Genomic DNA, 57,671 nt, shown 5'->3' with positions numbered 1-57,671 from the left:
TGCCGCTCCAGCAGGTCGGCCAGGCGCTCCAGCACCTGCGGCAGCGCACCGGCACTCTCGCCCGCGGCCACCATCGCGCGGTACAGCGGCGGAAACGCACTGCCCTGGCGCGCCATCGCGTCCGACAGGCGGAAGCCTTCGACCACCAGCCCATGCGTCTGGCTGGTGACCCGGCGCACGCCGCGACGCTCGGACTGCGTGCCGATGGTGCGCAGCGCTTCCTCCAGCGGCGCGGTCTCCACCAGCGTGGCCAGCTGGCGGGTGAACAGCACCAGATCCTTGCCGCTGAAACGCGCCGGACGCACGCTGCTGGCAGCCACCGCCGCCTCCACGCGCACCGGCACCCACTGACGCTGCTCCAGTTGCGCGCGTGCACCCTGCGCCGAGTCGGCGGTGATCACGCCCTGGCGGCGATGCCCGTGCAGATCGAGCACGGTGTAGTCAAACCGCGGCATGCGCATCGTCCTGCTGGCGGGTCACCCGCAGCGCCTCTTCCAGTGTGGTGAGGCCTTGCAGCACAGCGGCGCGCGCGGCATCGCCAACGCGCGGTGCGCGTGCGAAGGCCACCGCCGCCAGGGCATCTTCATCGGCGTTGTCGCCGATCAGCCGACGCATCGCATCATCCACCGCAATGGCTTCGTAGATGCCCACGCGCCCGGCGTAACCGCTGTGATGGCAGGCCGTGCAGCCCACCGCGCCGTAGAGCGTTGCATCGGCCGGCGCCTCCAGCATCTGGCGGGTACCGGCATCCAGCGGGCGCGGGGCGCGGCACTGCGTGCACAGGCGCCGCACCAGCCGCTGGGCCAGGATCAGCCGCAGGCTCGATGCGAGCAGGAACGGTTCGATGCCCATGTCGCGCAGGCGCGTGACCGCGCCCACCGCATCGTTGGTGTGCACGGTGGACAGCACCAGGTGACCGGTCAGACTGGCCTGCACGGCGATCTGCGCGGTCTCGGTGTCGCGGATCTCGCCGATCATCACCACGTCCGGGTCCTGGCGCAGGATGGCGCGCAAGCCGGCCGCGAAGGTCATGCCGACACGTGCGTTGACCTGGGTCTGGCCGACGCCGTCGATGGCGTATTCCACCGGGTCCTCCACCGTGAGGATGTTGCGCGAGCCATCGTTGAGCAGGCTCAGCGCCGCATACAGTGTGGTGGTCTTGCCCGAGCCGGTCGGCCCGGTCACCAGCACGATGCCGTTGGGCACCTGCAGGGCGCGCTGCACGGTGTGCATCACCGCCGGTGGCATGCCGAGCTGGGCCAGCGACAAGGTGCCCTGCTCCTTGTCCAGGATGCGCAGCACCACCCGCTCGCTGCTGCGCGTGGGCAGCGTGGACACGCGCACGTCCAGTGCCTTGGCACCCATCACCAGCGACACGCGGCCATCCTGCGGGATGCGTTTTTCGGCGATGTCCAGCCGTGCCATCACCTTGACGCGCGACACCAGCAACGGCGCGATGCGTCCGGGCAAGGTGGCCGCCTCGCGCATCACCCCATCCACGCGCAGCCGCACGCGCAGCCGCGATTCGTAGGATTCCAGATGCACGTCCGAGGCGCCCAGGCGCGCGGCCTCGGCGATGATGCCGTTGATCAGGCGGATGATCGGTGCATCGTCCTGGCTGTCGAGCAGATCGGCGGTGGGGATGTCGTCGATCAACGAATCCAGGCTGCCGTGCAGGTCCAGCGCCTCGACCTGCACACCCTGCTCCATGCCGGCATCGGCATAGATCTCCGACACGTGCCGGTCGAACACCGACGGTGCCAGCGTGCGGACCTGCAATGGCAGGCCCAGCGCACGCCGCAGCTCGATCAGGGCCTGCACATCGCCGCCTTCGCGCAGGCCGATCTGCGCGGCGCTGTCGCTGCCGAGCAGCACCACGCCGTGGCGCTTGGCGAACGCATAGGAAATGCTGGCGCGCGCAGTGTTCATGGCATCAGCGCTGCGCGGGACGCGCGCCGGGCGCAGGCGTTGTTGCCGGCGCCGGCACGGCTGGCGACGGCGCCGCCGGCAGCTGCGGCGGTTGTGCGCGCAGGTAGTCGCGCACCAGTGCATCGAGCGCGGCTTCCGGGTCGCCATCGGCCAGCTGGCGATCGCGCAGGTAGCTGTAGCGCGGTGCGGTCATGCGCTGCGCATCGGCCGCGTCGCGGATGATGGTCGGGCGGATGAACACCATCAGGTTTGTCTTGTCGCGGTTGCGCGACTTGTGCCGGAACAGCGCGCCCAGCCCGGGCACATCGCCCAGCAGCGGCACCTTCTCCACGGTCTGCCGGTCGTTCTGGTCGAGCAGGCCGCCGAGCGCGACGATGGCGCCGTTTTCCACCACCACGCGGGTTTCGATCTGGCGCTTGTTGAACACCAGCTCCGAGGACTGCGCGCTGACCGGCCCGGCAATGGCCGAGACTTCCTGCTTGATCGCCAGGGTGATGCCGCCGGCGGTATTGATCTGCGGGCGCACTTCCAGCTCCACGCCCACGTCCTGGCGCTGGATGGTGCGGAACGGGTTGTCGTTGGCCGCGCCCAGCACTTCGCCGGTGGTGATCGGCACTTCCTGGCCGACCAGGATGCGTGCCTGCTCGTTGTCCAGGGTCATGATCGACGGGGTGGACAACAGGTTGGAGCCGGTGTCGCTCTTGACCGCATCGATGATCATGCCGAACACCGCATCGTTGCTCTGCCCGGCCAGCCCGATCAGGCCGCCGCTCAGGCCCAGCAGCGATTGCGCGGCCACATTGCGCGCCTGTTCCAGCACCGAATCGTCGTCGCCGTTGTTGCTGCGCGTGCCGGCCGCTGCCGCGGCCAATGGCACGATGCCCGGCGACGCGCCGCTGTACTGCGTGGCGATCAACGGCACCGTGCCATTGCGGCCGGCCAGCAGCAGCTGCACGCCCAGGCGCTTGGCGGCGGTATCGGAAATCTCCACCACGATCGCTTCGACCAGCACCTGCTCGCGATGCACGTCCAGCTGACGGATCACATCCATCAAGGCGCGCTGGGTTTCCGGGTCGGCATTGATGATCAAGGCATTGGAGCCGGGGTAACGCACGATCACCGGGCGCTTGCCGGCGGCCGGCGTGATTACCTGCGTCTGCGCAGCGCCCGCAGCAGCGGCGGCCACATCCACCGCGCTGGAGCGCGTGTCCTGCCCGGGCTGCGCCTCGTTGCCCGGGGTCTGCCCGACCAGTTGCTGCAACACCGGCAGCAATTGCTCGGCGCTGGCGTGTTGCAGCCGCACCACGCTGACATCGCCGCGACGTTCGGCACGCCCATCCAGATCCACCGCCGTGCGCACCACGCGCTGCACCAGTGCCGGGTCGCCACGCACGATCAGCGAATTGCTGCTGTCCACCGGCAACACCGACAGCACGTTGCTGCGTTCGCCGGCCTGCCCGAACAGCGAGGTCAGCGTGCGCGCCAGTTCCTGCGCGGAACTATTGCGCAAGCTCACCGTGTCGATTGCCGCGCGGTCGGTGTCGATCTGTGCGACCAGGCCACGCACACGGCGCAGGTTGTCGGCGTAGTCGGCAATCAGCAGGCTGTTGCCCTGCGGCATCGCCATGATCACGCCGCCGCGGCCGATCAGCGGCTTGAGAATCTCCGCAGCGCTGCGTGCATCCACGCGCTGCAGGGTGAACACCTGCGTGGCGAACCCCAGGTTGCCGTTGGCCGCGCTGCCGGGCTGCTGCGCAGCGGTATCGTCGGGAATGATGCGGTAGGTCGACGGCCCGCTGGACACCGCAATCAAGCCATTGGCACGCAAGACCGCCAGCAGCATGCCGAGCAGGTCCTGTTCCGACATCGCCTGTGCACGCGCCACGTTGACCGTGCCCTGCACGCGCGTGTCCACGATGAAGGTGATGCCGGTGGCACGCGACACGTCCTGGATGAAGGCACGCAGGTCCACGTCCTGCAGGCGCACGGCCGGCGCGTCGGCGGCATGCAGCGACACCATCGGCACCGCCGGCAGTGCGAGCAACAAGGTGGCCGAAAGCAGCCATGCGGGGCGGGCAGCAATCATTGCGGGCGCTTCAAGGTCATGGTGTGGGTCTGGCCATCCCGACGGTAGGTCAGCGTGGCCGCCTGGCCATCGCGCAGTTCGTCCTGCAGCTCGCGCAGGTGTTCGGCATCGAGCGCGCGGCCATTGAGCTGGGTGAGCACATCGCCTGGGGCCAGGCCGGCCTGGCGCAGCAAGGCCCCATCGCCGCGCGGCATCACGGTGAAGCCGCTGCCGTCTTCGCTTGCACGCAGGCCGGCGCTGGTGAGCAGCTGTTGCGGGTCGACAGCCATTGCCGTGGCCGCGCCAGCCGCTGCGCCGACATTCGACATCACCGCAGGTGCGGCGCTGGTGGCTGCTGCCGCGCTCGTTGCTGGCGAGGGCGGCGCCGACGACGCTGTGGATTCCACCAAGGCCAGACGTCGCACGCCGCTGCCGGTACGCAGCAGCACGTGATCGCTCGCGATCGCCTGCACTGTCACGCCAGCTACCACGACATCGCCGATGCGATACGCGCCTTGTCGGCCGTCGCCGCTGCTCAGGAACGCGGCTGCTTGCGCGCCACCCGCGCGGACGCCATGCAGCACGATGCCGTCGCTGCTGGCATCCGCAACGCTGCGGTAGAACACATCGCGGCGCAGTGCCGGCAGCTCCGCCTGTGCAGCTGTCGCGACCTGGGCGGTGCCCAGCGGCCCGATCGGGGTGATCACCACCCACACCACGCGCGCGCATTGCAGCGCCAGCAATGCGAGCAATACGCAGGCCAACGCGATGCGGCTGCCACGTGCCGACATCAAGGGTTTCAAGGAGGGCAAAACACGCTGCAAAGCGGACATCCGTCTCAGGATTGCGGTCGGATGACAGAATGCGGCTGCAATGTGTCAGTTCGAAGAAAGTGATGACACAGGCCGACACACGGCAACACACCCGCAGACGCAAACGCCCGCCATGCGAGGCAGGGCGGGCGTTTGCGATACAGGCAGCGGGCGTCGGATCAGAAGCGCGCTGTCACACTCAGGTCATACGTCACGCCAGGCTGGTACTCGTACAGGTCCACCCGGTTGCTGCCCAGGCTCTGGTACTCCTGGTAGCGGGTCTTGAGCAGATTGCGTGCGGCGAAGTTCAGCGACAGCGTATTGCCCGACCACACCAGGCCTTTCTTGATCACCAGATCCAGCGAAGTACCCGGCTTGTCGATGTAATCCGGTTGCCCGGGGCGACCACGCGCGGATACCCGCTCGCCGACATAGTTGGCGATCAAGGTGGCCTGGCTGTGGGTGCTTTCGCTTTCCACGCCGATCTGCAGGTTAGCGATGTCGTCGGACTGCCCCTGCAGGGCCGAGCCATCACGGATGAACAAGGTCGCCTGCACCGGCGCAGTGAAGCCGAACGGCTGCACGGTGTCGCCATCGCTGGCACTCACTTCCGACGTGGTGCGCGTGTAGTTGCCGGACAGGAACACCCGGTTGTCACCCCACCAGTCGGCCGCGATCGGCAGGTCCAGATACTTCTTGGCTTCCAGCTCGATGCCGTACAAGGTGGCTTCTGGCGCATTGATGAAGCTCTGCACGATGCCGCCGCCCGGTGCATCGTTGACGATGGCCTCGATCGGCTTGTCGATGCTCTTGTAGAACGCGCCGACGGTGAAATACTCGCCCGGCTCGAAGAACCACTCGTACCGCGCATCCAGGTTGACCAGCTCGCTATCGACCAGGAACGGGTTGCCGAAGAACTGGCGGTCGATATCCGGGTCCAGGTACTGCTGCGGCGCCATCTCGCGGAACTGCGGGCGGGCAATGGTCTTGGACGCACCAAAGCGCAGCTGCTGGTTCTCGGCAAAATTCCAGGTCACCGTGGCCGATGGCAGCGCGTAGCTGTTCTCCAGCGGCGCCACGCTGTCCTGGCGCGCGCCGGTGAAGATGTCGTACGGATGCACCGCCTGCGTGGCGTCCTCATAACGCACACCGACGGTAGCGCGCAGCGCCGGCACGATCTCGCCTTCGGCCTGCAGATAGGCCGCCTTGACCTTCAGGGTCGCATCGTACGCGGCCGCACCGAAGCTGCCGGTGGTCTCGCGCAGGCGCAGCAGATCGTTGCTGAGGTTGTAATCGGAGATCAGGTAATCCACACGCTGGAACTGGTTGTAGAACGGCAACGGGCCGTCCAGTGCCAGAAAGCGGAATTCGCGGCTCCATGCGCTGCGGTCGTTGTCCAGATAGGCCAGACCGCCCTTGAGAGTGACATCGCGCTCGATCGGCAAACGCCAGGTCACATCCACCCCGCCGCTGGCCACGGTGTCGTCGACCTTGCTGAAGCGGGTGTAGTTCTGCACGCGCGAGGCATCGTGCGCCCAGTAGCCATCCAGCAGCTCGTAGCGAATGCCGGTTTCGTACGGCACATCGCGGCTGGCGTTGGCCACCGCTGCGCGCCATTCAATCTTCAAGTCGTCGTACTCGCCGAACGCGTGCGTGCCGCGTAGCTGGTTGTTGATCAGCTGGCGCTCGTACCACTCGGTGTTGTCGTCGCGCACATCGAAACCGGCCAGTTCGTCGCGGCCGGCGCGGCTGCGCGCGACCTTCAACGCATCGTGCACATACAAGGTGGTCCAGCCGATGGTGTGGCTGCCGTACTCCCAGCCCAGGCCCAGCATGCCGTTGGTGCGCACGTTGTTGCGGGTGGTGGCGAAGTCGTAGTTGGAATTGAACTCGACCGTATCGCCGACAAAGATGCCGTCCTGCTGCTTGCCGGTGCGCGTGCGCCACTCGTTGTCGTAGCTGGCCACCGCGATGATGCCCAGCTTGGCCTCGCCCACGTCCATGCTGTAACCGGCGCTGCCGCCGACATTGACGTCCGGGGCGATGCTGTCCTTTTCCTGCAGCACGTACAGGTTGGCGTTGTTCAAGCTACGGCCGATGCTACGGATGTCCTCGCGCGAGAAACTGCCCAGGTCCACGCGCCGGCCGCTCTGGATCGCATCGCGCAACGCGGCAGGCTGCTTGCGGGTGCCATCGTCATAGCCCCACTCGTCATCGCCGGAGCCGTAGTAGGTCAGGCCTTTTTCGCCGGTGCTGACACTGTTGACGCCGCCGCCCACGGTCAGCGACAGGAACGGCTTGTCCGGCACCGCCATCGATTGCAGATCGATCACGCCGCCGCCGAATTCGCCCGGATAATCGGCCGAATAGGTTTTCTGCACGGTCACGCTGTCCAGCACATCGCTGGGAAACAGGTCCAGCGGCACCACCCGCTGCATCGGCTCGGGGCTGGGCAATGGCGAACCATTGAACAACGCCGAGGAATAACGCTCGCCCAGGCCGCGTACATATACATACTTGCCGCGCGACAGGCTCAGGCCGGTGACACGCGTCAGCGCCACCGCCGCGCTGCTGTCGCCGGTGCGCTCCATGTCCTCGCGGGTGACGAACGAGGCCACCTCCGAGGTCTGCAGCATCGGTTCGGGAATGTATTCGCCACGCACCACGACCTGGTCGAGTTGCTTGGGCGCACTGGTGGTGCTGCTGGTGCCAGTGGTGGAGCCGGCATCGGTGCTGGTCGACTGCGCCAGCGCAGCACCGGAAAACAGCAAGGTGGAAATGGAAAGAGACAGGCCCGTCCGCGAGAGACGGGCGACAGCGGAGGTTCGCATCGTGGGAGCCCTGGCAACTGAAAGATGAAGCTGGACGCATCGCAAGGCGGCCGTATGGCCACCTTGCGATGCTGTGCCTCAGCAGGGACGATCGGCGGTCAAGCCGCAGGTCCAGCCCTGCCACCAGGTGTCGTTGGCGTCGCGCACGCCACCGATGTAGTTCACCTGCTGGAAGAAGCTGCTCACCCCGTTCAAGCCCTGGAAGGCCGGCACGGCGCTTTCGTTGGCGCCATTGACGAAGGTGTTCTGCAACGTGGATACGCCATTGGCGACATTGTTGGTGCCGGCCGCGAACTGGGTGGCCGCACGCGCATCGCTGCCGAAGGCGGTCGGGCAGGCGAAGAACACCGAGTTGAAGGTCCCGAGCGTGTCGGTATCGGCCAGGTTGAAGCACACCAGGCCATCACCGGTGCCACCGGCCGGACGCGTGACGACCGAGTTGTAGAACGCGGCCTGCGTGCCCTGGTTGAGCATGATTGCTGCACCGGCACGCGCATTGCCCACGTAGGTGAAGTTGGCCACCTTCGGACGCGAATACGGCTGGCGACGCAGGCTGCTCCACTCGTTCATGCGGTCGCCACCGCCGGCGCGCTGCACCACGATGCCGAACTGCAGGGCGCCGCTCCAGCCGGCGTCGGTATCCAGCGAATCGTCGTCGGCGCCGGTGATCACGATGTGGCTGCCGTTGACGGTGCCACCGAACCATTCGATCCCGTCGTCGGAGCTATTGTGGATCTGCACATGATCCAGGCGCGTGCCGCTGCCCACGCCGGCCAGGGTGATGCCCTGCAGCTCGTTGTTGGGCGAAATTTCGAAGCCCGAATACATCACCCGCAGGTAGCGCAGGGAACCGCTGTTGTCGGTGGCGCTGTTACCACCGTAGAAGGCGTTGGTGCCTTCCACCTGCGCCTGACATTCCGGCGTTCCGGAGACCGTGGTGCCCGGGCAGTTGTTGATGGCCGCACGGCCCAGCACCACGATGCCGCCCCACAAGCCGATGGTGTTGGCGCTGACCTGGCCCTCCAGGGCCTGACGTGCAGTGAACACGATCGGGGCAGTGGCGCTGCCTTCGGCAAAGATCTGCGAACCGCGGTTGACCACGATGTAGTCGCTACCGGCCGAACCGAACAAGGTCACGCCCGGTTCGATGGTCAGGATGCCCTGCGTGCTGCCGGCGGCCGGAGCGATGGCATTGCCGCCGCGGTCGGTGCCCACGTTGACGCGTCCGCTGATCGAATACGCCGTGCCCGCACGTGCCGGTACCACCAGATTGCCGTTGATGGTGTCCGGCAGCTGGCAGGCGCGCAGCGTGTTGTTGGCGATGGTGCCGACATTGGAAAAACCGGTCGGGCAATCGGCGGCCGGGCCGGTCGGTGCCGGAGCCGGCGTCGGTGCCGGCGTGGGTGCCGGGGTCGGTGCCGGAGCCGGCGTCGGTGCCGGCGGAAATGCGCCCTCGCCGGGCGAGGCGACACGATCGGCACCACCACCGCAGGCCGACAACGCCAGCGCGGTACCAAACGTCATGAGAAGTGTCTTGCTGCTATTGCGAACGGACATGCGGCTGATCTCCAGGTCAAAAAAGGTCCGGTATGAAGAGGAGTCGTCAAGAATTGGCTGCGTTCCGCCCACTGCAGTGGCGAGCACGTTCTAGATCCCCGTCACTTTTATAGGGGGTGTCTGTGTCATTTGTCTTACCACGACACAATTGACATATGCCTGCCACACAGTGGCATGCACTGTAGCGGGATGACCTCGACCACCATCCCCGCCGCCCTGGGCGACTGGATCATTGCGCAGGCAATGGCCGGCCAGCCGCCCGAACGAGCGCTACAGCCGCTCCTGGATCAGGGCTGGAACGAACAGGACGCCATCGACGCAGTCGAAGCCCTGCTGCGTAACCACTTCCAGCACCACGCGCAGACACATGGCCTGCCGGTGCCGGTGCGCGTGCCGGCGGTGCTACAGGACAACGATGCCTCGTTACTGGACCTGGGCGATCGCCAGGTACGCGTGCTGGTCAGCCTGTTGCTGCCGCGCGTGGTGGTGCTGGGCGATTTTCTGTCCGATGCCGAGTGCGATGCATTGATCGCACTGGCGCAGCCACGCCTGGTGCGTTCGCGCACCGTGGACAACGACAACGGCGCGCAGATCGTGCATGCCGCGCGCACCAGCCACAGCATGTGCCTGCAGCTGGGGCAGGACGCGCTGTGCCAACGCGTCGAAGCACGCATCGCACGCCTGCTCGACTGGCCGGTCGACCACGGCGAAGGATTGCAGGTCTTGCGCTATGCCACCGGCGCCGAATATCAGCCGCACTACGATTACTTCGACCCTGCTGCCGCAGGCACACCGGTGTTGCTGCAGGCCGGCGGTCAGCGCGTCGCATCGTTGGTGATGTATCTCAACACGCCGGAACGCGGCGGCGCCACGCGCTTTCCCGATGCGCATCTGGACGTGGCCGCCGTCAAGGGCAACGCAGTGTTCTTCAGCTACGACCGCCCGCATCCAATGACACGCAGCCTGCACGCCGGCGCGCCGGTACTGGCCGGCGAAAAGTGGGTCGCGACCAAGTGGTTGCGCGAGCGTGCAGTCCGTCTGCCAGGCTGAGAGCGGCGGTCATACGCGTACGTAATCGCCCGGTCGTCGACGATCGTGATGCAACCGGATTATTCCCATGCAGATCCACTCAGATACACAACGTACAAAGCAGCCGAGACCTGCAACGGCGTCGTTCTTCAGTCGCGATCGGATGTTTGAATCAAAAGCACGGTGAGTCGAGTGCGCGGTGCTCCCACCGCTTGCGGGACACGCCGTGAACCCATCCCTGGGGGCTCGGTGGCGGCATCCATGCCCCCACACGGTCCCGCAACCGGCGAGGGCACCGCACCAGAGGGTTAATCGGCTGTTTTCTTGAAAGCGTGTTACTGGGCTTGCGGTGAGCAGACAAGACGTTTGCAGGTTGCGTGTTGGAAGCCTGTCTGCCGCTCGGCCTGCGCGAGGAACGGATCGGACACAACGTGATTCAAACAAGGCACGCCATGCCCTGCTTGTAACTGCGCATACCGACCATCTCCACAGGTCCTTGCCCGCTCACCGTCGCGGGACCTTACGCGGCATGGATGCCGCGTAAGAGCCTACATGGACGTACTTGCGGCGTGTCCTGCGATGGTGGGCGGGCAAGGGCCCTGCAACCAAGCGTCAGATCGACCGCTCTACCGCTGATCCATCCGCACGTTCCAAGCCCTCAGATACACAACGTACAAAGCAGCCGAGACCTGCAACGGCGTCGTTCTTCAGTCGCGATCGGATGCTTGAATCAAAAGCACGGTGAGTCGAGGGCGCGGTGCCCTCACCGCTTGCGGGACACGCCGTGAACCCGTCCCTGGGGCTCGGTGGCGGCATCCATTCCCCCACACGGTCCCGCAACCGGCGAGGGCACCGCACCGGACAGTTAGTCGGCCCTCATCTGAAAAGCTGCCTGTGGTGCGGCGTACATCAGACGCGGAGCCGATGCTTCATGATCGAACAAGGCACACATCCAGCACTGCTCCTCCATGCACACCAACCAACTCGATAGGTCCTTGCCCGCCCACCGTCGCGGGACCTTACGCGGCATGGATGCCGCGTAAGAGCCTACAGGGACGTACTTGCGGCGTGTCCTGCGATGGTGGGCGGGCAAGGGCCCTGCAGAAAAACCGCACATCACCCGCTCCACAGCTGATCTATCCGCAGAGCCGTCGATCGGCCACTCCTCCTTGCAGCGTGTCCCGCGATGCTGGGCAGGCAAGGGCCCTGCAGAAAAACCACAGATCAACCGCTCTACACGAGACCTATCCGCGCCGTCCGAACATGCGCTTGTCCATCCGTAGCATCACCCACCGCAGCGGCGTCCACGCCAGGCACAAGCCGGCGAGGATGCCCAGCGTATCGGCCAACGCATCATAAGGATCCGCGCTGCGGTTGGTGGTCAGTGCCCCTTGCGCGATCTCGATGCCGACCCCCAACAGCACCAGTCCAAATGCCGCAGACAACAGCGCGCGCCGGGTGGCGAACAGCTGCACCGCCCCCCAGCACAACAACGCGAACGTCAAGAAGTGCTCGCCCTTGTCGCTGTTGGACGGCAGTTCCGGAAATTCCGGCGGCGGCCCCATGCACACCGCAATCACCACCAGGATTGCGGCAATCCACAGGCCTACCCACAACCGTGGTCGATGGAACGGCCGCAGCGCCGGGCTTACAACCGCCATGTGAGATCGCCCGCCAGAAATGCCGGCGCAAAATCGACATCGCGCGCAAACCCCATCACCTGGAAGCGCTCACCCATTTCGCTGGGCAAGGTCAGCCGCTTGATCTGCTCGCGCAAGCGCATGCGCCCTACTTCATCGGTGCGCGTATCGGCCTGTGCCAGCAACGCATCCAGGCCGTTGCCGAGCAGGAAGCTCGCTTGCGTGCAGTAGCCAGCCAACTCGAAACCGGCCCCGGTGCCAGCCTCGGCCAACGCGGTGAAGTCCACCGACGCGGTCAGATCCTGCAGGCCCGGCCAGCGATACAGATCCTCATGCATGCGATGGCGATAGAACGCGCGCAAGGTGCCGTCTTCGCGCTGCGCACGATAGAACTCGCCACGCGGGTAACCGTAGTCGACGAACAGCATCGCGCCGCGCTTCAACCCGCCGGCCACGGCCTGGATCCAGTACGGCAACTGCGGCAGCAACTCGGAGCGATAGCCATCGGCGAAGGGCTGCTCCAGATAGCGTTCCAGGTGCCGTACCGCCGCGCCCAGCAATGCGTCGGCGGGCTGCTCGCCGCGCGCGAACTGCTGCTGCGCATCCAGCACCACGGTTTCCTCATACACCTCGCCGTCGCGCAGCGTGAAGCGTGGCGTGGGCAATGCGTCGATCACCTCGTTGGCGAACAGCACCCCATCCCAATCGTCCGGGAAGGGACCGTCCAGCCATTCGACCAGGTCAAAGACCGGCGGGATCAGGCTGCGTCCCAGCCGCTCGCGCTGACGCTCGCGCAGGTCGGCGCTTGGCTCCAGGATTGCGTAACGCTCCGGCAGCGCATCCAGCTCGAGCAGGCGCTTGAGCGTGACTTCGGCGAATGCGCCGCTGCCGCCGCCCACTTCCAGCACGCGCGCCTGCGGCCCGAGCTGCTGCAGCACCGGCGCCAGCGCACCGGACACGGTGGCCGCGAACAAGGGTCCCAGCTCCGGCGCGGTGACGAAATCGCCGGCCTCGCCGAACTTGCTGGAGCCGGCGCTGTAATAGCCCAGGCCCGGCGCATACAACGCCAGCTCCATGAAGCGCGAAAACGGAATCGCACCACCGGCGGCGGCAATCTCGGCGCGCAGATGCGCGGCCAGCTGCTCGCTGTGCGCCAGGGCGTCCGGATCGGGAATAGGAAGGTCGGCGTGCATGCGGGCACCGGTTGCGGGGACAATGCACAGGATAGCCGAGCCCTTTGCAACGCCGAGCGAGTACGCCATGACAGACAGTTCCAAGGTGGTGTTGATCACCGGTGCAGCACGCCGTATCGGCGCGCAGATCGCCACCACGCTGCATGCGGCCGGCTACCGCGTTGCCCTGCATGCGCACCACTCCGGCGAGGCGCTCGGCGCGCGTGTAGCGGAGCTTTGCGCGCAGCGCGCCGGCAGTGCGCAGGCCCTGCACGCCGACCTGCGCGTGCCGGAGGCGCCGGCGCAGCTGGTTGCCGACTGCATCGCCGCGTTCGGCCGCCTGGATGGCGTGGTCAACAATGCCTCCGCGTTCTATCCCACCGCGCTTGGCGCAGCGACGGCGGCGCAATGGGACGAGTTGTTCGCCGTCAACGCACGCGCGCCGTTCTTCATCGCCCAGGCGGCCGCCGCGCAGCTGCGCCAGCACCGCGGCGCCATCGTCAACCTCACCGACCTGCATGCGCAGCAGCCGATGCGCAACCATCCGCTGTATGGCGCGTCCAAAAGCGCGCTGGAGATGCTCACCCGCTCGCTCGCGCTGGAGCTGGCCCCGGAGGTGCGCGTCAACGCGGTCGCGCCCGGTGCGATCCTGTGGCCGGAGCAAGGCAAGTCTGCAGACGCCAGGCAGGCGCTGCTGGCGCGCACGCCGCTGGCGCGCATCGGCACGCCCGAGGAAATCGCCGAGGCGGTGCGCTGGCTGCTGGAGGATGCCGGCTTCGTTACCGGCCACACCCTGCATGTGGATGGCGGCCGCCAGCTCAGTTGAGCTGCAACGACGCTAGCGCGCCACATCCAGCGCCGGAGCCGCGTCCAGCGCCACCGTCGTGAACGCGACGCCGTGCTGCGGATGCGCCTGCCACAGCGCGGCCAGGGTCTGCCCGCTCAGCGGGTCGATGAAGTCCGGCGCGATATCGGCCAGCGGCTTCAACACGAAGGCATGCTTGAGCTCGGGCCGCGGGATGCGCAGATGCCCGGGGCCTTGGACGATGCAATCGCCGAAGAACACCACGTCCACATCCAGGGTGCGGTCGCTGAAACGCGGGCCGCTGCGATCACGGCCGTGCGCATCTTCCAGCGCATGCAGCCAGTGGTCCAGCGCCTGCAGGTCCATGTCCGTGTCCAGCGCCACGGCGTTGTTGACGAAGTCCGGCCCGTCGAAGCCCACCGCCGGCGTGCGATACGCCGGGGAGATGGCAAGTGGGCCGAAGCGCGCGCGCAAGGCGTCGACGGCCAGGCGCAGGTAGTGGGTCGGCTGGACATTGCTGCCGAGGCTGAGAAGCACGGTGGTCATGCGTTATTCGCGCATGCAGCCCGCATCAACGTCAACTGTTGCCATCGTGCCCGCATGCGCCCATGCCCGCCAGCAACGCGCCAAACCGTGGCCTCAGGCCACTTCGAGCGCGTGCGCCACAGCGCGGAACACCCGGCGCATCTCCAGCGGTTTGCGCAGCACATGCACCGGGATATCCGGCGGAAAGTACGAACGTTGCAGCGGCGCGCCGACATCTTCGAGCACGATCGCCGGGCCGTGATAGCCCAGCTCCTGCATGCTCAACAATACGCTCACCGCCGACAGCTGGATGATGTCGCTGTCGATGATCACCAGGTCCGGCATCGCGTGCTGCTGCACCAGCTGCAGCGCCGCTGCGCCATCGCTGGCCAGCTGCGGTTGGTAGCCCTGGCTGGACAAGGCATTGCCCAGCAGCGACAGGCGCGTGGCCTCGCCATCCACCAGCAGCACGCGCTGCCCATGCCCCAACGCCAGCGGCGGCTCGGTGTCGGCAACCGTCACCGCGGCCGCACGCATCGGCACGATCATGTCAAAACGCGTGCCCTCGCCCAGGCGGCTGTCGACCACGATGCTGCCGCCGTAGCTTTCCACGATGCGCTTGCAGGAAATCAGCCCCAGGCCGGTGCCATCGGCCTTGGTGGTGAAGAAGGGACTGAACAGGCGCGCGCGGGTGTCATCGCTCATGCCCACGCCGGTATCGGCCACGCTCATGCGTACCCGCGTGCCATCGTGGCGATCGGCCGACAGGGTCAACATGCCGCCACCGGGCATCGCCTGGATCGCGTTCAGCCCCAGATTGAGCAGGCACTGCTGCAACTCGGTGTAGTTGGCCTCGATGGTCAGATCCAGCGGGATCGTGTCCATCTGCAGGCGCACGCCGTCGGGCAGGCTGCTCTTGAGCAACATCTGCACCGCCTGGAACAGGCTGGCGATCGACACCTGCTCGCGCGGCTTGTTGGAGCCACGCACGAACGAGAGCATCGACTCGGCCATCTCATGCCCGCGCCGGCCGCATTCGGCCACCACGTTGGCCAGCTGGCGCAGCTGCGGATCGTCGGTGCGTCCGGCCAGCAGGTCGGGCACGATCAGCAACGGCTGCAGGATATTGCGCAGGTCGTGGCTCAAGCCGGCCGCCAGCATCGCCAGGCTTTCCAGCCGCTGCGCGCGCATCAGCTCGCTTTCCACGCGCTGGCGTTCCAGGTCGGCGCGCGCCTCGCGGATCGCACGGATCACCGCGCTCGGCAGGCGGGTCGGGTTGTGCTTGATGATGTAGTCGTTGGCGCCATCCTGCAGCGCCTTGACCGCAGTCTCCTCGCCCATGGTGCCGGAGACGAAAATGAAGGGCGTGGCGCCGTTCTGGCGCACCAGGCGCAGTGCCTGATGACCGGAAAAACCGGGCATGCTCAGGTCCGACAGCACGATGTCCGGCTGGAATGCATCCAGCGCAGCGCGCAGCGACGGCTCGCTGTCCACGCGCTCGAATGCCGCATCCAGCCCGGCATCGAGCAGCTGGTCGGACAACAGCTCGGCGTCTTCCGGTGAATCTTCCACCAGAAGGATCTTCAGCTGCTCCAGTTTGCCCCCCTCATGCAGCATGGGTCAGTCCAGCTCCGGTGCCTGATTGATGACCGCCCAGAAGGTGCCGAGCGTCTTGACTGCGTTGAAGAACTGATCCACGTCCACCGGCTTGACCACGTAGGCATTGACGCCCAGGTCCCAGCTGCGGGCCAGGTCGCTCTCTTCGCGCGAGGATGACAGGATCACCACCGGCAGGCGCTTGAGCGTCTCCTCGCTGCGGATCTGCTTGAGCACTTCCAGCCCGTCCAGGCGCGGCATCTTGATGTCCAGCAGCAACACGGCCGGCAGGCCTTCCTCGCGATCGGCGAAGATGCCCCGGCGCAGCAGATAGTCCATGGTTTCCACGCCGTCCTCGACGTGCACGATGGGATTGGCCAGGCGGGCTTCGCGCAAGGCATCGACGGCCATTTCCGCATCGGCCGGGCTGTCTTCTGCCAGAAGAATGGTACGGATGGCGGTCATACAGTGAACTCTTGGTTGGGCGCTTCAAGCGCAGGGGGAAGCACGAAATAGAACGTGGCGCCTTCATCGACCGCGCCCTCGGCCCAGATCCGGCCGCCGTGACGCGTCAGCACGCGCCGCACGCTGGCCAGGCCGATGCCGGTGCCGGCGTATTCGCTGGCCTTGTGCAGGCGCTGGAACACACCGAACAACTTGGCGCTGTATTCCATGTCGAAGCCGGCGCCGTTGTCGCGCACGCTGAACTGATGGCCGCCGTCGGCCATCGGCGTGTAGGTGACCTCGATCCTGGCCACCGTGCGCTTGGCGCTGTATTTCACCGCGTTGCCGAGCAGGTTCATCCACAGCTGGCGCATCATGTTTTCGTCGGCCACCAGTACCGGCAACGGCGCGATGTGCCAGTCCACCCGGTGGCCGGTGTTCTCGCTCTGCACGTTGGAATCCAGGATCGCGCGCGTTTCCGACACCAGCGACTGCATGTCCACCGCCTGCAGCCGCAGCGCACTGCGGCCCAGGCGCGAGTACACCAGCAGATCGTCGATCAACGAGGCCATGCGCCGCGCCGAGCTGCTGATCACTTCCATGTAGTGACGCGATTTTTCGTCCGCCGCATCGCCCAGATGGCGCGCCAGCTTGTCGGAGAATCCAGCCACATGGCGCAGCGGCGCGCGCAGATCGTGCGAGACCGAATAGCTGAAGGCCTCCAGCTCGCGGTTGACCTCCGACACCTGCTCCACCTTGCCTTCCATCTGACGGTTGAGCTCCTGGATGCGCAGCTGCGAGGCCTTCTGCAGGCTGATGTCGCTGACCGTCATCAGTACCACGTCTTCGTCGCTGGTGTCCGGCAGCGGCATGCGCCGCGCGTTGATCAGCATGGTGCGCAACACGCCATCGGCGGCGCGCTGCTCGTGTTCGTAATCCCACAACTCGCGGCCGCGCAGCAGCACATCGGCCAGCCGTTGATGGATCTGCGCATCGCGCCACACGCCCCCGCCCACGTCATCCAGCGCCATCGATTCGTTGCCGCGCTCCTCCAGCCCGTACAGCTCGGCAAACGCCGGGTTGTGCAGCAAGATGCGCTGACTGGAGTCCAGCAGCACGATCGGCTCGCGCACGGTCTGCAACACCGACGACGCGCGGCCGTTGGCGCGCAGGTATTCCTGCTCGGCCGCCAGGCGGCGACGGATCTGCCGCTGCAGCAACCAGGTCACCGTGCCCAGCAGCAGCAACTGCACCACCAGCGTGGCCCAGCTCAACACCGCGTAATGCGCCCGCTCGGTCTCGGCACGCACGTTGCGCAACTCCAGCAGCTTGCCCTCGGCCTCCTGCAACTCGTCGATCAGCACGCGGATCGGGTTGTTCAGGGTCATGTCGTTGATCAGCGCGCGGATCTGCTCCTGGTCGGTGGTCACCGCAACCCGCTCGGCCAGCAACAGGCGCCGCTCGATGGTGCTCTGGATGCGCCCCATCCGCACCTGTTGCGCGGGGTTGTCCTTGGTCAGCACGATCAACCGCTGCACGGCGTCCATTGACTCGCGCCGGCCGCGCCGCATGCGCTCCAGCAGGGCCGGGCGCTGCACGCCGTGCGAGCGCATCAAGGCCGCCGATTCGGTGTCGCGCATCGCCGCTTCCAGACGCTGGGCGGTCTCCTGCACGTCCTGGCTATGCGAGACCCACACTGCGGCCTGGTTGGCGTTGTGCGCCATCTGCTGCAGCAGCAACGACGGCACCACCACAATCAGGAACACGGCAACCGCCAGTAACGGCAGGCGCCAGCGATCCCATTTGTCTGCTTGGACCGTTGTCTGCATTGCTAGGTCTGTGTCCGCTCGCTGCCAGGGCCCCGAAGGCAAGTCGGTATTGTGTCCGATCAGGCCAGAGATGAGATTAACGATTCAGCCTGGTCGCTCCGATGGCGACATAGCTGAATGGGCATATCATAAGTGCAGTAAACGTGAAAATGGCGCGAGCGCCCCGCCGCCCGTCGGCCTGCCTGCGTCGGGCGCAGACAACAAAAAAGGCGCACTCCTGGGAGTGCGCCTCGTGCTCGGATCAGCCGCCTCGCCTCGGCTGGCCCGGCATTCACTACCGCTGCACTTACATCTTTGCAGCGACCACCTTCAGACCAGTGGACTTGACGCTCTTGACGCCTTCGATGCCCTTGGCAACTGCCACGGCCTTGTCGTGCTCGGCCTTGGTCGCAACCGTGCCGGTCAGGGTGACGATGCCGTTCTTGGTCTCGACCTTGACGTCGGTGCCCGACACATTGTCGGTCGCCAGCAGGTCGGCCTTCACCTTGGTGGTGATCCAGGTGTCGGTGACCGGCTTCTTGGACTCGTTCATGCCGGCGGCATGGTCCTTGTGGTCGGCGTGTTCCTGCGGCGCGGCAAATGCCTGCGAGGCGCCCAGCGCCAGACCCAGCGACAGCGCCACGGCCAGCAGCTTACGTACCTGTGTGATGTTCTTCATCGGATAGTCCCTCCTGTTGAATGTGGCTGGAGTCTGCAGTGGCGCTCGTCGTGCACACGTGACTGCCGGATGCAGGGGTTGTGAACCCGGCGCACACGGGTGTGTGCAATACCATGCAGGCCTCTTCCGTCGTTGCGATGAACCGTTTTCAATGCCTAAACCGTTCAATCTGGCCGTCGTCGGCTATGGCTATGTCGGCCGCACCTTCCATGCCCCGCTGATCGCCAGCACTCCGGGCCTGACACTGCACAGCGTGGTGTCGTCCAAGCCGCAGCAGGCACAGGCCGACTTTCCCGAGGTCGCCGTGCTTGCCGATCTGGACACGGTACTGGCCGATCCCGCGCTGGATGCGGTGGTGCTGGCCACTCCCAACCAGACCCATGCGCCGTTCGCGTTGCAGGCCCTGGCAGCCGGCAAGCATGTGCTGGTCGACAAGCCCTTCGCGCTGGACGCCGCGCAGGCGCGCGCGGTGGTGGCTGCTGCCTCAGCGGCAGGACGCATCGTCAGCGTGTTCCAGAACCGGCGCTGGGATGCGGACTTCCTGACCGTGCGCCGGTTGATCGACGAAGGCCAGTTGGGCGAGGTGGTGGAATTCCATTCGCACTTCGACCGCTTCCGGCCGCAGGTGCGCGACCGCTGGCGCGAGAGCGACATCCCCGGCGCCGGTCTCTGGTACGACCTGGGGCCGCATCTGCTCGATCAGGCGCTGCAGTTGTTCGGTACGCCGCAGGCGATCGGTGCGGATCTGCAGCGTCAACGCAACCAGGCGCGCAGCGACGACTACTTCCACGTCACCCTGCGGTATCCGCGGCTGCGCGTGATCCTGCATGCCGGCTCGCTGGTGGCCGACAGTGGCCTGCGCTTTGCCGTGCACGGCACCCGTGGCAGCTATCTCAAGCACGGGCTGGACACGCAGGAAGACCAGCTACGCGCCGGACGCCGCCCCGGAACCGCCGGTTGGGGGGTGGACCCACTCCCGGGCACGCTGACCCGCGTGGACGACGAAGGCCGCGTGCACACCCATCAACCCGACACCACGCCGGGCGACTACCGGCAATGCTACGCGGCCTTCCGCGATGCCCTGGCAGGCACCGGCCCGGCGCCGGTCAGTGGCGCCGACGCGGTGCAGGTGATGGAGCTGCTGGAGCTGGCGCAACGCAGTGCCGCCTCGGGCCAGGTGCAATGGCTGGAAGACACGAGCGCGGCTTCGCGCGGCTGATGCACGGCCGGGCGCCGGTGCAGGCGCCCAGCCGATATTCGGCATCGGCAATGGCGCGCTCGCGTCCTGCGGTGCCACGTGCGGGCACCGCACCAATGCGCACTGCACTCAGTCAGCGGGCACGCCGGCAGTCGCCAGACACAGACACAGATACGATGGAACAGACCTGCACTGCGCGCCATGCAGGCGCGCAGGCGTCGGCGCGATCGCTCAGACGTCCTTGCTGCCGATCGTCGGCGCGGCTTCCGTGGTGGTCTTGACCGCATGACCACCGAACTGGTTGCGCATTGCGGCCAGCAGCTTGTCGGTGAACGAATCCTTGTCGCGCGAGCGCAGGCGCTCCATCAGCGACAAGGTGATGATCGGCGCCGACACTTCCAGGTCGATCGCCTCGGCCACCGTCCAGCGGCCTTCGCCCGAATCGGCCACGAACGGTGCAATCCCGGCCATGGTCGGATTGTGCGCCAGCGCATCGGCGGTGAGATCCAGCAACCACGAACGCACCACGCTGCCGTCGCGCCAGATCTCGGCGACCTGGTGCAGGTCCAGCGCAAAGTCGGTCTTGTGCTGCATCAGCGCGAAGCCCTCGGCATAGGCCTGCATCATTCCGTACTCGATGCCGTTGTGGACCATCTTGGTGAAGTGGCCCGCACCGCTCGGACCGACCCGGCCCCAGCCCTTGTCCGCGGCCGGCGCCAGCGTGGCCAGCACCGGATGCAGCGTGGTCACCGCCGCTTCGTCGCCGCCCACCATCAGGCTATAGCCTTCCTGCAGGCCCCAGACGCCGCCACTGGTGCCGCAGTCGACAAAGGCGATACCGCTGGCCTGCAACAACGCGGCGCGGCGTTGCGAATCCTTGTAGTACGAATTGCCGCCGTCGATGACGATGTCGCCAGGCTGCAACAGCGGCAGCAACTGCGCCAGAGTGTCGTCGACGATCTTGCCCGCCGGCACCATCAACCACACCACGCGCGGGCTCGGCAGCGCGGACACCAGCGCGGCCAGCGCATCAGCGGTGACAATGCCCTTGGCCTGCGCACTGCGACGCGCGCTTTCGCCCGGATCGTAGCCATGCACGCGGTGTCCGCCGTGCACCAGGCGCTCGGCCATGTTGGCGCCCATGCGGCCCAAACCCACCATACCCAGTTCCATAATCGCTCCTCATGATCTGATCAGTGCAGGGTGCCACGCCCGGCGTACGCCGGCGTGGCGGAATTCTCAATGGATTGTTCCGCGGCGGTGCCGGCGCCGCACTGCTGCAGCTGCCAGTCGATCCAGCGCCAGTACAGGGTGCTGCGCAGGTTGTGCAAGGTCAGGTCGATGGCATACGGCGTGCGCGGGTTGCGATCGAGCAGGCGCGCCACGTGGTACCCGATCGGCTTGATGCCCTTGGGATGCACGTACACCAGAAAGCCCTGGTAGAACGGGTCATCCAACAGGCCTTGCAGCGTTTGCAGGCGTACCTGCTGTTGCGCATCGAGCGTGGCACGCAGCGCGGCATCGCGCTCGTACAGCAGCCGCTCGAAGCGCCGCTTGCCCGGCCCGCGCAGCTCCCTGGCCAGCTCCCAGATCTGCCGGTTGCGCGCGTCGTAATGCGCAAAGCCGCCGTGCTGGGCCAGCGCCTGCGCGGCTGCGTCGCTCACATCCACCACCACGAAGTTCTCGGCCTGGTTGTGGATGTCGTCCAGGGACGACTTGTCGAACACATGCGCAATGAACCCCGGCGCGCCGACAAACGCCTGGCGCCCCAGCTGCGCGGTCCTGACCGCCTTGCCGTCGGCGAAGAAGTCGCCGGCATGCGCACCCAGCAGGATGCTGTCGGTGTCGTGCAGGGTCAGAAAGGTGCCGATCGACAACTCGCCGGCGCTGAACACCTGATCGAATCCCGCATCGCCATACAGTTCGCGCTGCGTGGCCAATTGGGCCACCTGCCGTCCCACCCCGCATTCGGAACGCACCTGGCCGTGGTAGAACGCATCCAGCGCCTGCGCGTTGCTGCCGCGCGGTTGATAGCCGCGCCCGAAACTGCGAAAGCCGCTCCAGCCCTGCGACGCCGCGCCGCGCCAGCCGAAGCCGATCCAGCCCAGTTGCAGCGCCGAAAACCGGTAGCCCGGGTTGTCCTGCAGCCGTGTGGCGGCGCGCCGCGTGGCCGCACCGAGTTCGAACGCGTACGCGCATTGGGTCGCCGTATCGTCCAGCAGGGCCACGAGCGTGGCGGCGCGTTGTTGCGCGTTCCAGCTGGCCGGCAGCGTCAGCTGCAGATCGCCGGCCGCGCGCGCCTGCGCCAGCGACGCGCGCGTGCATGGCTCGCCGCGCTGGATCACCGGCGCACTCACCGCAGCGCTGCGGATCTCCCAACCGAGCTGGCGCAACAGGATATCGACGCAGTCCACCGGGGCCTTGCGCGCGGCCTCGCTCGGCGTGGCCAAGGCGGACTGCAGCAGCTGCGCGGCGAGCAACGCGGCAGCGCACAGGCGCACGCCGAGGCGACCACGCCGTCCATGCGGTGCAGCCGCAGGTGCGGCTGCGAACGCAAGCCGCATGCGTCCTGCCTGCAATCGCTTGCGGGAGCTACGGAAAACACTCATCTAGTTGCGGTGACGCGGATTGGCAGCAAGGCGCTGCACCCTCAGACGTAGAAAGCCCCGGCAGGACCGGGGCTCGCAGGATTCGCTACATCATTCTCAGCGACGTTCGCAGACGCGCTCGACCTGACGATTGCCATTGGTCTGCTGGCGATTGCCCTGGATGGTGCGGCCCGCTGCACCACCGGCGACCGCGCCAGCCACGGTGGCCAGCTTCTTGCCGTTGCCGCCGCCGACCTGATTGCCGAGCAGTCCGCCGATGGCAGCGCCGGCGACGGTGCCGCCGATCCGATTCGGATCGGTCGAGTTCTTCTGCACTTCGACATTGCGGCAGCGCACGCGCGTTCCGTCGCCGAACTTGCGGCCTTCATCTGCTTCGGTATAACGCTGCTGATGCGACCGCGTCTGCGCCTGCGCCAAGGTGCTCGTCGCCATCAACGCGATCAGGGACATACCCACGAGGGAATTGCGCATCTTCATCGTCTGTCTCCATCTCGCCCCTTCGGCGAGTCATGGTTCCACTTTCGCCAGTTGGTCGAGAACGCAACGTGAAGCGTGCGGCCAGCGATTCAGGCTTTGGCACAGAGCCTGAATCACGTCCTCACGGCTGTGTTGCCGGCCCGGTTTGCGGCACCTCGGCCGGCGTCGGTGGCGGGTCTTGCGCTTCCACCGGCAACGGTGCCACCGGCGGCTGCGCGACAGGGGGCTGAGCGACCGGCGCTGCAACCGGTGACGGCGCGGCAGCGGGCGTGTTGGTCGCCTCGCCCGTCTGAGCGGCCGCAGTCGCCGCAGGCATGGGGGCCGCCGGTGCCACTGGCATTGCATGCGCAGGCGATGGCGGCACCGCAGCTGCAGCCGCGGGCACCGCCTCGGTGACCTTGGGCAGATACGAATTCAGACGATCGAAGAACCGCTTGTAGAAGGCCGCGTCCTGCACCGTGGTGCTGGATACGCGCACCAGCGAATCGCCGCTGCTGCCCACCGGCAGCGACAGCGAGCCGAGCACGCCCACCCCGACGCTGGCCGAGGTCGAACTCTTCTTCAGCGCGTAACGGTCCTGCAATGCGCTGACGAACACCTGCGCCTTGCCGCCGTCCTGCGTGGCGCAGGAAATGCGCAGGTTGAGCTGTTCGCTCTGCTCGGCTTCCTTGAGCTGGAAGTTCTTGCTGCCCTCCACCGCGGCGGCATCGGCACGCGTCACCGCATAGCCCTGGCTCAACAACACCCGTCGCGCGGCCTCGCAGGCCTGCGGCGAGGTGGCTGCCACATTACGCGAATAGGTGTCGTCGGAATTGAACGACTCGCGCATCAGCATCGTGTCGCCCTTGCTGCCGCCGCAGCCAGTCAGGGTTGCCAGCGCGCCAAGCAGGGCGCCGTGCGCAATCAGGGAAGAACGAGACATGGAGACATTCCGGCATCCAAAACCGGCACAGAGCATAGCCGCAACCCATGTGCGCGCGGCGTCGCCTGGCCGGCTCAGGGCAACGGCGGTTCATCCGCCGGCAGTTGCAGGTCCAGCTGCAGACGGCTGCCGTCGGCACCGATTCGCTCGGCGCGCAGATAGTGGTGCGCACGCACCGCCGCCAGCGCGACCGGCGCCCGGCACGGCTCGCCCCACAGGCTCAGGGCGAATCCCTGCGCCTGCAGCCACACGGTGAGGCGGTCCCAGAGCGGCTGCTCGGCCTGCAGGATCAGGTCCAGATCCGCCGGCCCCTCCGGCACCGACGCCGGCGACTCCAACCAGCGCGCGTAGCTGCCGTGCACCTCCACCGGCAGGCCGTTTGCCCGCAACGCATGCAGCAGCTGCGCTGCCTGCTGCAGGTCCAGCCGCGCACGGCAGTGCTGGAAGATCAGTGCGTATTCGTGGCTGCGATCGCTCTGCGTGCCTGCAGGCGCCAGCGCTGCGCCCGGCCGCCGGTAGCACAGCACCCGCTCCTCGCGCAGGGTGAACAGGCTGGCAAGGATTCGCCCCAGATCCCAGGCCTGCGGGATCACCCGCCCGCCGACGACGACGTTCTCCACCATCGCCACACCGAACCCACCCGGTCGCAACCGCTTGCGCAGCGCGTGCAATACCGCACGCATGCTGGACAGATAGCCCGCGTAATCGGCACTGGCGTACAGCTGCCCGGGCAGCGCCTCACCGTGCCAGCGGCAACCGAAATACGGCACGTTGGTCAGGCACAGGTCGATCGCCGCGGCAGGCGCGGTGTCGACCAGCGTGCCGACCACCACCGGCGCCTGCACGCCGTGCCGCTGCAGGCGCGTGCGTGCCAGTTGCGCACGTGCGGCATCGATCTCCATGCCATGCGCGCCACGCCCTTCCAGCGTGGCCGCCAGCAGCGTGCTGCCGAATCCGCAGAACGGGTCGAACACCTGCGCGCCCGGCGCGCTGAAGTGCCGCACGAACGGGCGCATCTGGTTGACCCAGCCACAGTCGCGCCCGCCAAGTGGATCGGCTGCGCGCAACGCCTCGGGCAGTGCCCAGGACGGGTCATCCGGTGTGGGCGTCCACCAGCTGCGCTGATCGAGCTCATCCACCGGCCGGCTCCCACAGCACATCGGCATCCGGGTCCCAGCCTGCACACAGGCGGCCATTGGCAAAGAACACCAGCTTGTAGAGGTCGCCGGTGGCATGGCGTGCGTGCATGGCCGCGTAGTCGGCACTTTCGAACACCACGTCCAGGCCGTCGTCGCTGCGCATGCGCAGATTCCAGAAGTAATAGCCCTCGGTCATGCCATCCGCCTGCCAGCGCGACCACCACCGCTGCTGCATGCAGTCCGCCAACAGGCGCTCCATGCCGATGCGATGCTGCGCGATGTACCGCCAGGTGCCGTTGCTGCGGTACGCATCGTCCAGACGCGACAACTCGCGAAAGATCACCTGTGTGGCGCCACAGCTGCGCGCCCACGCGAGGTACTGCGCCACGGCATCGGCAGTGTCCACCCCGCCCCGCTGCACGATGCAGACCAGCCGCACCGGCAGGCGCGCTGCAAGGCATTGCGCCGTGCGCGCGAAAGTAGCTGCATCGGCAATGGGTTCGCCGGGACGAAAGCGCATGATCGCGTCGTTGCCGGCCTGCAGCGGGTGGTGGCGCGACAGCTCGATCCACGACAGGCCGAACTCGACCAGGGCATCGATCAGCTGTGCCCCCTGCGCGCGCGCAAAGCCTGCGCCATTGCTGTACAGCACGCGCTGCTCCACGCGCGGGCCGTTGGGCGTCGTCGCCAGCGTCTGCAGCAGGGTCTGCAACCAGTCCGGATCGTCGGTCATCTCCAGGCCGGACAACGAATACGACAACGGCACCTCGTGCAGCAGCTGCAAGGCAGCGCGCAACTGCGCAAAGTAGTCCGGCCCTGGCCGCAACATCGCTGCTGCCGCGCCACCATGATGCTGGCGCAGGTTTTCCGAGCAGAATCCGCAGCGCGCCGAGCACGGCCGTACCGACGCATACGGAGTGAACGTGATCGGCAGCGCTACCCGGTACGCGCGCGCGCCGATGCGCAGTGCATGCCATCGGCCGCTCTCGCCCTGCTCCGGCACGCGCCGCCACAGGCTGGGGGCGGCGGCGCGCAACCCGGCCAGCAGCGGCGAGGCAGACAGCAACGCGTTGTCATCGATCGCGCGCATGGCGGTGCCTGCGTGGCGAACGTCAGCGGCGCGCGGCGTCGGCACGTGCGCGCACCTGTTCCAGGGTCCACTCCTGCTGCATGACGCCGTTTTCCCACACCGTCACCAGCGCGTCTTCGCTGTCTGCATGCGTGCCGACGTCGTCCAGCAACGTGCTGCGATAACTGCCATCACTACGGTTGCGCAGCAAGGTCAGCCGACCGCGCTTGCTCTGCTTGCCCTTGTCGGTGACCGGGTCCTTGTAGACATCGATCCATTGCCCGTCCACGCGCACGGCCGAGCACTTCAGCGCGAACTTCTGCGTATCGCGATCCACCTTCTGCAACAGCGCACCGCCCATGCCGAAGGCGACGTTGTCGGCGGCATACCCGGTAGCGGTGATGCGTTCGAGGATCGCGCGCAGCGACTGTGGATTGATGCCATCGCCCTGGATCACCCGCACATGGTTGAGCACCTTGTAGCCCTTGCCGTTGAGCCGATGGCCGAAGGCCTCGTCCAGCAGCACCAGGCAGTGCTCGACCACGTCCACCGGGTCGCCCGAATCCGGGCGGATCACCACCGTCGCACCGGAGGCGATCACCTCCTCGCGCAACGTGGTGCCCCAATGCTCGCGGATCGCGTGGTAGATGTCGTAGCTGTCCGATACCACCGCCACCAGCGAGCCGGGACGCGCGAACTGCGTCAGCATGTTGCGGTACGCATCGGCCTCGCGCTCGCGGCCCCAGCTGGTGATGGTGCTGTGCTCGGCGGCGGGAATCGAATACCCCGCCACCGGCGTGTGGTAGTGCGCACGCGCCAGCAACAACGCCGACAAGGTATCGGTACCGAGGAAGTTCACCAGATGCGCCGCACCGCCCAGCGCGGCCGAGCCAAGACTGGAGACACCACGCGCGCCGAAGTCATGCAGCTTGAACGGCAACTGTCCTTCCGGATCGTCGCTGGTGCGCTGCAGGTAATCGCGCACGACCTGCTTCACCTGCCAGCTCACCGTTGCCACCGTCACCGGGTACCACACGCGCAACAGCAGTGTTTCCAGATACGACGGCACCCAGAACGCCTTGGGATCGGTGGATTCGATCGTCATCAACACATTGTGCGTGGGCACGACCGCGCCTTCGGGCACGGCGCGGATGCGGATCGGCAGTTGCCCGCCGAGACGATCGACGATGTCGCGCCAGCCGGCTTCGTTGAACGGCTCGCCATGCGCGGCCAGCAAGGCCTTCGCATCGTCGATGTCGGCATGCGTCACCGGCCGGTTGATCGCCTCCTTCAGGATCGACTGCAGGCCGAAGAACACGGTCTGGTCGTAGACGCCACCGCGCGATTCGACATAGAAAAACGCCGCATCGGTGCCAGGTGGATACTGCAGCCAGTGGCTGGCCTTGTAGCTGTCGGTGTTGAGCAGCAGGTTATCGAGGTAATGCATGACGGAAGCTCCTTCGCGTCGGGTGAACCGGCGGTCTGTCCGCCGGCGGGAGGCTACGGTTCGAGCCGATCTTGGATTGCGCGCGGATGCCTTTGGTGGACGACGGCACGCACCCGTTGTCGCTCTCAGCCGCGACCCAGAAAGAATTCGAGGATATGCAGGTGATCTTCGTACAGGCGCGGCCCCATCGCCATCACTTCGGCAAGCGGAATCCAGCGCGCCTTGTCGGCATCGTCGCCCCCGCGCACCGCAGGCAACTCGCCGGCCGGAAACTCGAAGTGGAAGGCATGGGTGATGGTGCGCCCGCGCAAGCTACGCTCGGGGTGATCGAACACCTGGCGCCCACGCAACGACCCCTTGAGCACCGGCACCGGCACTTTCAGCCGGGTTTCCTCGCGCAGCTCGCGCAGGCAGCCGTCCAGCAGGCCTTCGTCCTGGCCGACGAAACCGCCCGGCAATGCCCACAGGCCCTTGCCCGGCTCGGCACGGCGACGCACTAGCAGCACGTGGCCCGAATGCACCACTACCGCATCGGTGGTGACGAAGGTCGGCGGATACGGGGCGTCCTTCCACGCGGCGCGATACTGCTCGATGAAGCGGTATTCGGCCACCAGCTGTGCGTAGCTCGGCGAATTGCGCCGGAACGCTTCCAGCATGTCGTACACCGGCGCCGGCACATTGCCACGCAGCATCAGCAGCCCACCGTGGAAGCCGATCTCGCCGGCCTCGAACAGGTAGCGGCGCAATTCGGTCGCCGACAGCGTGGCGGTATGTTGCACGTCTTCCAGCGGCCACTGCGGAAACTCGCGCAGGTAATAGCTGCTGGCGTCCTTGTCCATGCCGATCAGGCCGATGCGTGCATCGAGCGTGCCGCCATCAGCCTGCACGGCCTCGGCAACCTGCCGCTGCACCTCGGCAATCCACAGGCTTTCGTTGTACAGATGGTCGCGCAACGGGCGCAGGATCAGCCGCGGGCTCTCGCCCGGCAACGCGGACTCGATCATCACCGCGCGTTCGGCGACGGTCCACGGATTGCGAATGGTGCGGGGGGTGTCGGCAGAACCGATCAACACGATGAGCTTGTTCGCCTTGCCCAGCGCATGGCGGGCGACGGCGGCGTGGCCGTTATGAAAGGGCTCGAAACGCCCGATAAACACGAGATAGTCGTACTGCGATGCCATGAGAATCCCTCACGGTTGGCTAGGCAGCCAGCGGTCTATCCGCTGGCTTGGTGCAAATGCTACGCCGATGCGCGATAACGTCAAGCCGGCGCGGTGTCGCAATGACATTTCGGTCATGCAGGCCGATTAGACTCGCCGATTGGTCCTTGAGGAATCCGCCTGCATGCCACGCCTGTCCTTTCGCGCTATCTCACGTTCCTTGCTCGCCGCACTCGCGCTGCTGTGCATCGCCCTGCCTGCATTGGCCGCACCCGCGCCTGCGCCCTTGCGGGTGATGTCGTTCAACGTGCGCGTGCCGGTGGACAGCGACGGTGACAAGCGCTGGGCCGTGCGCCGCACGGCGATGGTGGCATCGATCGAACAAGCGCACCCAGACGTCTTCGGAATGCAGGAACTGGTGCAGGAGCAGGCGCAGTATCTGGCTGCACAGCTGTCTGATTACCGTTGGTTCGGCAAGGGCCGCGACGCCGACGGCAACGGCGAACACATGGGTGTGTTCTACGACAGCCGCACGTTGTCGGTGGTGCAATCGGGCGACTTCTGGCTATCGGAAACGCCACAGGTGCCCGGCAGCCGCAGCTGGAATACCGACCTGCCACGCATGGTGACCTGGGCCCTGTTCGAGCGCCGCAGCGACAAGCGCCGCTTCTATCTGCTCAACACGCACTTCGCCCACCGCGACCAGGACGAGGCCGCCCGCGAGCACAGCGCGCGCGTCATCCTGTCGCGCATCGCGTCGCTGCCGGCCGACATTCCGGTGGTGCTGACCGGCGACTTCAACAGCGATCCTGACCAGGGCACCTACCGCATCCTCACCGCCACGCTTGGCGATGCACGTGCCCGCGTCTCGACGCCGCAAGGCCCGGAAAAAACCTTCCAGGACTTCACCACGCAACCGACCCGACGCATCGACTGGATCCTGTTCCGTGGCCTGACACCAACACGCTTTTCCACGCTGGATACCCGCCCAGGCGGTGTGTTGCCCTCCGACCACTACCCGGTGCTGGCCGAATTCGCCTGGCCGCATTGATCGTGCCGGCGAGGTGACGCTGTCACGATGCCGGCCCGTCTGACGGCACATAGGTCAATCGCGTTGCAGCCAATCGACCAGCGCTTGCAGCATGGTCGATGGCGCGGGCCCGTGACGCAGCACGATCGATAGTTGCCGAGGTGCCCAGGCTTCATCCAGGGGCACGGTGACCAGCCGATCGCGCACGCATGAGCGTTGTACTGCGGCGTGCGGAAGAATCGCCACGCCCATGCCTTGTGCGAGCATGCGGCACAACGCATCGATGCCTTGCACCTTTGCACGCGAGCGCAACTGCACGCCGGCGCGGTTCACGTGTACGCGCAGGTGCCGTTGCAAGGCGCTGTCGCCGGCCAGGCCCAGCGTGTCCATTCCGGCCAGTTGGTTCAATCGCAGCGTCGAGGCGCCAGCCAGTGGATGCGTGGCAGCCATCACCAGCACCAGCCGATCCTCACGGAACGGCAGCACCTGCAGGCCACTGACATCGGCATGGCCTGCGACCACGGCGATGTCGGCGCGTTCCTCGCGCACCGCATCGGCGGCTTCGTCGCTGCCCTGCTCGGTCAACGCCAGATCCAACTGCGGGTGTGCGATGAGAAAATCCGCCAGCCGTTCGGGCAGCCATGCCGACAACGCCGCGGTATTGGCCGCCAGCCGCAGCGTCACCTGCCCGCCGCCACCGTAGCCGCCCAGCTCCAGCTGCAACGCCTCGGTCTGCCGCTGCAACTGCCGTGCGTGCCGCAGCAACACACCGCCGGCCGGGGTCAGGCTGACACCGCGGCGCCCGCGTTCCAGCAGGACGGCGCCCACTTGCAGCTCCAGCGCACGAATCCGCGCGCTGGCAGCCGCCAACGACAACGCCGCCCGTTGCGCGCCGGCAGTGATGCTGCCTGCCTCGACCACCGCGATGAACAAGCGTAGATCGACAAATTCCAGATGCATGAGCGCTCCACAGGCACGTGTACGTCAATCGATGTGCACCGGCCGCCGACAAGGCAGCTTGGTCAAACCGCCACCTAGCTGGCCATGAATCCTCACACGCCCCGCGTCCCGCGCCTCAGCCTTCGGCTGTACCGAAGCCTGCATCAAACAATCCCGCATTGTCCGCCGCGGAACAAGCCCGGATCCTTGCCTGCATGGAGACCTTGCACACCCATTGGTATCTGATCGCAGGTATTTTCTTGCTGGCTGGCTGGGTCAAGGGCGTGGCCGGAATGGGCTTGCCGACCGTGGCAATGGGGCTGCTGGGTCTATGGCTGACACCTGCCGAGGCAGCGACGTTACTGGCGCTGCCTTCGCTGGTGACGAATGTGCAGCAAGCCTGGGGACCAGACACGCTCGCCCTGTTGCGGCGCCTGTGGCCATTGCTGGCAACCGTGACGCTCGGCACCTGGCTGAGCGCAGGAGTGATGACAGGCTCCGATCCCACTTTGGTCCGCGCCGGGTTGGGTGTGCTGCTGGCGCTGTATGCCCTGCTTGGGCTGGCCCGCCGCCAGTGGACGCTGCAGGCGCGTCACGAACCCTGGGCCGGACCAGTGGCCGGGCTGGTCACCGGCCTGTTGAGTGGCGCCACCGGCGTGTTCGTGTTGCCATCACTGCCTTACCTCACCGCATTGCAGCTCCCGCGCGAGTCGTTGATCCGGTCCCTGGGCTGGTGTTTCGGCGTTGCGACGCTGGCGCTGGCCATCGCCCTGGCCTGGCACGGCGCGCTACCGGGTGCGGCGATCGCTCCATCGCTGTGGGCGCTGCTGCCCACCGCCACCGGCATGTGGCTGGGTGCCTGGGTACGCCATCGCATTTCCGCCGAGACGTTCCGGCGCTTCTTTTTCGCCACGCTGCTGGTGCTGGGCCTGCAAGGCATCTGGCAGGCAATGGCGTAAGGTCACATCGGACGCACTGAACACTGCAAGGCATACCGGCACGGCAGCCGGCTGGTCGATCCGCAGTCACACCCGCTCGCGCCGGTAAGACCGATATGCAGGGTCGGCCAACAAAAACGCCACCGCAGTGCGGTGGCGTTTTTTATTCCTTCAACCCGATGGAGTCGCCGGGTGCTCGGCAGACGATCAGTCGGCCCAACGTCCCGGTGCGGTCGACTGCGGCAGCACCTGCGCCGACAACGGCTGGTCCTGCGACAGCAGGCCAAGCGCATCGGCCAGGATGGCGGCCGATTCGTGCAGCAACGGGTCCGGGCGCTTTTCCGCGGCCTTTTCGCGTGCGGTGTCCTTGACGATATCGCGCTCGTTGCCGGTCAGGCCGTCGTCGCTGTCTTCGGCAAGCGGATCCAGCGGCAGGCCCAGCTGCTTGCGCAACTGCTGGCGGTCCTTGCGCTGCTGATCCTGCTTCTGACGCTCGGCAACGCGCTCGGCCTCGTTCAACGAGATGTACTTCTTGGCCTTCTCATCGCGGAACTGCTTGACGTCCTCTTCCCACCACTGGAACTCCTTGTCGGTGGCGATACGCGCGGTGTGCAGGACCTGCAACTTGGGCAGCAGCGGCGCGAAGTTGCCGTACTGGGTATGCGGCGCGGCGGCAATGCGCGTCCACGGCAGCGCATTGTCGTAGGTGCTCTCGCCGAACTCGGTGGCATCCACACTGGCCGGGAAAGCGATGTCCGGCACCACGCCCTTGTGCTGGGTACTGGAGCCACTGACGCGGAAGAACTGCGCGATCGTCAGCTTGACCTGCCCATAGCGCTGGCCTTCCGCAGCCGGCCAGCGGTCCAGGTCGACGATGTTCTGCACCGTGCCCTTGCCGAAGCTGGTTTCACCGATCACCAGACCGCGACCATAATCCTGGATGGCGCCGGCAAAGATCTCCGACGCCGACGCCGAGCCGCGATTGATCAACACGCCCAGCGGACCATCCCAGGCGACCTTGGGATTGCTGTCGCCATTGACGGTGACGCGGCCGCCGGATTCGCGCACCTGCACCACCGGACCCTGCTCGATGAACAGGCCGGTGAGCTCGATCGCTTCGTCCAGCGAACCGCCGCCGTTGTTGCGCAGGTCCAGCACCACGCCGTCGACCTTGTCGGTCTTGAAGCCGGCCAGCAGCTTGGCGACGTCGCGCGTTGCCGAGGCATAGTCGGTCGCGTTGCGGCGGCGGCCTTCGAAATCCTGATAGAAGCCCGGCAACTTGATGATGCCGATGCGACGCTCCGGCTCGCTGCCCTTGGCCGGCAGGGTGATGGTCTCGCCCTTGGCTGCCTGCTCGGCCAGCCGCACCTTCTGCCGGGTCAGCGTCACCGTGCGGTGCTTGCCGTCGATGCCCGACTCGGCCGGGATGTACTCCAGGCGCACCTGGGTGTCCTTGCTGCCGCGGATCTTGGCCACCACATCGTCGATGCGCCAGCCGATCACATCCTCGATCGCGCCGTTCTTGGCCTGGCCCACGCCGACGATGCGATCGCCCGGCTTGAGCGTGCCATCCACCGCCGCCGGACCACCCGGGATCACCTCGCGGATCACCACCATGTCGTCCTGCTTCTGCAACTGCGCGCCGATGCCTTCCAGCGACAGTGACATCTGCTGATTGAAGTTTTCGGCCGTGCGCGGGGTGAAGTAGTCGGTGTGCGGATCGACCGCATTGGTGTAGGCGTTGAGGAAGAACTGGAACACGTCCTCGGCCTTCAACTCGTTGACCGAATCGGCCAGCGCGGCATAGCGCTTGTCCAGCGTCTTGCGGATGTCCTCAGGCTTCTTGCCGGCCAGCTTCAGGCGCAGCCAGTCGTTCATCACCGACTGGCGCCACAGCACGTCCAGCTGCTTGTCGTCGGCGGCCCACGGCACGTCCTTGCGGTCGTACTCGAACTTGTCGCTGCCGGTGAAATCGAAGTCCTGCTTGAGCAGGTCGCGCGCGTACTTGACGCGCTGATCCACACGCTTCTTGTAGACCGAAAACACCTGGAACGCCGGATCCAGCTTGCCGCCGCGCAGCGCATCGCCTACGCCCGCTTCCAGCGGCGCGAAGCCGGTGATGTCGGTCTGGGTGAAGAACTGTTTGCTGCCGTCCAGGGTTTCCAGATAACGCTTGAACACGTCCTTGGTCATCGCCTCGTCCAGCGTGCGCGGACGGTAGGCGTAACGGCTATCGGAGAGCAGGCCATAGACCAGCTTGGTCGCAGTGGCCTGGTCGGGCGTGGCTGCGGCCGGCAACGCCGTATCGGCGCGTGCGAGCAGTGCCATCGGGGTGGTCAACACCAGCGCCAGCAGGCCGGCCTTCATGGACGCAGAAACGTTGTAGGTCATCGAATGGCTCTCGGCACAGGGCCGACGAAAGAAAGGCGGTGAACGGATCGGACAGCATGACAGTGCCGAAAGTTGCTGGCGTTGTCATCCGCTGGCTGAATCAGCCTAGCGCCGGGCCTGTAGCGGATTGTGAACGCGACCGTACCCTGCAGGCCGGAACGCAAAGACCGGATACGACAAGACCCCGCAAGAGGCGGGGTCTCGTGGGTCGCTTGGCATCGAAATCGTTGCAACCGCTCGCACGCAGTTGCCACGTGGGATGCGCCCGGCCAGCACGCAGCTGCGGTGCCAGACGGTACATCCGCCCGGGCTGGCGACCGCAGCCGCCTGAGCACGGGGGCGATCGCCTGCCTTAGGCAGCCACGCCGGCGCCGGCCGCCTGCCGGTCGGCGTGGTACGACGAGCGCACCATCGGTCCGGAGGCGACGTGGCTGAAGCCCAGCGCATTGCCGTACTCCTCCAGCGCCTTGTATTCCTCCGGCGTCCAGTAGCGCATCACCGGATGGTGGTGCGGCGTCGGCTGCAGGTACTGGCCGATGGTGATCATGTCCACATCGTGCGCGCGCAGGTCGCGCAAGGTGGCCTGCACCTGTTCCATCGTCTCGCCCAGGCCGAGCATGATGCCGGACTTGGTGGCGATGGACGGATGCTGCGCCTTGAAGCGCTGCAGCAGGGTCAGCGACCACTGATAGTCGGCACCGGGACGCACGTTCGGATACAGGTCCGGCACGGTTTCGATGTTGTGGTTGAACACGTCCGGCGGGCTGAGCGCCAGGATCTCCAGCGCGCGGTCCATGCGGCCCTTGCCGCGGAAGTCCGGGGTCAGGATCTCGATGCGGGTCCTGGGTGAACTGACCCGGATGGCCGCAATGCAGTCGACGAAATGCTGGGCACCGCCGTCGCGCAGGTCGTCGCGGTCCACGCTGGTCACCACCACGTACTTCAGGCCCATGTCGGCCACGGTGGTGGCCAGGCTGGCCGGCTCGTTCGCATCCGGCGGCTTGGGCCGACCGTGCGCCACATCGCAGAACGAGCAGCGCCGCGTGCACACCTCGCCCAGGATCATGAAGGTCGCGGTGCCGTGGCTGAAGCACTCGTGGATGTTCGGGCAGCTGGCTTCCTCGCAGACCGTGACCAGGCGGTTTTCGCGCAGCTTGGCCTTGAGGTTCTGCACTGCATTGCCGGACGGAATCCGCACGCGGATCCACGACGGCTTGCGCAGCACCGGCGCATCGACGAACTGCACCGGCGAGCGATTGATCTTGTCGCCACCGATCTGCTTGACGCCGGTCTGCAACGGCGCAGGTGCGGCGGAGTCGCCGGAGACGACCTGCAAGGGAATGGAACGGGCGATAGGCTGGGTCATGGCAATAACGGGCGCTCAGGCCGGAAGCGAAAGGTCGGGCAACGCGGACGCGGGCTGCAGGACGAGACCGAACTGGCGCGCCAGCTGATCGAGCAGCACCGCCTTGACGGCGTCCATCCCGGAGGGGCCGCCCAAGTCTAGCACCGAGGTCACCTGCAGGCCCTGGTAGCCGCAAGGATTGATGCGGTGGAACGGCTCCAGGTCCATCGCCACGTTGAACGACAGGCCGTGGAAGGTGCAGCCGCGCCGCACCCGGATGCCGAGCGCGGCGATCTTGGCCCCGCCCACGTACACGCCCGGCGCGCCGTCGCGGCGCTCGGCGACGATGTTCCACTCTTCCAGCGTGTCGATCAGCGCCTGCTCGATCTTGCACACGTAATCGCGTACGCCGATCCTGAGCCGGCGCAGATCCAGCAGCGGATAGACCACCAGCTGGCCCGGGCCGTGGTAGGTCACCTGGCCACCACGATCGACCTGCAGCACCGGAATCTCGCCCGGCGCCAGCACGTGCTCGGGCTTGCCGGCCTGGCCCAGCGTAAACACCGGCGCATGTTCGACCACCCACACCTCGTCGGCCGTGGTTTCATCACGCGCATCGGTGAACCGCTGCATCGCGCGCCACACCGGCGCGTACTCCTGTCGACCGAGATCGCGCCACTGCGCCGGCAGGGCGGGGACAGGGCCCGCCGGCGCCTGCACCGCTACAGCGTCCACTTCACTTCCGGATGGTCGCGCAGCGCCTGGTGCGCAGCGTCGAACTGCGCGCGGCTTTCGGCGCGGAAGCCGATCTTGACCGAGACATACTTGCCGCTGGACGAATGCTTCCAGCTGATGCTTTCCTCCAGCAGCTCCACGCCGGTGGCGGCGAGCAGGCGCGGAAGTTCGCTTTCCAGCCCGCGCTCGGCCGCGCCCATGGCGCTGAGCTCGAAGGTGCCGGGAAACTGGAAGCCGTGATCGGGGTTGTCGGTGCTGATTTCCATCCGCCCATTATCGGGACGATGGCGGACAAACCCAAGCCCGCAGTACGTGGGAAAGAACAACGGGGCCACCGGGGCCCCGTCGTTTCACGCCAGACGCGTCACGCCCGGCATGGATGGCGCTAATTGCTTATTTGGACAGTTCCAGCATGGCCGACGAGACCCAGCCGCGATTGCCCATTTCGTCTTCGACTTCCCACATGACGCCTTCCTTGGTGCCGGTCGGGTACAGCATCATGCCCGGCTCCAGCGTGCGCACGGCTGCGCCAGTGCCCTTGGCATTGCCCAACAGACGCCCCGCACGGGTCACGGTCACAGCCTGCTGCACATTGGATGCAGCCGCGTTGCCGGACAGACCGCCGAGCTGGGTGACGACGTCGGTGTAAGCCTGCAGATAGGCCAGGGTGATCACCTGGCCGATCTCGGTGTTGGCATAACCGCCGGCACCGGCCGCGCCGTAGTCGCCGCCGGTGAAGACGTTGCCACGCGCGCCCCAGCCCAGGTCGGTCTTCTTGGCGTTGCCTTCGGCCATGGCGACCTGTTCGGAGGAGCGCACATCGGTGATGGTCAGCACCACGTCAGCGGTCTTCTTGTTGAGGTTCAGGCCACCGACCAGGTTGCCGGCATTGCCACCCACCAGGCCGCCCAGCATGCCGGCAATGGCACTGCCGCCGGCATTGTGGTTCTGCGAAATGAGGTCCGGCGTCATCACATAATCGGCTGCGCGGATCTGGCCCTTGCCCACGTTGGAACGTGCGCGCAGATCGCCGTTTGCCGCCATATCGCGCTCGCGCTGCGATGCCGCCATGCCCGCGCCACGGTCCACCAGGGTGAAGCAGCGGGAACGGTTGACGAAGACCTTGATCAACTTGGATGGCGCCGGCAATTGCTGACCGGACCACCAGTTGACTGCGTCCTCAGGCTCGATCACCGACAGGCTGCCCAGCGGCTTGGCACACACCGGGATCTGCGCGACGGCATCCTTGCGCTGATCCTGTGCGGAGCCCTTGAAGGCATCCTTCAGTCCGGCCAGGGCCGGCGCGCTGACGCTGGCCAGTGCAATGCCAACCACGCCGGACAACAGCGCTGCGCTCACAGAAATCGTCTTGCTCATATTGTTCCCCTGACACCTGCGCTGCCGTCGGCAAACGCGATCCGTTGTGATGAAACGGCCTGAGAAGGCCGCCGTTCCTTGGGGCTGGTTTCCCCGGGGGCGGATCATATGCTATTCGCGCGAGCTTTTCATGGCCGTCATACCGCAAATGGAACGGACTGGTGTTCCAGACCCCGCCGCTGCATCCAGGCGGCTCGGGCATGATCCCTCCTGCACATTCACGCGGCGCAGCCGTGGCCGCAGGCACCTTTGCCCCACATCGTCCTTCCTACCTTCCCAGGCCCTCCATGCTTCGACCGCGCGCGTTGACCGCTGCCCTGCTGCTTTCTCTTTCCGGGCTGTCGATGCCGGCCCTGGCCGCCGACCAGTGCGACTCCAGCAGAATGAGCCGGACCCCGCCGGCGGTGAACTTCCGGGTCGACAATGACCTGTTCGGTGGGGAGGACCAGGATCAGGGCTACTCCAATGGTGCGGTACTGACGCTGGTCTCGCCCAACCTGGTCGACTACACCGACGACCCCTGCCTGCCACGCACCGCGCGCTGGGTCAACGGCTACCTGGAGCGCCTGCATCCAGGCGAGTTCGAGCAGCAGAACATGGTGTTCTCGATCGGGCAGGCGATTTTCACCCCCACCGATCCCACCCGCCGCGATGTGATCCCCGACGATCGCCCGTATGCGGGCATCCTGCTGGCGAGCTTCGGCTACAACGCGCGCAACGATGCGCAGCTGCGCACCACCCAGCTGCAGATCGGCGTGGTCGGCCCATGGGCATTTGCGCAGGAAGCGCAGGACGCCATCCACGACATCCTGGGCGACGAGAAGTTTCAGGGCTGGGACAACCAGCTGCACAACGAGCCGCTGATCAACCTGGTGCACGAGCGCATGCGCCGCTGGCCGGGCGATGCGGCGGTCAATGCGGACGGCTTCGGCTGGGACTTCATTTCGCATTGGGGCGGCTCGGTCGGCAACATGGCCACGCATCTGAATGCCGGTGGCGAGGCACGCTTTGGCTGGAAACTGCCGGACGACTTCGGCAGCACCCCGACCCGCCCGGCCGGCGAGAACACCGCCCCCAGCCGGCTCGGGCGCGCCAGCGGCTGGTCGGGCCATCTGTTCGTGACCACCGATGCGCGCTGGGTGTTGCGCGACATCACCCTGGACGGCAACACCTTCCGCAACAGCCACAGCGTGGACAAGCGCGCGTTCGTTGGCGATGTCGGCTACGGCCTGGCGGTGATGTACGGCCGCTGGAAGTTCGCCATCGCCCGCTACCACCGCACCCGCGAATTCGACACCCAGCGCGAAACGCCGGTGTATGGCAGTTTCACGATCAGTCGGATGCTTTGAGGGCTGGGAATCGGGAATTGGGAAAAGGGAATAGGTAGAACAAGAGCGACACCCCGCCTCTCCGATTCCCGATTCCCGATTCAAAAGAAAAAGCCGGCTTTCGCCGGCTTTTTCTTTGGATCATTCCGATTCCCACCACATCCAGAACGCATCCCAGAGGCGCTTGAAGAATCCGCCTTCTTCCACGGCATTGATGGCGACCAGCGGGGCCTGGGCGATGATCTTGCCGTCCAGGCTGACCTTGACGGTGCCGATCTGCTGGCCCTGCTTGATCGGGGCCTGCAGGTTCTTGGCCACTTCCATGCTGGGCTTGAGGTCGTTGTAGCGGCCGCGTTGCAGGCTGACCAGCAGCGGCTGGGCCACGCCGAGCTGCACTTCGTCCTGCTCGCCCTTCCAGACCTTCTGCTTGGTCACGACCTTGCCGGGCGCGTACAGGCTGTGGGTTTCGAAGAAGCGGAAGCCCCAGTTGAGCAGGGCCAGGCTGTCGTCGGCACGCTGGCGCTCGGACGAATCGCCCATCACCACCGCCACCAGGCGCTGGTCGCCGCGCTTGGCCGAGCTCAGCAGGCAGTAGCCGGCCTCGGAGGTGTGGCCGGTCTTGATGCCGTCCACCGCCGGGTCGCGCCACAACAGCAGGTTGCGGTTGTTCTGCTTGATGCTGCCGACCTGGAATTCCTTGATCTTGTTGTAGGCGTAGGTCTCCGGGTAGTCGCGCACCATTGCGCGGCCCAGCATGGCCAGGTCGTAGGCGGTGGAATGGTGGCCTTCGGCGCTGAGGCCGTGCGCGTTGACGAAGTAGGAGTCCTTCATGCCGATCTTGGCGGCGTAGCTGTTCATCAGCGAGGCGAAGGCCTCTTCGCTGCCGGCCACATGCTCGGCCAATGCGATCGCGGCATCGTTACCGGACTGGATCGCCATGCCCTTTTCCATGTCTTCCAGACGCGCGGTCTGGTTGACCGGGAAACCGCTGTAGCTGCCGTCGGTGCCGGCGCCGCCCTCGCGCCAGGCGCGCTCGCTCATCATGACCTGGTCGTCGCGCTTGACCTTGCCGTTCTTGATTTCGGCAGCGACCACGTAGGACGTCATCACCTTGGTGATGCTGGCCGGCGCCAGCTGCTGGTGGATGTTTTCACCGGCCAGCACCTGCCCGGTGGCGTAATCCATCAGGATCCACGACTTGGACACGGCCGGAGCGGGTGCGGGCGGAACCGGGACGGCGGCCGGCGCAGCGGCAACGGCAGGCGTCGGCTGCGGCGCAGGCGTCTGGGCGCAGACCAGGCCAAAGGCGAACGTGGCCACCGCAGCGGCGGCGAAGCGGAATTTCATTGAAGAACGACTCCTGACGGGCCCGAAGGCTGGGTAATGCGAAATTGTAAGGCGCCGCGGCGATCAGGGCGACGCGCCAGCGGCCGCGCGCGCCTGCGCAGTTCAGCGATGGCGGCAGGTGGCGTGCCGAACGTGGCTGACGCACTGGGCGATCGAGCAAGCTGCATGGGGGCGCGTCGTGATCGCGGCTGCCCGACGATACCTTTCGAGAGCGGGCGGCGGCCTACCCGCCGACGCCCTGGCTGCAGGATCGATCGTAGCTAGTTGGCAACGATCTGCGGACGCCCGAAGCCCAGCCCGGCGATGCGCTGCGCGATTTCCGAGGCATTGGCGTGGTCGCGCGCGTTGACGCGCAGCCGCCACAAGGTACGGCCGCCGCTGACGATGTCGCTGACGCTGGCGCCGGCAATGCCGGCCGAGGCCAGCTGCGACAGCGCGCGGTTGGCGTTTTCGCGGCTGGCGAAGCTGGCCACCTGCAGCAGGATGTCGCCCAATGCCGCCTCGGCCACGCTCGGCGCCTTGACCGGTACCGGTTCGCTCCTGAGCGGACGTGCTGGCGCGCTGTCGGCAGGCTTGATCGCCGCCACCGCGACCGGGGCGGCTGGCGCGGCCGCCACCGGAACGGACGAGGCCGGCCGCGGCGCGGCGGCAGCCGGCTTGCCGGTGGCCACGCGCACGCCCTGCGCCTTCATCCAGGCATCGAAATTGTCCGCATTGCCGGGCTGGCGCGAGTCGGCCACGCGGTAGCGCCAACGCTCGCCCGCGGGAACCGCAGCAGTCCCGGCACTGCTTGCCACTGCGGCGGCGACCGGAGCGGCGGCGCTGGCGGCCCCTGCGCGCGGAGCGGCGGACGGCACTGTGCGGGTAGGCAGACGCTGCACCAGGCCATCGATCTGGCTGGCGCTGGCGGCCGGCCGTGCGGCGGCCACCGCGGTGCTGACCGGTGCGCTGCCGCTGCGGCGCTTGGCCAGCAGATTGCCGTTGTCGGCTTCGGTCAGGCCACGCACCTCGACGTTGCCGGTGCCCTTGCCGGTGATGCCCAGCTTGACCGCGGCGGCGTAGCTCAGATCGATCACGCGCCCGTCGTGGAACGGGCCGCGGTCGTTGACGCGCACAACCACCGAATCGCCGGTGTCGGTATTGGTCACCAACGCAAAGCTGGGCAGCGGCAAGGTCTTGTGCGCGGCGGTGAAGGCGTACATGTCGTAGACCTCCTTGTTGGAGGTCAGCCGGCCGTGGAACTTGCTGCCGTAATACGAGGCGGTCCCGCGTTCGACATAGTCGCCGGGGCTGTCCATCACCACGTAGCGCTTGCCCAGCACCTCATACGGCGAGCGGTTGCCCACCGCCGAGCGCGGCTCGTTGGTGACCAGCGGTTCGGGGATGCAGGCCACGTTGGGCACATGGTCCGGCGTGGTGTCCTTGACGCCGGGCTTGTACAGGCCGCCGGCGGTGTAGTCGCCGCGCGTGGACGGGTCTTCCTTGGCGGCCGCGTACGGCGAGGTCGAGGGGCAACCGGTGGCGACATACGCCGGCCCCTTGCCGTCGACCTTGACGCCCTTGATGGCGCCGCTTCCGCCGGTGCCGGCGCTCTTCTTCGGTGCACTGCTACAGGCCGCCAGGCCGAGCATCAGCGCCATCGGGATCAGCCACTTGGGGCCTGTCGTGCTGTTCATGCCGGGGGTAACTCCTTGCCGGCGATGGCCTCGGACAGCTGGAACACGGCCATCGCGTACATCTTGGAAATGTTGTAACGGGTGATCGCGTAGAAATTCTGGAAGCCCAGCCAGTACTGCTTGCCGTTGGCATCGTCCAGGGTGATCGGAGTGGCGGTAGTGCCGGCCACCACCGGCGCATTGGGGTGGTAGCCGCGCGCGGACAGATCGGCCAGCGTGTGCACCGGCGACCAGTCGGTGGGATTGAATTCCTCGTGGCCGGCGGCCAGCGTGGCCGGCACCGCGACCTGGCCACCGCGCACCCAGCCGCCCTTCTTGACAAAGTAGTTGGCCACCGAGGCGAACACGTCGTTGTGGTCGGTGAACAGGTTGCGCTTGCCGTCGGCATCGCCATCGACGGCGAACTGGCGGTAGCTGGACGGCATGAACTGGCCCATGCCCATCGCGCCGGCATAGCTGCCGATCAGCGTGGTGACATCGAGCTGCTCTTCCTTGCCGAGCGCGAACAGCTGGCCGAGTTCATCGCGGAAGAACAGCTCGCGACGCACTTCGCGTTCGAGCTTGGCCGGGTCGCCGCTGCGCGGGTAGCGGAACGCCAGCGTGTACAGCGCGTCCAGCACGCGGTACTTGCCGGCGTTGCTGCCGTAGCTGGTTTCCACCCCGATGATGGCCACGATCACCTGCGCCGGCACGCCGGTGGCTGCTTCGACCTTGCTCAGCTCTGCACGATGTTCGGCCAGGAACTTGCGGCCGCCATCGATGCGCGCCTGGGTGATGAACATCGGGCGGTATTCGTTCCACGGCTTGACCCGCTCGGCCGGGCGCGACATCGCGGTGACGATGGCGTCCTTGAACTGCGCCTGCGCCAGCACCGCTTCGATCTGTGCGGCGTCGATGCCGTACTTGGCAGCGGTGTCGCGCACGAAGTTGGCACGGGCGATCTCGAACGGCACCGGGGTCAGGTCCACCGGCGGCAGCGCGGGCGCTTCGGCAGCCGCACTGACGGGCGCGACCGGGGTGCTCGGCGGCTTGGCCGGGGGCGCGCTGGCGGCCGGCGGCGGGGTCGGAGGGCTGGGCTGGGTCGCGCAGGCGACAAGGCCGAGGGTGAGCAGGCAGGTCAGAGTGCGTCGAATCATCGGCCGAGGGTAACAGAGAACAGATGAACTTCTGGCAATAAGGCCATGAAAGGAAAGAGCTTTGAGTGGCGGGGATTCGGGATTCGGGATTCGGGATTCGGGATTCGGGATTCGGGATTCGGGATTCGGGATTCGGGATTGGGGATTGGGGATTGGGGATTGGCCGGTGCCGCGCGGAATGGGGAATGGGGAATGGGGAATGGGGATACGGGGTGCTGCGCGTGTGCGGCCCCGGATTTGTCTGTCACGGCAGGCCGGGGCTGGCGCGGCATCGCGTTCGGCGCCGTGCCGTGGGGCCTGCTTTGGTTTCTTCACCTGGCGGCCTGATCGGCCGCCTTGGGTCCCTTCGCTGGCACTTCAGCCGTCAGGCGCGGCCGGGTGGCCGCGCCTGGTTGATTACAGGGCCGGGAAGCGCGGTGCGGTCGAGCAGGTAGGCACGCTGCCGCCGAGTTGCACGCTGGGCGTGGTGACGTTGCTGCCGATTGGGGTGAGCGCGCTGTTGCTGAGCCCGATCCGCGCGTCGCTGGCGGTGACCGCGGTATTGCCGGTGGCCACGTTGGCCAGTGTCAGGTCCAGCGGCGTCTGCGCATCGAAACCTCTCAGGATCCAGCCCTTGCCCTTGAGGCCGGCATCGCCGGTGGTGCGCAGGCCGTTGACGACGATGTCGCTGAAGCTGGGCTTGGTGCCGCTGCCGCCGGTCGCATAGAACGGGTTGATCACCAGCGGGCTGGTCACCCCGTACAGGCAGGTATTGCGATAGGTCACCAGGCTGACCGGGCCGCCCTTGGCCAGGCTGGTCTTGATGCGCAGCCCGGTGTTGTCGGTGCTGCGATTGCCGGCATCGTCGCTGGCCGTGATGGCGTTGTTGTCGACCAGCACGTTGTTGACCCCGGACATCACCTCGCTGCCGATCGAGATGCCGTGGGTGCCGTAGCAGCGGTTGTCGCGCACGCTGATGTTGCCGGACCTGGACGCAATGGTCTTGATCGCCACGCAGTCGTCGCCGCCCATCACATCGTTGTCGACCAGGCTGGCGTTGAGCACGCTGTCCAGATCCAGGCCGTCGGTGTTGGGGCTGGTGGCCGGCGATTTCACCCGCACGCCCCAGATGGTCAGGCCATCGACGATGTGCGCGAAGAAATGAAAGTACGCCGCGTTGATCAGATTGACGTGGTAGAGGGTGAACGTGGTGGAGTTCTGCACCTTGATCAGGTCCGGGCTGTTCTGCACCTGGCCGGCAGTCTTGGCGTTTTCGCCGAATTGCCACCAGGTGGTGGTCCTGCCGAGCATGGGCAGGTCGCCACGCCCATCGATCGTGCCCTGCCGCCCGCCGGTGCGTACGCCCATCACGCCGGACCTGGCGCCCTTGATGCCGATCAGCGGCAGGCAGCCACCGCTCTTGGCGCCCGCAACGCCGCAACCGCTGCCGTAATCGGCCGGATTGCGCGAGCCGTACAGGGTCACGCCCTGATCGACGACCAGGGTGACGCCGGTGGGAATCGTCAGCGGGCCGCTGAGAAACGCGTCGCCGGTGCCGGCCTTGAGCAGCACGCTGCCGTTCTTGCCGGTGCAGGCCGTCAACGCGGCCTGGATGGTCTTGGTATCAGGCGGCGCGCTTTCCAGCGCGGCATCGAACAGGCGCCCGCTCGGCGTGTGGCTGGCGCTCACCGCCTGGCAGGTGGCAGGAATCGCCGGCTCTGACACGGCGCGCGCATCGCCGCTGGCAAGGGTGATGGCGCCGGCGTGTGCAGCGAACGTCAGACAGACACCGCCGATGGCGGCGCTTAGCAATTTCATGGAAGAGGTCACCGGAAAGAGGAATGGTGCGCGCCTGCAGCTGCAACGCGACGCAGCCGCGGGCAGACAGCGGCGCATCGGACTCTACGGCGCAACGCCCCCACCCACAGAAGGCGAGCGAACCCGGTGCCGCACGCGCGAAGCGGCCCTGCGTCGGCGTGTCGTCATTGCAACGCAGCGCGCACAACCGCACGCGTCCTGCGCAGTGTCAGCGGCGTGTCATGCGCCTGTCGCACGCGGCGTGGTGCACCTGGTTGGCCATGATTCGTTCTGGCGAGGCGGGTACGCCTGCCACCGTGGGCTGCAGCACGCGCCGGCTCAGTACCAATGCACCGGACGGTGCGTCTTGACCGCCATCACCAGGCCCAGCCCGGCCAGCAACGACACCGCCGAGGTGCCGCCGTAACTCATCAGCGGCATCGGCACGCCCACCACCGGCAGCAGGCCGGAAATCATGCCGCCGTTGACCAGCACGTAGACGAAGAAGGCCAGCCCGGTGGCACCGGCGACCAGGCGCGAATAGGTGTCGCGCGCCTGCGAGGCGATCCACAGGCAGCGCGCGATCACGATCAGGTACAGGCTGAGCACGGTCGCCACGCCGATCCAGCCGAATTCTTCACTGAGGACCGAGAACGCAAAGTCGGTGGTCTGTTCGGGGATGAAGTTCAGGTGCGACTGCGACCCCAGTCCCCAGCCCTTGCCGTCGAAGCCGCCGGAGCCGATCGCGATCTTGGACTGGATGATGTTCCAGCCGGCGCCCAGCGCATCGTTTTCCGGGTTGAGGAACATCATGATGCGGTCCTTCTGGTACGGCCGCAGCAGCCAGAACCAGGCCACCGGCGCGGCCGCCGAGACGCCGCCCACGCCCACCGCCACCCACCACCACGGCAGGCCGGCCAGCAGCAGCACGAACACCCCGCTGGCGGCGATCAGCACGCCGGTGCCGAAGTCCGGCTGCAGCATGATCAGGGCGGTCGGCACGCCGATGATCACGCCGGTCACCAACACGGTGGAGATGCGCGGCGGCAACGGCATGCGGTGCAGATACCAGGCCGCCATCATCGGCAGGCTGATCTTGAGCAACTCGGCCGGCTGCAGGTAGAACAGTTTCAGATCCAGCCACTGGCGGCCGTATTTGCCGGTGCCCAGCGCGAATACCGCCAGCAACGGCAGCATCGACAGGCCGTACACCCATGGCGTCCAGGCGCGCAGGCGCAGCACCGACATGCGCGAAATGCCCCACATCGCGGCCAGGCCGATGACAAAGCGCACGGCTTGCGCCATCACCAGATGATCGCCGTTGGCGGCGCCGCCGGCGCTCTTGAGCACCGACAGCCCGATCACCATCAGCGCCCCCAGCGCCAGGCACAGCACCCAGTCCAGGCTGCGCGTGAAGCGCGCCACCATGTCCACCAGCCAGCGCAGGATGTCACTCAATGGTCGGTCTCCTGGACCGCATCGGGCACATCCGGCACCACCGGCTGCGCCGGCGTATTGGGGTCCAGGGCCACCGCGGTCTGGCCGATCACCACCGGCAGCTCGTCCAGCGTGGCCGCGGCCGCATCGCCGGCCTGGCGCGCATCGGTGGCGCCGGCTTCGAACTGGTTGACGCCCACCGCGGTCATGCCCAGCTCGCTGTCCAGCGGCTCCAGGCCGGCGGGCAGCTTGCCGAGCAGCCAGGCGTCGAAGATCTTGCGTGCGATCGGCGCGGCCGAACTGGTGCCGAACCCGCCGCCCTCCACCGCCACCGCCACCGCGATGACCGGGTTGTCGGCCGGGGCGAAGCCGACGAACAGGCCACGGTGACGCAGATGCAGCGGCAGGCTGCGCGGATCCACCGCGGCCACGCCCTTGCGGCTGACCACCTGCGCGGTGCCGGTCTTGCCGGCCATCTGGTACGGCGCGCCGGGGGTGATCGCATAGCCGGTGCCGCCCGGACGCATGGTGTCCATCATGCCCTCGCGCACCACCTGCAGGTGCGCCGCGCTCGGGCTGATCGGCTTGCCCGGCGGCTGGATCATCGGCTGCCAGGGGTGGTCGAAGCCGGTGCGCTCCTCCAGCACCAGGTGCGGGCGCAGCAGCAGCCCGCTGGCGATCGCCGACACCCCGCGCGCCAGCTGCAGCGGCGTGACCTTCCAGTCACCCTGGCCGATGGCGATGTTGACGGTATCACCGGGGTACCAGCGTTCCTTGCGGGTCTTGTACTTGTAGGCCGGCGACGGCAGGATGCCGCCGATCTCGCCGAGCAGGTCCACCCCGGTCGGTTGACCGAAACCGTACTCGCCCATGTAGTGGTCGAACCGGTCGATGCCCATGTCCACCGCCAGGCGGTAGTAGTAGGTATTGACCGACTGGGCGATCGACTTGCGTAGATCGGTCCAGCCATGGCCGCCGCGGTGCGAGTCGCCCCAGCCGCGGCTGACCCCGGGCAGGTAGAACATGCCGGTGGACAGCACCCGGTCTTCCGGCCGGCGCAGGCCGCTGTCCAGCCCGGCCAGCGCGATCAGCGGCTTGAGCGTGGAGCCCGGCGCCACCCCGCCCAGCACCAGCCGATTGAACTGCGGCCGCGACGGGTTGTCGTTGAGCATCTTGAAGTCGGTATGCGAGATGCCGTTGACGAACAGGTTGGGGTCGTAGCTGGGCAGGCTGACCATGCCCAGGATCTCGCCGGTGCGCGGGTCCATCGCGATCGCCGCGCCTTCGTGCTCGCCGAACGCGGCCACCATCGCGCGCTGCAGGTCGGCATCCACCGACAGCCGCAGGTCCGCGCCCGACTGCGGCGCGACCCGGCCGACGGTGCGGATCGCCCGCCCCTGCACATTGGTTTCGACCTGCTCGTAACCGACCTGGCCGCGCAGATCCTGCTCGTAGTAGCGCTCCAGCCCGGACTTGCCCATGTGGGTGAGCGCGGCATTGCCCTCGCCCAGCACCGCCAGGTCCTTCTCGTCGATGCGGCCGACGTAGCCGATGATGTGCGCGAACAGCGGGCCGTACGGGTAGCGCCGGGTCAGGTACGGCTCCAGCTCCACGCCGGGAAAGCGCCAGCGCTCCACCGCAAAGCGCGCCATTTCCTCATCGCTCATGCGCAGCTTGAGCGTGACCGGCAGGAAGCTGCGGCGCGCGCGGCGCTCGCGATTGAAACGTTCCAGGTCCTCCGGCGCGATCGGAATCACCTTGCCCAGCGCGGCCAGCATGGCGTTCATGTCGGTGACCTTGTCCGGGGTCACGTCCAGGCGGAAGGCCGGCACGTTCTCGGCCAGCAGCCGGCCGGTGCGGTCGTAGATCATGCCGCGCCCGGGCACCACCGGCTTGGGCTTGATGCGGTTGGCTTCCGAGCGGGTGGCGTAGACCTCGTGGTCGAGCACCTGCAGCTTGAAGTACCAGCCGCCCAGGCCGACCAGGCAGATCACCACCATCACAAAGCCCAGCACCGCACGCCGGCGGAACTGCTCGGCCTCCGCGTGCGGGTTCTTGGGGTGACGACGCCCGTGCATGGCTTACTTCTTGCTCCGCTTGCCCAGCCGTACCGCATCCAGCAACACGAACAGCGGCGGCCACAGCGCCATGCCCAGCAGCGGCGCCCACCAGTAGCTCCACGGCAGGGTCGGCTCGCCCACCGCCAGATGCACCGCCGAGGAGACGATGCGGTCGTTGAGCAGCAGCCCGCCGATCGCCAGCGCCTGCTGCGAGACCGGGAAGAAGCGCATCCGCGCGCGGAAGCGCTGCAGGATGAAGGTCATGATCACCAGCCGCAGCGCCTGTTCGCCGAGCAGCCCGCCATACAGCAGGTCGGCCAGCACGCCGGCCACGAAGGCGATGCCCAGCCCGACCCGGTCCGGCTCCTCGATCACCCAGTACGCCAGCACCAGCGCCAGCCAGTACGGACGCAGCGGCTGCACCACCACCGGCAGCGGCAGCAGGCCCAGCACCAGCGCGATGAGGATGCTCGCCGGCAGGATCCAGGTGTTGCGCATGCGGGTCATTGCTCCGTCTCCTGCGGAGACGGACGGGATTGGGGAATCGGGAATGGGGAATCGGCAGGAGCGGTGTTCTGCGGCGTCGCGGTGGCTGCGCCCTGGTTGTTTCGGGGACGGGAATTGGGAATCGGGAATCGGGAATCGGTAGGAGCGGCCCCTTGCGACGATGCAGATGCTGCGCCTTGCCTGGTCAATCGCAAGGACGGCATCGATGCAGCACCGTTGCCGTTGCCGATTCCCGCTCCCTCATTCCCCATTCCCGACGGCTTGGCAGGCGCACTTCCTTGCGGCGGAACGGGAGTGGCCTGTCCGGTCGGCGTCGAGGCCGGCACCGATGCAGCACCGGCGCCGTTGCCACTCCCGATTCCCGATTCCCCATTCCCGATTCCCGGCGCCACGCGTAGCGGCTTGCCTGCACGCAGCAACAGCACATCGCGGCCGCGATCGAGCTTGGCGGCCGGGGTCAGTTCGCCGACCAGGAAGGCGTGGGTATCGTCCGGATGCAGTTCGGACACCTTGCCGACCGGAAAGCCGGCCGGGAAGCGGCCACCGAGGCCGGAGGTGACGATCTCGTCGCCCACCTGCACGCCGGCACTGAGCGGGATGTCGCGCAGTTCCAGCCGGTCGCCGCGGCCGTAGACGATCAGGCGCACGCCGTTGCGCGCCACGCTGACCGGCACCGCGTGGTCGGGGTCGGTCAGCAGCAGCACGGTCGAATGCAGCGGGGTCACCTCGATCACCTGGCCCATCAGCCCGCCGGCATCGATCACCGCCTGGCCCATCAGCACGCCATCGCGGCTGCCGGCATCCAGCAGCAGGCGCTGCCGGGTCGGGTCCAGGTCGATATCCAGGATCGGCGCCAGCTGCACGTCCAGCCCGCGGCGCTCGGCCACGTTGAGCAGTTCGCGCAGCTGCGCATTGTCCAACGCGGCGGTCTGCAGCCGGGTCAGGCGCGCATTGGCCACCAGCAGCTGGTTGCGCAGGTCGCGGGTTTCTTCCACCAGCTGCGCGTGGGTGGCGGCGTTGTCGCGCACCTGCGAGCCGATCCGCCCCGGCAACCCGGCCACGGCCCAGATCGGCTGGATCAGCAGGTTGGCCTGCAGGCGCACCTGGCTCAGCCAGCCCCCCCGGCTATCGAGCGCGATCAGCACGATCGCCAGCACCAGATAGACCAGCAGCCGCAGCGTGGAGGTGACTTCGCCCGGACGGGAGGCGACGGGAGGACCGGCGTAGGAGGGCACTGTCAGGGCCGGGAATGGGGTATCGGGAATGGAGAATCGGGAAGCAGTGTGCTGCCCCAGAGACGGTTGAGGCGAAAACTCACATGGGCGGGACCGCGTCGCAACCGCTCAGGAGCGCGGGCAGGGAATGCTTTCACGATTCCCTACTCCCGATTCCCGATTCCCGGACGCCTCACTCCGGCGCGAAGAACTCGTTGCCATGCATGTCCACCAGCTCCAGCGCGCGACCGCCGCCGCGGGCCACGCAGGTGAGCGGGTCGTCGGCGACCTGCACGTGCAGGCCGGTTTCTTCGGAGATCAGGCGGTCCAGGTCGCGCAGCAGCGCGCCGCCACCGGTGAGCACGATGCCGCGCTCGGCCACGTCGGCACACAGTTCCGGCGGGGTCTGTTCCAGCGCCAGCTTGACCGCCGAGATGATGCCCGACAGCGGCTCGTGCAATGCCTCGAGCACCTCGTTGGAGTTGATCTTGATCATCTTCGGCACGCCTTCGGCAAGATTGCGGCCGGAGATTTCCATCTCCTGCACCTCGTCCTGCGGATAGGCGCAGCCGATCTGCAGCTTGATGCGCTCGGCGGTGGCTTCACCGATCAGCATGCCGTGGTTGCGGCGCACGTAGTTGGTGATCGACTCGTCGAAGCGGTCGCCGCCCACACGCACCGACTGCGAGTAGACGATGCCGTTGAGCGAGATCACCGCCACCTCGGTGGTGCCGCCGCCGATGTCGATGACCATCGAACCGCGCGCCTCGGTCACCGGCATGCCGGCACCGATCGCCGCGGCCATGGGTTCTTCGATCAGGTAGACGTCGCGTGCACCGGCTTCTTCCGCCGATTCCTTGATGGCGCGGCGCTCGACCTGGGTGGAACCGGCCGGCACGCACACCAGCACGCGCGGGCTCGGGCGCAGGAAGCGCGACTTGTGCACCTTCTTGATGAAGTGCTTCAGCATTGCCTCGGTGTAGGTGAAGTCGGCGATGACGCCGTCCTTCATCGGGCGGATCGTGGTGATGTGGCCCGGGGTGCGGCCGAGCATCTGCTTGGCCTCGGCGCCGACGGCAGCCACCGAGCGCGTGCCGCCGATGGCGCGGTCCTGACGCACCGCCACCACCGAAGGTTCATTCAGCACAATGCCCTGTCCGCGCACGTAGATCAGCGTATTGGCCGTGCCCAGGTCGATGGACAGGTCGTTGGAGAACATGCCGCGGAGTTTCTTGAACATCGAGGGAGCCGTTCCTGAAAGAGTCGCTTGCCCTGTCGCCGATGCAGAACCAACTGGTCGATAAGCGGGCAGAAAACGAAGTCCACTAGCCTAGCAATCCCCCCCGGTGCGGGCAAGGAAAAATCGGCCGTTTCGGCGTGGTTTTCATGTGCCGGTCACGCCGGGCATGGCATGCGGTTGTGGCCCTGATCGATCGCAGCCGTTACCCTTTGCGCCGCGGCGCTCGCGCCGTCCCGCCGCCATGCCGGCAACTGGCGGGTATTTCCCAACGCAAAGGCCCGACTCGATGTCCGCACTGATCTGTGGTTCCCTCGCCTACGACACCATCATGGTGTTTCCGGACCAGTTCAAGAACCACATCCTGCCGGACAAGGTGCACATCCTGAATGTGTCGTTCCTGGTCCCGCGCATGCGCCGCGAGTTCGGCGGTTGCGCCGGCAACATCGCCTACAACCTGCATCTGCTCGGCGGCGCGCCGATCCCGATGGGCACCGTCGGCCAGGATTTCGGCCCGTATCGCGAACACTTCGAGGCGCTGGGCATCGACCTGTCGCGGGTGAAGATCATCGACGAGCTGTTCACCCCGCAGGCCTTCATCACCACCGACCACGACAACAACCAGATCACCGCCTTCCATCCGGGTGCGATGATGCGCAGCTACGAAAACCATGTGAAGGACGTGCCGGGCGTGACCCTGGGCCTGGTCGGCCCGGACGGGCGCGAGGGCATGATCCAGAATGCGGAAGAGTTCGCTGCCGCCGGCATTCCCTTCATCTTCGATCCCGGCCAGGCGATGCCGTTGTTCAACGGCCCGGAACTGCGCCAATTCATCGAACAGGCCGACTACGTGGTGGTCAACGACTACGAGTCCAACCTGCTGCAGGAACGCACCGGCTGGAACGAAAAGGACATCGTCTCGCGCGTGCAGGCCTACATCACCACCCAGGGCCCGAAGGGCGCGCTGGTGCATACGCCGGAAAAGACCTACGACATCCCGCCGGCGCACGAGCGCCGCGTGGTCGATCCGACCGGCTGCGGCGACGCCTTCCGCGCCGGGCTGATCTACGGCATCCAGGGCGGCTACGACTGGCTGACGATCGGGCGGATGGGCAACCTGATGGGTGCGCTGAAGGTCGAGCATCCCGGCACGCAGAATCAGCGGTTCGATTTCGGCGAGTTCAACGACCAGTTCAAGCAGCAGTTCGGCTACGCGCTCTGAGACGGCATCTGCGCCCTCTGAGGCGGCATCGGCACCGCAGGTGCGCGTCGATGTTGGAGTGTTGAGGCCGCAGCAAAGGTCGGTCGCCTGAGATCGCGGGCCGTGGCGACGGCGGGACATCTGGGTGGCCCGGTTGATGCCTGGCGCAGTTCAAGCAGCAGTTCGGCTATACGCTCTGACGCTGGCCTGATCCGCAGCGTCGAGCTCACACACCCCTTCTCCCATCGGGAGAAGGTGCCCCGCAGGGGCGGGTGAGGGTACGAGCGAGGCCTCGTGCAGTTTGAACGGCACCGGGCTTCGCACCGTCCCCTCACCCCAACCCCTCTCCCGCAGGAGAGGGGCTCGTCTGCACCGCAATTTGCTGCAATGCAGTTTGAGCATGGCAGCGATCTGTGCCTCTACTGACGCTTCGCGCCCACTGAGGAACGCTGGCCCATGTCAGAGCCAAGCGTTGTCGCCGCCACGTCCATCGCCCTGCCCGAGATCGAACCGGATGCGCTCCGGCAGATCCGCCGGCTGCGCGACATTGCGCCGCTTGCCGCACCACTGTCGCGCTCGTGGCGGCGCTGCCTGGACGATTACGCCTTGTTGCCCGAGGCAGCCCCCGAGCCGCTGGTGCACGATGCGCTGCACGTGCGCGAGCGCCAGCAACGCCTGGGCGATGTGCTGCGCATTGCCAAGGTGGAGATGGAAAATCTCTACGAGCAGATCGCCGGCAGCGGCTATGCGGTGATCTTTGCCGACGCCGAGGCGACCGTGCTGCACAGCGTGCACGACCCGACCCTGCTGCGCGAATTCCGCCAGGCCGGTCTGTTCTGCGGCGCCAGCTGGGCCGAGTGCCATCAAGGCACCAACGGCCTGGGCACCTGCGCGGCCGAGCGCACTGCGGTGAGCGTGCATCGCGGCGAACATTATCTGACCCGCCATCTGCCGCTGTCGTGCAGCGGCGCGCCGATCCTGGACCCGCACGGCGGCCTGCTGGCGGTGCTGGATGCGTCCACCCCCAATGCGCAGGACGGCAAGCAGACCCAGCGCCACACCGTGGCGCTGGTGAGCATGTCGGCGGCGCAGATCTCGCGCTCGCATTTCCTCAACCAGTTCGGCCATGCCTTCATCCTGCGCTTCCATAGCCGGCCCGAGTTCGCCGGCCTGCTGCACGAGGCGCTGATTGCGATCGACACCGACGGTCGCGTGCTGGCAGTCAACGAGGCGGTGCTGGAGCAACTGGGCAAGCTCGATCGCAGCCAGCTGGTGGGCCGCAACATCGCGCAGGTGATGCAGCTGGATTTCGACACCCTCGAGCACCGCGCCGGCAGCGATGCCGGCACCTTGTGGTCGATCCGCTGCGCCTGCCACGGGCGGCGTTTCTACGCGCTGGTGCGCCCGCCGCGTGCGCGCCCCGCGCTGCCGGCGGTGGGCGGGCCGGCGCAGCTGGCGCCCGATACCGAGCTGCAACCCGGCGAGCACGTCGGCTCGGACTCGCGCATGCGCCACAACCTGGCCAATGCGCTGAAGCTGGCCGCACATCGCGTATCGATCCTGCTGCGTGGCGATACCGGCACCGGCAAGGAGGAATTCGCCAAGGCAGTGCATCGTGGCTCGCCGTGGGCCGGCGGCGCCTTCGTGGCGATCAACTGCGCGGCGATTCCCGAGGCGTTGATCGAGAGCGAATTGTTCGGGTATGCGCGCGGCGCATTCACCGATGCCGCGCGCGAAGGCCGCCACGGCAAGCTGCTGCAGGCCAGCGGCGGCACGCTGTTCCTGGACGAAATCGGCGACATGCCGCTGCCGTTGCAGAGCCGCCTGCTGCGTGTCCTGGAAGAACAATGCGTCACCCCGCTGGGCAGCGAACGCGCGGTGCCGCTGGAGCTGCACGTGATCAGTGCCAGCCACCGCGATCTGGCGCAGCGGGTGGCGGCCGGCGAGTTTCGCGAGGATCTGTATTACCGGCTCAATGGCGTGGTGCTGCATCTGCCGCCGCTACGCGAACGCAGCGACAAGGCCGAGCTGATCCGCACCCTGCTGCGCGAGGAGAACAGCGAGCACAGCGTGCGCATCAGCGAAGAAGCGATGCACAAACTGCTGAGCTACGCATGGCCGGGCAACCTGCGCCAGTTGCGCAATGTGCTGCGCACGGCGGCGGTGTTGTGCAGCGACGGCGTGATCCGCCTGCCGAATCTGCCGCAGGAAATCGTCGATGCCGGCAGCGCACCGTGCCTGGTCGATGGCCGCGCGGTGGCCGCCGACGACATGCCCGGCCGCGTCGCACTCGACCAGGCCGAACGCCTGGTGCTGCAGCAACAACTCGAACGCCACCGCTGGAACGTCAGCCGCACCGCCGATGCGCTGGGCATCAGCCGTAATACGCTTTATCGCAAGCTGCGCAAGCACGGCCTGGATACCGGTTGAATGGGGAATCGTAGAGCTAACGCCCTGCACTCACCTATTCCCGATTCCCAATTCCCCATTCCTCTGCGATCAGAGCGCCCAACGCACCCCGATCAGATACTGCCGCGGTACGCCCGGTGCGAGAAACCGCGCCGGGCCGGTTTCCACCGGCGCATCCTGCGGGCGCGCCAGTTCGCCATCGGGGAACACGTCTTCGGCCACTGCCGCGTAGGTTGCATAGCGGCGGTTGAAGACGTTGTCGACGCGGGCGAACAGCGCTAGCCGCGCACTGACTTGCCAACGCGCCTGCAGGTCCACCAGCGCATAGCCGGCGGTGCCGATGTCGATGCGCGCGGGTGCGGGCTCGCCGTCTTCGGCGTTGTCGACCTGGCCATCCTCGTTGCCGCTGGCCACGCGCCCGGACACCGCACGCACCCCGGCGCCCAGCGTCAGCGCATCGCGCTGCCATTCCACACCAAGCTTGAGGTTGTGTCGCGGCAACGCGGCGATGCGCAGGCCTGGCCGCAAGGCGATCACGCGCTCGCCGGACAGCAGCTCGCCATCGCTGCGGTAGGTCGCATCCAGAAAGCTGTAGCCGGCCGACCAGTACCAGTTGCCGCTGTGCAGGCGCAGCGCCAGGTCCGCACCCTGGTAGCGGGTGCGGCCGACATTGTCGAAGTAACCCAGCTGCGTGTCCGGCGCGCGCAGGAACAAAATATCGTCGCGATTGTCGGCGCGGTACACCGACACGCTCGCGCTGCTGTCGGTCGACGGTGTCCAGCGCGCACCCAGTTCGTAGGTGCGCGAAACGATCTGCTCCAGGCGCGGGTCGGCCTGCAGGCCGGTCGGCAATCGGCACGGCTGGGTGGGATCGGCGCAGCCCAGCTCGATCGCGGTAGGCGCACGGCTGTTCTGTGCGACCGAGCCGTACAGCGTCAGCCCCGAAGCGAGCCGATGGGTCAGCCCCAACGACGGGTTGGCCTTGGCGTAGACAAAGCGCTCGCGTGGGCGGTCGCCGTCGTCGGCAGTGGAGAGAATGTTGTCCACCACCACATGGTTCCAGCGCACTGCGGCGCTGAGATGGGTGGCCGCGTCCAGTGCCCAGGTGTCGGCGACGAACACGCCCAGCGTCTTGGTGCTGCCGCGCACGCCGGAAAAGAACGCACGCCCGGCATCCGGATCGGCAGCGACCGAGCGGTCCGGCTGCACCCAGCCATCGCGCGCGAATTGCCGATAGCGCACATGACCACGATCGAAGGTCACGCCGGTGCTGAGCGCATGCGCGCCCCATTGCCTGCTCAGGTTGAGCGCAAGCCCCTGCGCCTCCTGGCGCATCTGGGTGGTGTTGAGCGCGCCGGTAGGCAGGGCGTCGGCATCGGCGCGCGCGACATCGCACTCGGCATCCAGCGCACTGCCGTCGGCAGCGTAGCCGGAGGCGCATTCCTCGACGAATTCCTCGTAGTCCTCACCGATATCGCCATTGACGGTATAGCGGCGACCCACCCGCGAATAAGCCAGTGCATGCACGGCGGTGTCCGCATCGAAACGGTGGTCCAGTTGCGCGGTGAACAGCGTAGTGCGATTGCGGGTGAGATCGGGCGAGGTGTACACCGCGCGGCGGTCGGCACGATACAGGCCGGGCTCGGCGCCATCGTCGGTATAACGCGTATCCGGCAGCAGGCCATTGCCGATCAGGCGGCTGCGCCCGTGCAGCACCGACAGGCTCCAGTCGGTCTGCTCGCCTTGCTTGCCGAGCTTGCCGAACACCGTTCCCAGGCGACCCTCGGAGGCATCGCGCCAGCCGTTCTCGTCGAAGCCGGTGACCGCGACAAGCCCATGCCAGCCGTCCTGGCTGGCGAGACCATAACTGGCATCCAGGCGCTTGCGCGCACCGCTGCCGATGCTCGCTTCGCCCTGTAATCCCGGCGCGGTGAGGCCCGATGCGGTGGACAGCACCACCGCGCCACCGAGCGTGTTCGGCCCGAACAAGGGATTGGAGCCGGGCATCAGCGTCACCGCATTGATGGCCGACTCGGGCAGCATGTCCCAGCTGACGATGTCGGCGAACGGTTCGTTGAAACGCACCCCATCCAGATACACCGACACGCCCTGCGAGGCGCCCGGCAAGGCGGAAGCGCGAAACCCGTGGAAGGTGAGATCGTTCTGGAACGCGCTGCCCTGCACGTCGTTGCCATCCACGCCGACGAAGCGCCGCTGCAGCAGGTCGCCAAGGTTGTTGCTGCGCCCGCGCGACAACGCGCTGCCGGTGGCCGACTGCACCATGTACGGCAGTTGCGCCGCATCGATGGTGGTGCCGGGAATCGGCGTGGCGGTGACCTCGATGCGGTCCAGCCAGGTCACCTGCGGCGCGTCTTCGGCCATCGCAGTGCCGATCGTACCAGCGCACAGCAGCGCTGCGCAGGCGCAGGCAAGCCGATGTCGTTGCAATGCATCGCGGCCATGGTGTGCGACGCGAAGCGGCGGTGTGCTGCGATACCCCAGTAAGTGATGCGTCGACCTCATGTCGTCTCCCTCAATAAAGCACGATCGATTTGATGCCACGCGCCGCGCGTAGATCCGCCAGCGCCTGATTGATGTCGTCCAGCGCCAGGATGCGGGTGATCAACGGTGCCAGCTGCAGATCGCCATGCAGATAGCGCGCGACATAGCCGGGC

The 57,671-nt window shown here is 66.9% G+C and carries 46 protein-coding genes (2 of these 46 running past the window's edge); 8 read left to right on the top strand and 38 right to left on the bottom strand.

Annotated elements, in window-relative coordinates; all coding sequences use genetic code 11:
* The 6 genes from gspF to H7A87_RS03565 all read right to left on the bottom strand — a co-directional run.
* Positions 1–455, bottom strand: the beginning of a protein-coding gene (gene gspF, locus H7A87_RS03590) for a type II secretion system inner membrane protein GspF (RefSeq protein WP_119129737.1). 742 nt of this gene lie to the left of the window's left edge; only the first 455 of its 1,197 coding nucleotides appear in the window; it begins with the start codon at positions 453–455; its stop codon lies off the left edge, out of view.
* Entirely contained in the window at positions 442–1,929 is a 1,488-nt protein-coding gene (gene gspE / locus H7A87_RS03585; protein WP_232087920.1) for a type II secretion system ATPase GspE, read from the bottom strand. The genes gspF and gspE overlap by 14 nt, the downstream gene beginning before the upstream one ends.
* Positions 1,930–1,933: 4 nt before the next feature.
* Positions 1,934–4,015, bottom strand: a complete 2,082-nt coding sequence (gene gspD / locus H7A87_RS03580; protein ID WP_119129586.1) for a type II secretion system secretin GspD — start codon at positions 4,013–4,015, stop codon at positions 1,934–1,936.
* Entirely contained in the window at positions 4,012–4,827 is an 816-nt protein-coding gene (locus tag H7A87_RS03575) for a type II secretion system protein N (protein ID WP_119129585.1), read from the bottom strand. Before H7A87_RS03575 ends, gspD begins: the two co-directional genes overlap by 4 nt.
* Before the next feature lie 158 nt (positions 4,828–4,985).
* Positions 4,986–7,637 (bottom strand): TonB-dependent receptor, encoded by a 2,652-nt coding sequence (locus H7A87_RS03570; RefSeq protein ID WP_119129584.1) that lies wholly within the window; start codon positions 7,635–7,637, stop codon positions 4,986–4,988.
* 78 nt (positions 7,638–7,715) lie between these two features.
* The gene (locus H7A87_RS03565; protein WP_104649732.1) at positions 7,716–9,194 is read right to left on the bottom strand and encodes a hypothetical protein; all 1,479 of its coding nucleotides are present in this window, start codon (positions 9,192–9,194) and stop codon (positions 7,716–7,718) included.
* Between the two features lie 189 nt (positions 9,195–9,383).
* Here H7A87_RS03565 and H7A87_RS03560 point away from each other — a divergent pair, with 189 nt between their 5' ends.
* Entirely contained in the window at positions 9,384–10,244 is an 861-nt protein-coding gene (locus H7A87_RS03560) for a 2OG-Fe(II) oxygenase (protein ID WP_119129583.1), read from the top strand.
* Between the two features lie 1,223 nt (positions 10,245–11,467).
* On the opposite strand, the gene H7A87_RS03555 is transcribed toward H7A87_RS03560, so the two are convergent.
* Positions 11,468–11,884 (bottom strand): VanZ family protein, encoded by a 417-nt coding sequence (locus tag H7A87_RS03555; RefSeq protein WP_119129582.1) that lies wholly within the window; start codon positions 11,882–11,884, stop codon positions 11,468–11,470.
* Positions 11,872–13,125: an SAM-dependent methyltransferase gene (locus H7A87_RS03550; protein WP_180496884.1), complete on the bottom strand. Its 1,254-nt coding sequence runs from the start codon at positions 13,123–13,125 to the stop codon at positions 11,872–11,874. Before H7A87_RS03550 ends, H7A87_RS03555 begins: the two co-directional genes overlap by 13 nt.
* On the opposite strand from H7A87_RS03550, the gene H7A87_RS03545 reads away from it, so the two are divergent.
* Complete coding sequence (locus H7A87_RS03545; RefSeq protein WP_119129581.1) at positions 13,124–13,861, top strand: pteridine reductase; 738 nt, start codon at positions 13,124–13,126, stop codon at positions 13,859–13,861. The genes H7A87_RS03550 and H7A87_RS03545 overlap by 2 nt on opposite strands.
* Positions 13,862–13,873: 12 nt before the next feature.
* On the opposite strand, the gene folK is transcribed toward H7A87_RS03545, so the two are convergent.
* From folK to H7A87_RS03520, 5 genes are all read right to left on the bottom strand, one after another.
* Positions 13,874–14,386, bottom strand: coding sequence for a 2-amino-4-hydroxy-6-hydroxymethyldihydropteridine diphosphokinase (gene folK, locus H7A87_RS03540; RefSeq protein ID WP_119129580.1), 513 nt, complete (start codon positions 14,384–14,386; stop codon positions 13,874–13,876).
* A gap of 93 nt (positions 14,387–14,479) precedes the next feature.
* Entirely contained in the window at positions 14,480–15,982 is a 1,503-nt protein-coding gene (locus H7A87_RS03535; protein ID WP_119129579.1) for a hybrid sensor histidine kinase/response regulator, read from the bottom strand.
* Positions 15,983–15,985: 3 nt separating this feature from the next.
* Positions 15,986–16,426, bottom strand: coding sequence for a response regulator (locus H7A87_RS03530; protein ID WP_104583792.1), 441 nt, complete (start codon positions 16,424–16,426; stop codon positions 15,986–15,988).
* The gene (locus tag H7A87_RS03525; RefSeq protein ID WP_119129578.1) at positions 16,423–18,234 is read right to left on the bottom strand and encodes an ATP-binding protein; all 1,812 of its coding nucleotides are present in this window, start codon (positions 18,232–18,234) and stop codon (positions 16,423–16,425) included. Before H7A87_RS03525 ends, H7A87_RS03530 begins: the two co-directional genes overlap by 4 nt.
* Before the next feature lie 286 nt (positions 18,235–18,520).
* The gene (locus tag H7A87_RS03520) at positions 18,521–18,892 is read right to left on the bottom strand and encodes a BON domain-containing protein (protein ID WP_164739034.1); all 372 of its coding nucleotides are present in this window, start codon (positions 18,890–18,892) and stop codon (positions 18,521–18,523) included.
* 151 nt (positions 18,893–19,043) lie between these two features.
* Between H7A87_RS03520 and H7A87_RS03515 the strand changes: the two genes are divergently transcribed.
* Positions 19,044–20,111 carry an oxidoreductase gene (locus H7A87_RS03515; RefSeq protein ID WP_119129577.1) on the top strand — a complete coding sequence of 356 codons (1,068 nt, stop codon included), beginning with the start codon at positions 19,044–19,046 and terminating at the stop codon, positions 20,109–20,111.
* Positions 20,112–20,321: 210 nt separating this feature from the next.
* On the opposite strand, the gene gnd is transcribed toward H7A87_RS03515, so the two are convergent.
* From gnd to H7A87_RS03475, 8 genes are all read right to left on the bottom strand, one after another.
* Entirely contained in the window at positions 20,322–21,263 is a 942-nt protein-coding gene (gene gnd / locus H7A87_RS03510) for a phosphogluconate dehydrogenase (NAD(+)-dependent, decarboxylating) (protein ID WP_104649208.1), read from the bottom strand.
* A 20-nt stretch (positions 21,264–21,283) separates the two neighbouring features.
* Complete coding sequence (locus H7A87_RS03505; RefSeq protein WP_232087919.1) at positions 21,284–22,654, bottom strand: hypothetical protein; 1,371 nt, start codon at positions 22,652–22,654, stop codon at positions 21,284–21,286.
* A 141-nt stretch (positions 22,655–22,795) separates the two neighbouring features.
* Complete coding sequence (locus tag H7A87_RS03500) at positions 22,796–23,176, bottom strand: glycine zipper 2TM domain-containing protein (RefSeq protein ID WP_104583789.1); 381 nt, start codon at positions 23,174–23,176, stop codon at positions 22,796–22,798.
* 121 nt (positions 23,177–23,297) lie between these two features.
* Positions 23,298–24,098 (bottom strand): DUF2242 domain-containing protein, encoded by an 801-nt coding sequence (locus tag H7A87_RS03495; protein WP_180496883.1) that lies wholly within the window; start codon positions 24,096–24,098, stop codon positions 23,298–23,300.
* A gap of 74 nt (positions 24,099–24,172) precedes the next feature.
* Complete coding sequence (locus H7A87_RS03490; RefSeq protein WP_119129575.1) at positions 24,173–25,237, bottom strand: DNA methyltransferase; 1,065 nt, start codon at positions 25,235–25,237, stop codon at positions 24,173–24,175.
* On the bottom strand, positions 25,230–26,327 hold the full coding sequence (locus H7A87_RS03485; protein ID WP_119129735.1) for a hypothetical protein: 1,098 nt from the start codon (positions 26,325–26,327) through the stop codon (positions 25,230–25,232). Before H7A87_RS03485 ends, H7A87_RS03490 begins: the two co-directional genes overlap by 8 nt.
* Positions 26,328–26,349: 22 nt before the next feature.
* Positions 26,350–27,753 (bottom strand): nicotinate phosphoribosyltransferase, encoded by a 1,404-nt coding sequence (locus H7A87_RS03480; RefSeq protein WP_119129574.1) that lies wholly within the window; start codon positions 27,751–27,753, stop codon positions 26,350–26,352.
* Positions 27,754–27,878: 125 nt separating this feature from the next.
* The gene (locus H7A87_RS03475) at positions 27,879–28,934 is read right to left on the bottom strand and encodes a bifunctional nicotinamide-nucleotide adenylyltransferase/Nudix hydroxylase (RefSeq protein WP_104649212.1); all 1,056 of its coding nucleotides are present in this window, start codon (positions 28,932–28,934) and stop codon (positions 27,879–27,881) included.
* Between the two features lie 163 nt (positions 28,935–29,097).
* Between H7A87_RS03475 and H7A87_RS03470 the strand changes: the two genes are divergently transcribed.
* Positions 29,098–29,964 (top strand): endonuclease/exonuclease/phosphatase family protein, encoded by an 867-nt coding sequence (locus H7A87_RS03470; protein ID WP_119129573.1) that lies wholly within the window; start codon positions 29,098–29,100, stop codon positions 29,962–29,964.
* A 54-nt stretch (positions 29,965–30,018) separates the two neighbouring features.
* On the opposite strand, the gene H7A87_RS03465 is transcribed toward H7A87_RS03470, so the two are convergent.
* Positions 30,019–30,903 (bottom strand): LysR substrate-binding domain-containing protein, encoded by an 885-nt coding sequence (locus H7A87_RS03465; RefSeq protein ID WP_119129572.1) that lies wholly within the window; start codon positions 30,901–30,903, stop codon positions 30,019–30,021.
* A gap of 194 nt (positions 30,904–31,097) precedes the next feature.
* Here H7A87_RS03465 and H7A87_RS03460 point away from each other — a divergent pair, with 194 nt between their 5' ends.
* Positions 31,098–31,841, top strand: a complete 744-nt coding sequence (locus H7A87_RS03460; RefSeq protein WP_119129571.1) for a sulfite exporter TauE/SafE family protein — start codon at positions 31,098–31,100, stop codon at positions 31,839–31,841.
* Positions 31,842–32,027: 186 nt separating this feature from the next.
* Here H7A87_RS03460 and H7A87_RS03455 read toward each other — a convergent pair whose 3' ends face one another.
* The 5 genes from H7A87_RS03455 to H7A87_RS03435 all read right to left on the bottom strand — a co-directional run bounded on the left by H7A87_RS03455 (position 32,028) and on the right by H7A87_RS03435 (position 37,668).
* Entirely contained in the window at positions 32,028–34,187 is a 2,160-nt protein-coding gene (locus H7A87_RS03455; RefSeq protein WP_180496985.1) for a carboxy terminal-processing peptidase, read from the bottom strand.
* Between the two features lie 376 nt (positions 34,188–34,563).
* Complete coding sequence (lipA, locus tag H7A87_RS03450; protein ID WP_119129570.1) at positions 34,564–35,577, bottom strand: lipoyl synthase; 1,014 nt, start codon at positions 35,575–35,577, stop codon at positions 34,564–34,566.
* Between the two features lie 15 nt (positions 35,578–35,592).
* Positions 35,593–36,189: a lipoyl(octanoyl) transferase LipB gene (gene lipB / locus H7A87_RS03445; RefSeq protein ID WP_232087964.1), complete on the bottom strand. Its 597-nt coding sequence runs from the start codon at positions 36,187–36,189 to the stop codon at positions 35,593–35,595.
* Positions 36,190–36,278: 89 nt separating this feature from the next.
* A complete protein-coding gene (locus H7A87_RS03440; protein ID WP_104583778.1) occupies positions 36,279–36,557 on the bottom strand; it encodes a YbeD family protein in 279 nt (92 codons plus the stop codon).
* 127 nt (positions 36,558–36,684) lie between these two features.
* A complete protein-coding gene (locus tag H7A87_RS03435; protein ID WP_104583777.1) occupies positions 36,685–37,668 on the bottom strand; it encodes a CsgG/HfaB family protein in 984 nt (327 codons plus the stop codon).
* A gap of 287 nt (positions 37,669–37,955) precedes the next feature.
* On the opposite strand from H7A87_RS03435, the gene H7A87_RS03430 reads away from it, so the two are divergent.
* A complete protein-coding gene (locus H7A87_RS03430; RefSeq protein WP_104583776.1) occupies positions 37,956–39,017 on the top strand; it encodes a lipid A deacylase LpxR family protein in 1,062 nt (353 codons plus the stop codon).
* A gap of 120 nt (positions 39,018–39,137) precedes the next feature.
* Here the strand turns inward: H7A87_RS03430 and H7A87_RS03425 are convergent, their stop codons facing one another.
* From H7A87_RS03425 to H7A87_RS03385, 9 genes are all read right to left on the bottom strand, one after another.
* A complete protein-coding gene (locus tag H7A87_RS03425) occupies positions 39,138–40,343 on the bottom strand; it encodes a D-alanyl-D-alanine carboxypeptidase family protein (protein WP_104583775.1) in 1,206 nt (401 codons plus the stop codon).
* 260 nt (positions 40,344–40,603) lie between these two features.
* Entirely contained in the window at positions 40,604–42,019 is a 1,416-nt protein-coding gene (locus tag H7A87_RS03420) for a septal ring lytic transglycosylase RlpA family protein (RefSeq protein ID WP_119129568.1), read from the bottom strand.
* Complete coding sequence (gene mltB, locus H7A87_RS03415) at positions 42,016–43,155, bottom strand: lytic murein transglycosylase B (RefSeq protein ID WP_119129567.1); 1,140 nt, start codon at positions 43,153–43,155, stop codon at positions 42,016–42,018. Before mltB ends, H7A87_RS03420 begins: the two co-directional genes overlap by 4 nt.
* 396 nt (positions 43,156–43,551) lie before the next feature.
* Positions 43,552–44,952 carry a glycosyl hydrolase family 28 protein gene (locus H7A87_RS03410; protein WP_119129565.1) on the bottom strand — a complete coding sequence of 467 codons (1,401 nt, stop codon included), beginning with the start codon at positions 44,950–44,952 and terminating at the stop codon, positions 43,552–43,554.
* 318 nt (positions 44,953–45,270) lie between these two features.
* A complete protein-coding gene (gene rodA, locus H7A87_RS03405) occupies positions 45,271–46,389 on the bottom strand; it encodes a rod shape-determining protein RodA (protein ID WP_119129564.1) in 1,119 nt (372 codons plus the stop codon).
* Positions 46,386–48,446, bottom strand: coding sequence for a penicillin-binding protein 2 (mrdA, locus tag H7A87_RS03400; RefSeq protein ID WP_119129563.1), 2,061 nt, complete (start codon positions 48,444–48,446; stop codon positions 46,386–46,388). The genes rodA and mrdA overlap by 4 nt, the downstream gene beginning before the upstream one ends.
* 3 nt (positions 48,447–48,449) lie before the next feature.
* Positions 48,450–48,935: a rod shape-determining protein MreD gene (gene mreD / locus H7A87_RS03395; RefSeq protein WP_104583769.1), complete on the bottom strand. Its 486-nt coding sequence runs from the start codon at positions 48,933–48,935 to the stop codon at positions 48,450–48,452.
* Complete coding sequence (gene mreC, locus H7A87_RS03390) at positions 48,932–50,170, bottom strand: rod shape-determining protein MreC (RefSeq protein WP_119129562.1); 1,239 nt, start codon at positions 50,168–50,170, stop codon at positions 48,932–48,934. The genes mreD and mreC overlap by 4 nt, the downstream gene beginning before the upstream one ends.
* 172 nt (positions 50,171–50,342) lie before the next feature.
* On the bottom strand, positions 50,343–51,389 hold the full coding sequence (locus H7A87_RS03385; RefSeq protein WP_006452025.1) for a rod shape-determining protein: 1,047 nt from the start codon (positions 51,387–51,389) through the stop codon (positions 50,343–50,345).
* Positions 51,390–51,675: 286 nt separating this feature from the next.
* Between H7A87_RS03385 and H7A87_RS03380 the strand changes: the two genes are divergently transcribed.
* On the top strand, positions 51,676–52,608 hold the full coding sequence (locus tag H7A87_RS03380) for a carbohydrate kinase family protein (protein WP_104649225.1): 933 nt from the start codon (positions 51,676–51,678) through the stop codon (positions 52,606–52,608).
* A gap of 435 nt (positions 52,609–53,043) precedes the next feature.
* Positions 53,044–55,017 carry a sigma-54-dependent Fis family transcriptional regulator gene (locus H7A87_RS03375; protein ID WP_104583766.1) on the top strand — a complete coding sequence of 658 codons (1,974 nt, stop codon included), beginning with the start codon at positions 53,044–53,046 and terminating at the stop codon, positions 55,015–55,017.
* A gap of 69 nt (positions 55,018–55,086) precedes the next feature.
* On the opposite strand, the gene H7A87_RS03370 is transcribed toward H7A87_RS03375, so the two are convergent.
* Positions 55,087–57,378 carry a TonB-dependent receptor gene (locus tag H7A87_RS03370; protein WP_180496882.1) on the bottom strand — a complete coding sequence of 764 codons (2,292 nt, stop codon included), beginning with the start codon at positions 57,376–57,378 and terminating at the stop codon, positions 55,087–55,089.
* Positions 57,379–57,529: 151 nt separating this feature from the next.
* On the bottom strand, positions 57,530–57,671 hold the end of the coding sequence (locus tag H7A87_RS03365; protein ID WP_104583832.1) for an S-(hydroxymethyl)glutathione dehydrogenase/class III alcohol dehydrogenase. It continues 965 nt past the right edge of the window; only the last 142 of its 1,107 coding nucleotides appear in the window; its start codon lies beyond the right edge, outside the window — the gene reads right to left on this strand; the stop codon is at positions 57,530–57,532.

The sequence above is a fragment of the Xanthomonas sp. CPBF 426 genome, from assembly GCF_903989465.1.
Lineage (GTDB): Bacteria > Pseudomonadota > Gammaproteobacteria > Xanthomonadales > Xanthomonadaceae > Xanthomonas > Xanthomonas euroxanthea.
The sequence above is the reverse complement of the archived record's forward strand: the minus strand, read 5'-3'. Positions and strand labels throughout refer to the sequence as shown.

Coding starts and splice junctions, on each gene's coding strand:
- gspE (WP_232087920.1), bottom strand. CDS start 1,929: ATGAACACTGCGCGCGCCAGCATTTCCTATGCGTTCGCCAAGCGCCAC.
- gspD (WP_119129586.1), bottom strand. CDS start 4,015: ATGATTGCTGCCCGCCCCGCATGGCTGCTTTCGGCCACCTTGTTGCTC.
- H7A87_RS03575 (WP_119129585.1), bottom strand. CDS start 4,827: ATGTCCGCTTTGCAGCGTGTTTTGCCCTCCTTGAAACCCTTGATGTCG.
- H7A87_RS03570 (WP_119129584.1), bottom strand. CDS start 7,637: ATGCGAACCTCCGCTGTCGCCCGTCTCTCGCGGACGGGCCTGTCTCTT.
- H7A87_RS03565 (WP_104649732.1), bottom strand. CDS start 9,194: ATGTCCGTTCGCAATAGCAGCAAGACACTTCTCATGACGTTTGGTACC.
- H7A87_RS03560 (WP_119129583.1), top strand. CDS start 9,384: ATGACCTCGACCACCATCCCCGCCGCCCTGGGCGACTGGATCATTGCG.
- H7A87_RS03555 (WP_119129582.1), bottom strand. CDS start 11,884: ATGGCGGTTGTAAGCCCGGCGCTGCGGCCGTTCCATCGACCACGGTTG.
- H7A87_RS03545 (WP_119129581.1), top strand. CDS start 13,124: ATGACAGACAGTTCCAAGGTGGTGTTGATCACCGGTGCAGCACGCCGT.
- H7A87_RS03550 (WP_180496884.1), bottom strand. CDS start 13,125: ATGGCGTACTCGCTCGGCGTTGCAAAGGGCTCGGCTATCCTGTGCATT.
- folK (WP_119129580.1), bottom strand. CDS start 14,386: ATGACCACCGTGCTTCTCAGCCTCGGCAGCAATGTCCAGCCGACCCAC.
- H7A87_RS03535 (WP_119129579.1), bottom strand. CDS start 15,982: ATGCTGCATGAGGGGGGCAAACTGGAGCAGCTGAAGATCCTTCTGGTG.
- H7A87_RS03530 (WP_104583792.1), bottom strand. CDS start 16,426: ATGACCGCCATCCGTACCATTCTTCTGGCAGAAGACAGCCCGGCCGAT.
- H7A87_RS03525 (WP_119129578.1), bottom strand. CDS start 18,234: ATGCAGACAACGGTCCAAGCAGACAAATGGGATCGCTGGCGCCTGCCG.
- H7A87_RS03520 (WP_164739034.1), bottom strand. CDS start 18,892: ATGAAGAACATCACACAGGTACGTAAGCTGCTGGCCGTGGCGCTGTCG.
- H7A87_RS03515 (WP_119129577.1), top strand. CDS start 19,044: ATGCCTAAACCGTTCAATCTGGCCGTCGTCGGCTATGGCTATGTCGGC.
- gnd (WP_104649208.1), bottom strand. CDS start 21,263: ATGGAACTGGGTATGGTGGGTTTGGGCCGCATGGGCGCCAACATGGCC.
- H7A87_RS03505 (WP_232087919.1), bottom strand. CDS start 22,654: ATGCGGCTTGCGTTCGCAGCCGCACCTGCGGCTGCACCGCATGGACGG.
- H7A87_RS03500 (WP_104583789.1), bottom strand. CDS start 23,176: ATGAAGATGCGCAATTCCCTCGTGGGTATGTCCCTGATCGCGTTGATG.
- H7A87_RS03495 (WP_180496883.1), bottom strand. CDS start 24,098: ATGTCTCGTTCTTCCCTGATTGCGCACGGCGCCCTGCTTGGCGCGCTG.
- H7A87_RS03485 (WP_119129735.1), bottom strand. CDS start 26,327: ATGCGCGCGATCGATGACAACGCGTTGCTGTCTGCCTCGCCGCTGCTG.
- H7A87_RS03480 (WP_119129574.1), bottom strand. CDS start 27,753: ATGCATTACCTCGATAACCTGCTGCTCAACACCGACAGCTACAAGGCC.
- H7A87_RS03475 (WP_104649212.1), bottom strand. CDS start 28,934: ATGGCATCGCAGTACGACTATCTCGTGTTTATCGGGCGTTTCGAGCCC.
- H7A87_RS03470 (WP_119129573.1), top strand. CDS start 29,098: ATGCCACGCCTGTCCTTTCGCGCTATCTCACGTTCCTTGCTCGCCGCA.
- H7A87_RS03465 (WP_119129572.1), bottom strand. CDS start 30,903: ATGCATCTGGAATTTGTCGATCTACGCTTGTTCATCGCGGTGGTCGAG.
- H7A87_RS03460 (WP_119129571.1), top strand. CDS start 31,098: ATGGAGACCTTGCACACCCATTGGTATCTGATCGCAGGTATTTTCTTG.
- H7A87_RS03455 (WP_180496985.1), bottom strand. CDS start 34,187: ATGAAGGCCGGCCTGCTGGCGCTGGTGTTGACCACCCCGATGGCACTG.
- lipA (WP_119129570.1), bottom strand. CDS start 35,577: ATGACCCAGCCTATCGCCCGTTCCATTCCCTTGCAGGTCGTCTCCGGC.
- lipB (WP_232087964.1), bottom strand. CDS start 36,189: ATGCAGCGGTTCACCGATGCGCGTGATGAAACCACGGCCGACGAGGTG.
- H7A87_RS03440 (WP_104583778.1), bottom strand. CDS start 36,557: ATGGAAATCAGCACCGACAACCCCGATCACGGCTTCCAGTTTCCCGGC.
- H7A87_RS03435 (WP_104583777.1), bottom strand. CDS start 37,668: ATGAGCAAGACGATTTCTGTGAGCGCAGCGCTGTTGTCCGGCGTGGTT.
- H7A87_RS03430 (WP_104583776.1), top strand. CDS start 37,956: ATGCTTCGACCGCGCGCGTTGACCGCTGCCCTGCTGCTTTCTCTTTCC.
- H7A87_RS03425 (WP_104583775.1), bottom strand. CDS start 40,343: ATGAAATTCCGCTTCGCCGCCGCTGCGGTGGCCACGTTCGCCTTTGGC.
- H7A87_RS03420 (WP_119129568.1), bottom strand. CDS start 42,019: ATGAACAGCACGACAGGCCCCAAGTGGCTGATCCCGATGGCGCTGATG.
- mltB (WP_119129567.1), bottom strand. CDS start 43,155: ATGATTCGACGCACTCTGACCTGCCTGCTCACCCTCGGCCTTGTCGCC.
- H7A87_RS03410 (WP_119129565.1), bottom strand. CDS start 44,952: ATGAAATTGCTAAGCGCCGCCATCGGCGGTGTCTGTCTGACGTTCGCT.
- mrdA (WP_119129563.1), bottom strand. CDS start 48,446: ATGCACGGGCGTCGTCACCCCAAGAACCCGCACGCGGAGGCCGAGCAG.
- mreD (WP_104583769.1), bottom strand. CDS start 48,935: ATGACCCGCATGCGCAACACCTGGATCCTGCCGGCGAGCATCCTCATC.
- H7A87_RS03385 (WP_006452025.1), bottom strand. CDS start 51,389: ATGTTCAAGAAACTCCGCGGCATGTTCTCCAACGACCTGTCCATCGAC.
- H7A87_RS03380 (WP_104649225.1), top strand. CDS start 51,676: ATGTCCGCACTGATCTGTGGTTCCCTCGCCTACGACACCATCATGGTG.
- H7A87_RS03375 (WP_104583766.1), top strand. CDS start 53,044: ATGTCAGAGCCAAGCGTTGTCGCCGCCACGTCCATCGCCCTGCCCGAG.
- H7A87_RS03370 (WP_180496882.1), bottom strand. CDS start 57,378: ATGGCCGAAGACGCGCCGCAGGTGACCTGGCTGGACCGCATCGAGGTC.